This window comes from Terrabacter terrigena (assembly GCF_042676085.1).
Classification (GTDB): domain Bacteria; phylum Actinomycetota; class Actinomycetes; order Actinomycetales; family Dermatophilaceae; genus Terrabacter; species Terrabacter terrigena.
Genome location: NZ_JBHTKH010000007.1, coordinates 51,980 through 109,002 on the forward strand (window position 1 = coordinate 51,980; position 57,023 = coordinate 109,002).

The window sequence follows — 57,023 nt, forward strand, 5'->3', positions numbered from 1 at the left end:
GGCCGCCATCGGCCAGTACGACGTGCGCACGACGCCGCTGCAGATGGCGATGGTCGCCGCCGGCATCGCCAACGGCGGCCGCGTCATGACTCCGTACCTCATCGACTCGGTGCGCAGCGCCAACCTGGACATCATCGAGTCCACGCCCGACCCGGTCGAGCTGTCGCAGGCGGTGTCGGAGCAGACCGCTTCCACGCTGACGAAGATGATGGTCTCCGTCGTGCAGAACGGCAGCGGCGCCCGAGCCAAGATCGACGGCGTCGAGGTGGCCGGCAAGACCGGCACAGCCCAGCACGACCTCGGCAAGCCCCCGCACGCCTGGTTCATCTCCTTCGCCCCGGCCACCGACCCGAAGATCGCGGTCGCGGTCGTCGTCGAGGACGGCGGCGTCAAGGGCAGCGAGGTCGGCGGCGGCCGTGTCGCCGCGCCGATCGCCCGCGACGTCATGGAGGCGGTGCTGAACCGATGACCGACCGACCCGACCAGCGCGAGCAGCCCCCTGCCGGCGCCCGACGAGCGGACCACGATGACCCAGCACCCGGCCGAGCACACGAACGAGCACACGAACGAGCAGAGGCGAACGACGTGACCACCGCAGCCCGCGTCCTCGGGGGACGCTACGAGGTCGGCGAGCTCATCGGACGAGGCGGCATGGCCGACGTGCACCTCGGCCACGACACGCGGCTCGGCCGCCAGGTCGCCATCAAGATGCTGCGCTCGGACCTCGCGCGCGACGCCAACTTCCTCATGCGCTTCCGCCGCGAGGCGCAGTCCGCCGCGGGCCTGAACCACCCGGCGATCGTGGCGATCTTCGACTCCGGCGAGGACGAGGGGCTGGCCGACGCACCCAACGGCGCGCGTACGACCATCCCGTACATCGTCATGGAGTACGTCGACGGGCAGACGCTGCGCCAGAAGCTCACCGACCACCAACAGCTCGACCCGGCCGAGGCCATCCGCGTCACCGAGGGCATCCTCGACGCGCTGGCGTACAGCCACCGGATGGGCATCGTCCACCGTGACATCAAGCCCGCCAACGTCATGATCACGAGCGGTGGCCACGTCAAGGTCATGGACTTCGGCATCGCCCGCGCCATCGCCGACACCGCCGCCACGATGACACAGACCCAGTCGGTCGTCGGCACGGCGCAGTACCTCTCGCCGGAGCAGGCGCAGGGGCAGACCGTCGACGAGCGCTCCGACCTCTACTCCACCGGCTGCCTCCTGTTCGAGCTGCTCGCCGGACGGCCGCCGTTCGTCGGCGACTCGCCCGTCGCGATCGCCTACCAGCACGTCGGTGAGCTGCCGCAGCCGCCGAGCGTGTGGAACGACGCCGTCGGCGGTGACCTCGACGCCGTCACCCTGCACGCCCTCGCCAAGGACCGCGAGGCCCGCTACCAGGACGCCACCGAGTTCCGCGACGACCTCGAGAACGTCCGCCTCGGCCGGCAGATCAGCGTCGCGGCCCTCGGCACCGCGGCCGCCGTGGGCGCCGCCGCCACCCAGACCCTGCCGCAGGCGTATGCCGCCCCGGGGGCCCCGACCGCGGTGCAGCCCACCGTCGGCGCGCGCGGCGACCGCTACTCGAACACCGCGGGCCTGCCGGCGGTCGGCCACGACGAGGGGGAGGACGCCGCGCGCAAGGGTGGCCGGGGCAAGGCCGCGTTCATCACGCTGCTCGTCATCGCCCTGCTGGCCCTCGTCGGTTGGGGTGCCGTCACGTGGTTCGGCAACCAGGCGCCGGCGACCGTGCCCACGGTCGCGGTGCCCACGCTCGAGGGCATGAAGGAGGACGTCGCCGCCCGCACCCTCGCGACCAACAACCTGCGTGGCCAGAAGTCCACCGCGGCGAGCACCAGCGTGCCCGAGGGCGAGGTCGTCAGCCAGGACCCCAGCGCCGGCACCCGGGTGCAGACGCAGACGACGGTCAAGTACGTCGTCTCCTCGGGTCCCGACACCCTCACCGTCCCCGACGTGACCGGCTTCGACAAGGACGAGGCCCGGGCCGCGCTCGAGAAGGCGGGCTTCGCGGTCGCAGGCTTCACCCAGGAGAACACCCCCGACCAGGACAAGAACAAGGTCACCAAGACCGAGCCGGCCGCCCGGGCCGTCGTCGCCAAGGACACCAAGATCCGCATCTTCTACGCGACCGGCAACGTCAAGGTGCCCGACGACCTCGTCGGCAAGGACTGGGCCCTCGCCGCGGTCGCGCTCCAGAACGCCGGCCTCGACCCACGCAAGGAGTCGGTCGACTCCGACAAGAACCCCGACGAGGTGCTGTCGGTCGACAAGGCGGGTGACGTCGTCAAGCGCGGCACGACCATCGTCGTCAAGGTCGCGAAGACGCCGACCTCGACGGCGACGGTGACCGTGACGCCGACTCCGCCGCCCACCACGACGAAGCCGCCGACGACGCCACCGCCGACCACGCTGACCCTGCCCTGACCGGTCGGGTCCCGGCCCACCACGACCGACCGCGCCGTGGCGCAGCTGCCTGCCGGCCGCGCCGGAGACCGTCGGCGCGTCAGACGGCGGCGCTGACGAGCGGGCTGAGCCCGGCCGACCGCGCGACCGCCCCGGCGTCGCCGCACATCGCGAGGAAGTTGGCGAGCATCCGGTGCCCGCCCTCGGTGAGCACGCTCTCGGGATGGAACTGCACGCCGTGCAGCGGTAGGTCGCGGTGGCGTACGGCCATGACGAGGCCCGAGTCGGTGTGCCCGGTGGAGACGAGCTCGGCGGGCAGCGTCGACGGGTCGATCGTCAGCGAGTGGTAGCGCGTGGCCGTGAAGGGGCTCGGCAGACCCTCGAGCACACCGGTGCCGTCGTGGTGCACGAGCGAGGTCTTGCCGTGGAGCAGCTCGGGGGCGCGGCCGACGGTCGCACCGGCGACCACTCCGAGGGCCTGGTGGCCGAGGCAGACGCCGAACATGGGCTTCGCGATGCGCGCGCACTCGCGGATGACGTCCATCGACACGCCGGCACCCTCGGGCGTGCCCGGGCCGGGCGAGACGAGCACCCCGTCGTATGCCGCCGCCTCGCTCGCGTCGACGGCGTCGTTGCGCACGACCGTGCACTCGGCCCCGAGCTGCTCGAGGTAGCCGACGATCGTGTAGACGAAGCTGTCGTAGTTGTCGACGACGAGGATGCGGGCGGGGCTGGTCATGCGGGTGTCTCCCGGGGGATGGGTCAGCGGATCGGCGACGCGTACTGGAAGTCGACCGAGCCCGAGTATGCCGGGAACTCGATCGAGCTGTGCGTGTGGAGCCCGTAGCCGAGACCGACGGCGTCGACGTACTGTTTGTAGATGGTCACCGAGGGGTCGGCGTCGAGCCCCTGCTGCAGACGGTCGACGTCACCGATGGCGGTGATGCGGTAGGGCGGCGCGTAGACGCGGCCCTGCAGGATCAGCGTGTTGCCGACGCAGCGCACGGCGCTCGTGGAGATGACGCGCTGGTCCTGGATCATCATCGCCTCGGCGCCGGAGGACCACAGTGCGTTGACGACGGCCTGGACGTCCTGCTGGTGCACGACGATGTCGTCAGCGGTGAAGCCGTCGGGCAGGGAGTCTGCCGTGCGGTGGGCGTCGTCGAGGGTGACCTCGAGGCCCGGACCCTTGACCTTCGTGGTGGCCGCGGCGCCGGCCAGCTCGTCGGCGGCGCGGCCCAGGCTGGAGATGCGGTCGTCGGCGGGCGCGCTGGTCCTGGCCAGCGCGTTGACCTCGCGCTGCACGTCGTCGAGCAGGGCGGCCTTCTCCTGCACCCGGGCCGTGCCCTCCTTGATCAGCTGCGGCAGGTCGCGGTCGGCGCGCAGGTCGCGGCCCTGTGCCGCCTGGAAGCTCATCGCGAACATCAGGCCGGCACCCGCGGTGACGACCGGGACGAGCACGCCCCACGTGGGGCGACGGCGGGCCGCGGGGCCGGCGTTCGGCGCAGCCTCGTGAGGCACGGGTGCCTCGGGCGGCACGGCGTCGTTCATGTCCGGTCCTCGCTCGCGCGGACGGTCCGCGCCGCCACCATTGTGCCTCGTTCGTCGCGCCGACCGAGCCGAGGTTCCGTGCGCGAGGACGCCGAGCACGTCATTGGTTACCCTTGGCTCAACTCAGAGCAAGGAGAAGCGCAGTGCCCGAGTCCAAAGGCCGCGACCACAAGGCGACGGCATACGTCCCGGCCCGCACCAGCAAGGCCGCCGAGCCCAACCCCACCTGGTGGGCCCCCGTCTTCATCACGCTGCTCGTCCTCGGGCTGCTGTGGATCGTCGTGTACTACGTGTCCGAGTACAAGTTCCCGATCGGGTCCATCGGCGTGTGGAACCTCGGCGTCGGCTTCGTGCTGCTCATGGGCGGCTTCATCATGACGATGCGGTGGCGCTGACCGGCATCCACACCTGCCCACAGCCTGACCGACGCCGGCTGTCCACACCTGTGGACTACCGGCGTCGCTCTTTTTCCTCCACAGCTGTGGACGACCCCCGTGCACAACTGACGGCGCACAGGCCGCCGGTTGTCCACAGAGTTTTCCCCAGCTGGGGATGAATGACACGTGTGTAACTACATCCACAGGCTTTTCCACAGCCGGTGGACAACCTCCTGTGCGCAGGTGCGCGAAGCGCCCCCGGCGGGCGTGCCGAGGGCGCTGGGTGGATGACTGCGGGGCTCAGCCGGCCGTCAGTTCGCGGATGTCGACCGGGACCGTGAGGTACTTGGCGACGGCGAGACCGACGACGACGGCGAGGACTGCGAGCAGGGCGGCCCACACGAGGCGGCGCACCCCCTGCTTGCGGAAGGCCACGATCACCCCGGCGCAGGCGAGGCCGGTGACGAGTCCGCCGAGATGGGCCTGCCACGAGATGCCGGGGTAGAGGAAGCCGAAGGCCGCGTTGATCGCGATCGTCGCGTACATGGCCGTGGACGAGCGGCCGAGGTGGCGGTTCAGCACGAGAAGGGCGCCGAAGAGACCGAAGATCGCCCCGGACGCGCCGACGACGGCCCCGAACCAGGCGCCCCGGCCGCCTGCGGCGACGTCGGCCACGGTGGGCGAGCCGGCGAGGAGCGTGACGCCGACCTGGCCGCCGATCCCGCTGATGAGGTAGAGCGCCGCGAACCGGGCACGTCCGAGCATCGGCTCGAGGTACTGCCCCAGCGACCACAGCGCGAACATGTTGAGCAGGATGTGGAAGATCGTCTGGGGCGAGTGCAGGAACGCGGCGGTGACGAAGCGCCACGGCTCGCTCCACCCGAGGAAGGGTGCGAACGCGAAGTCCAGCGTGACGGACTGACTGGCGCGCTGCGCGAGGTAGACGACGGCGCAGATCGCGATGATGGAGTACGTGACGACGGGGGTGCCGTCGGTCGCCCGGCCCCCGAAGACGGTGCGCGCGCTGGGCGTGGACCGGGCGGCCTCGCGTACGCAGTCGACGCACTGGATGCCGACGGCGGCGGGCCGCTGGCACTCCGGACACGCGGGCCGTCCGCAGCGCTGGCAGCGGACGTAGGCCTCGCGGTCGGGGTGGCGCGGGCACACGGACGGACCGGCTGCCGGCTGGGGCACGCCGGGGCGCACCGTCGGCTGGCCGGCCGGGTCGGGCGGCCCGTACCGGCTGGGCTCGCCCGACGGCTGCGATGGCGGGACACCGCTCGGGTCGTCTGACAACTCGATCTCCCTGCCGGTCTCGTCCGTGGATGCCAGGTGTGGGCGCGTGTCAGTCGGTGATGGTCACCGAGTTGATGACGACGTCCTCGAGGGGCTTGTCGTTGGCACCCGTCGGGACGGTGCCGATCTTGTCGACGACATCGCGTGAGGACTGGTCGGCGACCTCACCGAAGATGGTGTGCTTGCCCTGGAGCCAGGTGGTCGGCGCCGTCGTGATGAAGAACTGGGAACCGTTGGTGCCCTTGCCCATCCGCTTGCCGGCGTTGGCCATGGCGAGGATGTAGGGCTTGGTGAAGTCCTTGTCGGGGCTGATCTCGTCGTCGAAGGTGAAGCCGGGACCGCCGAAGCCCTGACCGATCGGGCAGCCGCCCTGGATCATGAAGTTCGGGATGATGCGGTGGAAGATGAGACCGTCGTAGAACGGCGTCGGGTTGGTGCGACCCGCTTCGTCCTTGTACTCCTTCTCGCCCTTGGCGAGACCGACGAAGTTCTCCACCGTCTTCGGGGCCTGGTGCTCGAAGAGGTCGACGACGATGTCGCCGTGGTTCGTGTGCAGGGTTGCCTTCATGGGCCCAATCCTCGCACGACCGCGGCGTGTGCCGTTCGGGTGGCGCCCGCACGTCCGTGCGTTCGCGACGTCCACCCGTCACCACTCCGCGGGTATGCGACCGGTGCCTGTGGAACGTCGGGGGTGGACCCGCCGTTGGCCCAGGAGAAGGATCATCCTCACCCGAGGACGCGGAGGCGTCGCAGACCCGGACCGGCCTGCGAGGCTTACGCGACCAGACGAGCCGCCGGCCGGGCCGGCGCAGGACGGAGTGCCGATGTCGTTTCTGGACAAGATGAAGAAGAAGGCCGAGGAGCTCGACCTCGAGACCAAGGCCAGGCACCTGCAGGAGCAGGCGGCCGCAGCCGCGAGACAGGCGCGCGAGAAGGCCGGTGACTTCGCCGCCGAGAACCGCGAGAAGATCGACGGCTACGTCGAGACGGCTGCGGCCAAGATCGACGAGAAGACCGAGGGCAAGTACGCCGACAAGGTGGCCAAGGTCAAGGAGCAGGTCGGCCACGGGGTCGACAAGGTTGCCGAGGGGCACACGTCCGGGCCGACCACGGCCACCGGCGCCGCTGCGGCCGCCGGGGCGACCGACGTGACCGGCGGCGAGCCCTACCCGGTCGATCCCGAGTCTCCGACGTCGAGCCGCGCCACCCTCGACGACAGCGGGTTCGGCGCCGCCGCGGGCGACGTGCCCGCGCCGACCCGCGAGTCGCTGGAGGACACGACGCTCGAGGACACCGTGCTCGGCCTGGACCACCCGCCGACCGTCCCCGGCCACCAGGGGCACGACCCCCTCCAGGGTCACGACGCGCCCGGCCCGGAGCAGGCGACGCCGACCACCGAGGGCCGGCACGGCCAGCCGCCGCACGACCCGTCGAGCTGAGCGAAGAGCCCGCGTGCGCAGCGACACGGCATACGCGGGAAGGGCGACGCCGGCTGCACCCCCGCCTGCGCCCACCCGCGGGCGGCGCTGCCCCCGTGCGGCGCGTCGCCGAACTTGGCAGGATGGGTAAGGACGAGTGGACCTAGGAGGACGAATGTTCCGAACCAAGCAGTCCCGCACGGAGGCTGCCGTCGACCACGCGCGCGCCGCGGCAGCCGATCTCGGCTCGGCGGCCGGCGACCGCCTCGACGCGCTGAGGCACTCTGCCGCCGGCTCGGCGAGCGAGGCTTCCGCAGCAGCGAGGGAAGCCGCCTGGGAGCGGGCCCACGCGGCTCGTGAGGCTGCAGCACCCGTGCTCCACGACGCGGCCGAGGCGGCGCGAGAGCGCTTCGCGGCCGCCAGGGAGGCCGCCTCACCGGCCCTGCACGACGCGGCCGACACGGCGCGCGAGCGCTTCCAGGACGCCGCGGCCACCGCTCGCGACGTCGCCGGCGAGGCGTTCCACGACGCCGCCGACCGCGCCAAGCCCCGCGTGGAGGCCGCCCAGTCGACGCTCGTCGACACGGTGCTGCCCAAGGTGGGCGCCGCGATCGCCACCGCTGCCGCTGCCCTCGCCGCCGGCGCCGAGCAGGCCCGGGAGGCGGCCCAGCCGCACCTCGAGCAGGCCGCCGCCCAGGCCCGGGAGTCCGCAGCCGTCGGTGGGCACCGCGCCCACGACGCCTACGCCGTGCTCAAGGGCGACGCCGTTGCGAAGAAGCGCAGCGGCAAGGGCAAGTGGCTCATCGCTATCGGTCTCACGGCCGCCGCGGTCGCCGCCGTCGCGGCCTTCCGCAAGCAGCAGCAGGCGGATGACCCGTGGGCGACGCCGCTCGACTCCCGCACGGCGGGCACGGCCGGCACCTCCGAGGCGGCCACCTTCAAGGACAAGGCCGCCGAGCAGGTGAGCCACGCCAAGGAGGCTGTCGCCGACGCCGCGACCAAGGCCAAGGAGAAGAGCTCAGAGCTCGCCGATGCCGCCAAGGACAAGGCCGGCGACCTCGCGGCCAAGGGCCAGGCGGCCATCGCCGACGCCAAGGACCGTTCGGGTGAGTCCGCCGACGCCGGCTCGCCGGGCCAGGTCACGGCGGTCGACCCGGCGCCCGACTCCGACGCGATCACGTCGGACGCGGTCGAGGGCGGCACGATCAACGGCGCGTCGACCACGACCTCCTCGCGCGGGTCGGCCCGCACACGCGCGCAGCGGGGTGACGACGCCGGCAGCTGAGCCCAGCCGCACGGAGCGACACAAAGAGAAGGACCCGGGTGCCAGAGGCATCCGGGTCCTTCTCTGCTTGAGCTGGCTCGCACCGACAGGGGGACAGCGCGAGCCAGCACATGCAGAAGGGCTGGGCGCGGTTCGTGCGGGCCCAACCCTTCGCTACTGACGAGTGTAAACGGAACATGGCCAGTTGCGAAAGAGCCTCGATGAAGTTTGCATCAGATCGAGCGGGTCAGTCTCGTCCTTCCGAGCACCACGCCCCCGGTGGGCCGGGTCCGGAGGGGCCCCTCGATGGTGCTGAATCGAGCATGGCACTCCGGGAAAAGATCCGCCATAGGTAGCTGCCGTGGATTCCCTGTGCGCCCTCGGCGTCGGTCCTCACCGCGCTCCGGGTCCTGATTCTGACCTGGTCCGGGCCATCGTGGCTCGACGGGCGAGGGCGCTCGGGGGCATCCTGTCGACATGGCCGACAGCGGGCAGCCGAGGAGCATGTCCGTCCCCCTGGCTGCCTTCGCTGCGGGCGCAGTGGTCGCGCTGCTCGTCGGGGTGTTCGGCAAGGTTCACGACCCGACGCTCGTCGGCACCACGACGTTGGGGTTCCGCACCGTCATCTCCATGAAGGTGGTGCTCTCGGTGGCGATCGCGGTCCTGGTGGTGCTCCAGCTGCTGGGTGCCCTCTGGATGTACGGCAGGTTCAGCAGGCCCGCACCGGGTTGGGTCGGCCCCGCGCACCGCATCTCCGGGGCGGTGGCGCTGGTGCTCACCGTCGTCGTGGCCTACCACTGCGTCTGGGCGCTGGGACTCGAGTCGGGCACCTTCTCCGACGGCAGACCCGTGCCCGCGCGCACGGTGGTGCACGGTGTCCTCGGCTGCGCCGTCGTGGGGGCGGTGGTGGTCAAGCTCGTGGCCGTCCGGTCGAGACGGGCAGCGGGCTGGTTCCTGCCCGTGGCGGGCGGGTTGCTCTTCGCGCTGCTCGTGCTCGCCGTGCTCACGTCGGCGGTCTGGTACGTCGCCGCCCGCTGACCCGGCTGATCGTCGACCTGGCGGAAACGCTCATGGTGGGTCTGGTCCTGCGACCGGGCCGGGGCGCGCCCCGGAAGGCTCTGGGGCATCTCGTCGATCCGTCGACCGGAAACCCACGAAGGGGTACACCACGCCTTTCCCGACGCGTTCCACACGACCGCCACGGGTCGTGACGGTTCGCGCCCCTTCGCGTACCTGCCGGATCTGCCGGGATCTGCCCAGGTCTGGAGGACTCGGACCTCACGAGGGCAGCTCGTCGAGGCGCTCGTACGCGTGGAGGGCGTTGTCGCGCGCCACCATCCGCAGCACCCTCCGGGCGTCGGCGAGCGCCCACTCGTCGGCGTCGACGAAACCACCGAGCACCCGCGCCATGGCGTTGCGCCAGAGCCGCGCCCCGAGGAAGTGCAGGTCGGAGGGTCCGCACGCGTCCGAGCTGTAGAGGACCTTGTGGAGGGGGGCGAGCTCGAGGCTGCGAGCCACGAGCTCGGTGGACCGGGCGCCGAGGTGGTTCACGGCGAGGCCGACGTCGAGGAAGACGTTGCCGAAGCCCTGGGCGAGGTAGCCGGCCTGCCGCTCGAAGGGGTAGCAGTGCAGCAGGAGCACCGGGACCCGGGCGACCCCCGGCGCCCGGAGCAGGTCGAGGAGCAGCATCGGGTCGCAGCGGTGCAGGTCGAGGTCACGGTCGCCGAGCCCGACGTGCAGCTGGATCGCCAGGCCGAGGTCGGCCGCCTCGTGGATGCCGAAGGCGATGAGCCTCGGGTCGACCAGCCGAGGGCTGTCCGTGTGCTCGCTCTCGACGAACCAGCGCTCGGAGCGCCGCTCGACCTCAAGGTCGTCCGGTCTGCCGAGGTCGACGTCGAAGCCGGCGCGGTAGGCGAGGACGGACTTCGCGGCGACGGCGGACAGCGAACGGCGCTCGAGCAGCTCACGGAACGCGTCGGCATACGTGCTCGGGGTCGCGCCCTCGGCGACGACCTGCTCGGCGAGTGTCTCGAGGCGCACGACCTCCGCGGCGTTACCCCCGCTGGTGACGGCCATCGTGTGCGGGTCAGTGAGGTCCGCCGTGCGGAAGCCGGTGTCGACGAGCCAGTGGCTGACGTTCGCGGCCGTGAGGAAACGTCGGTTGACCTCGTCCTCGCCGAGTGCGGCGCGGGCGGTCCAGTAGTCGTCGGGATCCGCGTGGCGTTCGAGCCCGAGCACGGGGGCGCACCACGCGCGGATCGCGAAGCCGAGCTGGCTGTCGAACGGGTTCACCTGCGGCGGAGCAGGATCCGTGTCCACCTCGTTGAGGGCGCGGCCGTATGCCGACCGGCTGGGTCCGGTGCGAAGGGCTCCGTGCACGTGGTGGTCGACGAGCGCGGCCGAGTCCGCCTCGTCGAGGAGGTCGGCCGCCGCGCCCGCCCAACCGTCGGACATCAGATCGTCCAGGCCAGGCGGAGCCGGTCCGCGAGCTCCGTGGGGTCGAGGCCGCCGAAGACCTCGCCCTCGTGGCGACGCACGGCGACGAGCGCGGCCGCGGCCTGTTCGCCCAGGACGGTCTCGGCGACCGACCCCGTGAAGGCGTCGAGGATCCGGTCGTGGTCGGTGAGGACGAGGCGGAGACCCGCGGCGGCACGGTCGTCTGCCGTGAGGCCACCGGTGTCGCGCGTGGTCTCTGGCGGCAGGGGGAGCTCGCGCTCGATGCCGTCGAGGGCGAGGCCGAGGATGACGGCGGTGGCGAGATACGGGTTGGCGGAGGGGTCGACGACCTTGACCTCGACGTTCGCGCCGTGCGGGTTCGCGGGGCCCGGCGCCAGGTAGCGCAGGGCGGCTTCGCGGTTCTCGGTGCCCCAGCAGAGCGTCGCGCCGGACCACAGGCCCGGTGCGAGGCGCAGGCCCGAGAGCACCGAGCCGGTGAGCACCGCCTGAGCGCCGGTGAGCCCGTCGAGGATGCCCGCGACCGCCTGCGCGCCGCGGTCGGTCATCGCGGCCTGCGCGGACGGGTCGAAGAGGTTGGCGCCGTCGGCCCACAAGGAGAGGTGCTGGTGGGCGCCGTTGCCGACGGCGCCGGCGAAGGGGACGGGCGAGAAGGAGGCGGACAGCCCGTGGGAGCGTGTGACGATGCCGATGACGGTCTTGAGCAGGATGACGGAGTCGGCCGCCTCGACCGGTGTTTGCGGCGCGAGGGAGAGCTCGAGCTGGTGGGCGCCGTACTCCGCGTGGACCTGCTCGATCCCGAGACCGGCCGCGGCTGCCGCGTCGAGGATGTCGCCGACGAGGGGCGAGCGGTCGACGAGGGCCGAGAGGCCGTACGGCGTCCAGGCGCCGGGTGCGAGCGCAGATCCGTCCGGTGCGACGAGGACGAGCTCGAGCTCGTGGCCGACACGGGGCTCGAGCCCGGCCTCGGCCAGGCGGTCGACCGTTCTCGCGAGGATTCCGCGGGGCTCAGCGGGGTCGGACTCACCGGCCTGGGTGACGGCATGCGTCGGCCCGGCGGCCAGCCCACCAGGCAGCACGCGTACGGCCTCGGGGACGAGCCGAAGACGCAGGTCGCCGACCGCGTCGTAGAACGGAGTGAGCTGGATCGAGGCGTCCAGGGAGTAGCCGTTGTAGACCGGTGACATGCCCGCGCCTGTCGTCACGAAGTCGGCGGTGCGCGCGACGGGCATCGCCTTGGCGTGTACGAGGTTGCTGGCATTGGTCGCCCAGCCCGCGACGATGCGCACGCCCTGCCGGATGAGCGCCGCGGTGAGGTCGGTCAGGTCGCTCTCGCTCATGAGGCGAGTGTGCTCCGGCGCCTGGGCGAGTGGGGGCCATCTCGACCGATCAGGACCCTGCCCATGACCCTGCACATGACCCTGCACCCGATGTGGTGAACACCGCACCACCGGCAAGACCATCCGCACACCCAGTCCCCGGGGCATGCAAGAAGCCCTCTCCCGTAAGGGGAAAGGGCTTCTCGTCTGTGGAGCCAAGGGGACTCGAACCCCTAACCCCCTGCTTGCAAAGCAGGTGCGCTACCAATTGCGCCATGGCCCCTGGATGGGGAGGAGGTCAGCTCGCGGTGTTGGCCTGGCCGTTCGCCGAGGGCGAGGCGGGAGCCGGGACGACCGGTGCCTGCACGTCGTCGGTGGCCTGCGTCCACAGGTCCTGCTCGGCCTGCTGCTGCTTGGCCTTCTTGCGCAGGAGCACGAGGCCGGCGACCGCGCCACCGATGAGGGCGAGACGCTTGAGCATTCGAGATCCTCTCCGAAGTGGCGGTGATGGTGGGCCTAGGAGGACTTGAACCTCCGACCTCTTCCTTATCAGGGAAGCGCTCTAACCGTCTGAGCTATAGGCCCATCGTCACCTTCGCGCGACCGATCCGACCCCGTCAGAGATGATGACCGGACGCGAGGGGAAACGTTACCCGATGCCCCCGCGAACCTACAAAACGGTCGCGACCCGAGGGCGCAGAGGTGACGTCAGTCGTCGGTCAGGGTGAGCTGCACGCCGCCGACGAGGGCCGAGCAGATGTTGTAGAGGAAGCCCATGACGGTCGCGATCGCGGTCATCAGGATGACGTCGATGACGCCGATGACGATCGAGAGCGACACCACCCGACCGAAGCCGACGTAGTCCTTGATCGAGAACGGGTCGGACGTCGTCGTCTGCAGCGACTGGAGCACGCCCTCGATGTCGGAGAAGACGTTCATCGTCGAGAGGATCATCCACAGCACGGCCGTGAGGATGACGCCGGCGATGCCGAGCGCCACCGAGAGCAGGAAGCTCATCTTCATGACCGACCAGGGGTCGACCCGGGCGACGGCGAGGCGCACGCGGCGGGGGCCCTTGTGCTTGCGGGGCGCCGTGCCGGCACCTGCGGGACGGCCGGACGCGGCGCCCACCTTCTGGGTGGGGGCCGTACGCGTGGTCACGGCTCCGCGCGAGAGCGACGTCGTCGAGTCGTTGCCGGACGCACCCGAGGTGTTGCCGGACGAGCTCGACGAGCCGGAACCCGAGGAGTACGAGGCGCCGCCAGAACCGTAGTAGCCGTTACTCGAGCTGCTGCCCGAGTTGCCGGAACCACTGCCAGGACCCGTGCTCGCACTGTCCGAGCCGCTGTCCGAGGTGGCACCCCTGCTGCTGCCGGAGCCCCGCGACGAGCCGGCACCGAAGCCGGCCTTGCCGAACGACCCCTCAGAGCTGGTCGTGCTCATGCGTCACCTCCGTTGTCGTCCTCGGACGAACCGCCCTCGTCAGTCGAGGTCTCGTCCGACGGTACGCCATCATCGACGGGAACCGTAGCGGGCGCTCCCGTGCCGGACGGCTGGTCGACGGGCTCGCCGGCCTCGATCTCCTCGACCGCGGTGGCCGACTCTGCGTTGCGGGCCACGGCCACGATCGAGTCGCCCTTGTCGGGCGTCGCGAACTTCACGCCCTGGGACGAGCGGCCGGTGTGGCGCACCTCGTCGACGCGCGACCGGACGATCTTGCCCTTCTCCATGACCACCATGACCTCGTCGGTCTCGACGACGGTGAGGGCTCCGACGAGGTCGCCGCCCTTCTCCGACAGCTTGGCCACCTTGATGCCGAGGCCGCCGCGCCCCTGGAGGCGGTACTCCGAGACCGGGGTGCGCTTCGCGAGGCCGTTCTCGAAGACGACGAAGACGTCGGGGCTCTCGCCCTCCTCGACGACGGACATCGCGAGCAGGTCGTCACCGTCGCGGAACTTCATGCCCGTGACGCCGGAGGTCGACCGGCCCATGGGGCGCAGCGCCTCGTCGGTGGCGGTGAAGCGCACCGACTGGCCCTTGCGCGAGACGAGCAGCAGGTCGTCGCGGTTGGACGCCAGCCCGGCGCCGACGAGCTCGTCGCCCTCGCGCAGGTTCACGGCGATCAGGCCGCCGGACCTGTTGGAGTCGTAGTCGGCGAGACGGGTCTTCTTGACGAGACCGCGCCGGGTGGCGAGCACGAGGTAGTCGCCGGCGTGGTAGTCCCTGATCGCGAGCACCTGGGCGATCTGCTCGCCGGGCTGGAACGCGAGCAGGTTGGCCACGTGCTGGCCCTTGCTGTCGCGCGAGCCCTCGGGCAGCTCGTAGGCCTTGGCCCGGTAGACGCGGCCGAGGTTGGTGAAGAAGAGCAGCCAGTGGTGGGTCGTCGTCGTGAAGAAGTGCTCGACGACGTCCTCGCCGCGCAGCGTCGCGCCGCGCACACCCTTGCCGCCGCGCTTCTGCGAGCGGTACTGGTCGACGCGGGTGCGCTTCGCGTAGCCGCCACGGGTGATCGTGACGACGACGTCCTCCTCGGGGATGAGGTCCTCCATCGACATGTCGCCGTCGAAGGGGATGATCTCGGTGCGCCGGTCGTCGCCGTACTTGTCGACGATGGCCTGCAGCTCCTCCGAGACGATCTCGCGCTGGCGCTCGGGCGAGGCGAGGATCGCGGTGTACTCGTCGATGAGCGCCTGGAGCGCGTCGTGGTCCTGCTGCAGCTTCTCGCGCTCGAGGGCGGCGAGGCGGCGCAGCTGCATGTTGAGGATCGCGTTGGCCTGCGTCTCGTCGATCGCGAGCAGCTCGATGAGGCCCTCGCGGGCGATCTCGACGGTGCGCGACCCGCGGATGAGCGCGATGACCTCGTCGAGCATGTCGAGCGCCTTGAGCAGGCCACGCAGGATGTGGATCTCCTGCTCCGCCTTGTTGAGGCGGAAGCGGGTGCGCCGGACGATGACCTCGATCTGGTGGTCCACCCAGTGCCGGATGAAGCCGTCGAGGGGCAGGGTGCGGGGCACGTCGTCGACGAGCGCGAGCATGTTCGCGCCGAACGTCGTCTGCAGCTGCGTGTGCTTGTAGAGGTTGTTGAGCACGACCTTGGCGACGGCGTCGCGCTTGAGCACGATGACGATGCGCAGGCCGGTGCGGCCCGACGTCTCGTCACGGATGTCGGAGATGCCGGCGATCTTGCCGTCCTTGACGAGGTCGGCGATCTTCAGCGCGAGCATGTCCGGGTTGACCTGGTAGGGCAGCTCGGTGACGACGAGGCACTGGCGGTTCTGGATCTCCTCGACGTTGACGACCGCCCGCATGATGATCGACCCGCGGCCGGTGCGGTAGGCGTCCTCGATGCCGCGGTGACCCATGATGAGCGAGCCGGTCGGGAAGTCGGGTCCCTTGATGATCCCGAGCAGCGCCTCGAGCAGCTCCTCGCGGCCGATCTCCGGGTGCTCGAGGTAGTACTGCGCGCCTGCTGCAACCTCGCGCAGGTTGTGCGACGGGATCTGCGTCGCCATGCCGACGGCGATGCCGGCGGATCCGTTGACGAGCAGGTTGGGGAAGCGGCTGGGCAGCACCGCCGGCTGCATCGTCTTGCCGTCGTAGTTCGGCACGAAGTCGACGGTGTCCTGGTCGATGTCCCGCACCATCTCCATGGCGATCGGGGCCATCCGGCACTCGGTGTACCGCGGGGCGGCTGCGCCGTCGTTGCCGCGCGAGCCGAAGTTGCCCTGGCCCTGAACGAGCGGGTAGCGCAGCGACCAGTCCTGCACGAGGCGCACGAGGGCGTCGTAGATCGCCGAGTCGCCGTGCGGGTGGTAGTGACCCATGACGTCGCCGACGACGCGGGCGCACTTGTTGAAGCCGCGGTCGGGGCGGTAGCCGCCGTCGTACATCGCGTAGACGATGCGGCGATGCACGGGCTTGAGGCCGTCGCGGACGTCGGGCAGCGCACGCGAGACGATGACCGACATCGCGTACTCGATGTAGCTGCGCTGCATCTCGGTGTTGAGGTCGATCGGCTCGACCCGGTCGTGCTCGCCCGGCTCACGCGCGATGACGGCGCGTGCGTCGACGTTCTCCTCGGCAGGCTCGTTGACGTCGTCCCCGTTGGTGGGAGGCAGGTCGTCGCTCACGTCAGATCCCTTTGTCTCTCAGTCAGATTCGTGCAGTTGAGGGCGTATGCCGTGTGGTGACGTTTCACGTGGAACGTGCCGGACGGCATACGCGGGCAGTCGGATGGCTGTCGGATGTCGTCAGATGTCGAGGAACTTCACGTCGTGCGCGTTCTTCTGGATGAACGTGCGGCGGGACTCGACGTCCTCACCCATGAGCACGGCGAAGACCTCGTCGGCCTTCGCGGCGTCGTCGAGAGTGACCTGGAGCAGCGTGCGCGTGGACTGGTCCATCGTCGTCTCGCCGAGCTCCTGGTAGTTCATCTCGCCGAGGCCCTTGTAGCGCTGGATCGGGTTGTCCTTCGGCAGGCGCCAGCCGTTGCCCTCGCCGATCTGGCGCAGGCCGTCGCGCTCCTTGTCGGAGTAGGCGAACTGGTGGTCGGCATTGCTCCACCGCAGGCGGAAGAGCGGCGGCTGGGCGAGGTAGACGTAACCGGCCTCGATGAGCGGGCGCATGAAGCGGAAGAGCAGTGTCAGCAGCAGGGTGCGGATGTGCATGCCGTCGACGTCGGCGTCGGCCATCAGCACGATCTTGTGGTAGCGCGCCCGCTGGATGTCGAAGTCCTCGCCGATGCCCGTGCCGAACGCCGAGATGAGCGCCTGGACCTCGTTGTTGGCGAGGATCTTGTCGATGCGCGCCTTCTCGACGTTGAGGATCTTGCCGCGGATCGGCAGGATCGCCTGGGTGTGCGGGTTGCGGGCCTGCGTGGCCGAGCCGCCCGCGCTGTCGCCCTCGACGATGAAGACCTCGGAGATGCTGGGGTCCTTGCTCTGGCAGTCCTTGAGCTTGCCCGGCAGGCCGCCCGACTCGAGCAGGCCCTTGCGGCGGGTGGCCTCGCGAGCCTTGCGGGCCGCCATGCGCGCGGCCGCGGCCTGGACCGACTTGCGGACGATGTCCTTGCCCTCGTTGGGGTGGGCCTCGAGCCAGTGGCCGAACTCGTCGGTCATGGCGCGCTGGACGAAGCCCTTGACCTCGGAGTTGCCGAGCTTGGTCTTGGTCTGGCCCTCGAACTGCGGCTCGCCGAGCTTGACCGAGATGACGGCGGTGAGGCCCTCGCGGACGTCGTCGCCGGTGAGGTTCTCGTCCTTGTCCTTGAGGAGGTTCTGCTTGCGGGCGAACTCGTTGACGAGCTTGGTCAGCGCCGCGCGGAAGCCCTCCTCGTGGGTGCCGCCCTCGTGGGTGTTGATGTTGTTGGCGTAGGTGTGCACCGACTCGGAGTAGGCGGTGGTCCACTGCATCGCGAGCTCGAGCGAGAGCATGCGGTCGCCGTCCTCGACCTCGAGCGAGATGACGTCGGGGTGCACGGGCTCGCTGCGCTTGCTGCTGTTGATGTGGTTGACGTAGTCGACCAGGCCGCCGTCGTAGCGGTAGGTGACCTTCTTCGCCTTGACCTTCTTGGACTCGCCGTCGGTCGGCGCGTGGCCGTTGTCGCCGGACTCCTCGACCTCCGTGACCTCGTTGTCGACGCCGTCGAGGTCGACGACGTCGTCGTCGACCTGCTCGATGCGCTCGTCGACGAGGGTGATCGTCAGGCCCTTGTTGAGGAACGCCGTCTGCTGGAACCGCGCGCGCAGCGTCTCGAAGTCGTAGTCGACGGACTCGAAGATGTCGGGGTTGGCCCAGAACGTGATCGTCGTGCCGGTCTCGTCGGTGGCCTCCTCCGGGCGCAGCGGCCCGTCGGGCACACCCATGGAGAAGCTCATCCGGTGCACGTGGCCCTTCTGGCGCACCGCGGCCTTGAGCGTCGTCGAGAGGGCGTTGACGACCGAGGAGCCGACGCCGTGCAGCCCACCGGACACCTTGTAGCCGCCGCCACCGAACTTGCCGCCGGCGTGCAGCTGCGTGAGCACGAGCTCGACGGCGCTGATCTTCTCCACCGGGTGGATGTCGGTGGGGATGCCGCGACCGTTGTCCTTGACGCGGACGCCGCCGTCGGCCAGGAGCGTCACGTCGATGTGCGTCGCGTAGCCGGCGAGCGCCTCGTCGACGGAGTTGTCGACGATCTCGTAGACGAGGTGGTGCAGGCCGCGCGGACCCGTGGAGCCGATGTACATGCCGGGACGCTTGCGCACGGCCTCGAGGCCCTCGAGGACGGTGATCGCGCTCGCGTCGTAGTCGACGCCGTTGGGGCGGACGTCCGCGGGTGCCGCAGGGGGTGCCGCAGGGGGTGCCGCAGGAGATGCAGGGGCCGGGGCCGAGCCGTTCGTCGAGTCGGGGGCCGAGCCGGTGGGGCTCGGGGTGGTGCTCGGGGTGGCGCTGGTGGTGGTCGGCTCGTCGGCGTCGGACACGTCTCTCCTCTGTGACCCTGTCTTGATGCGCATGCGGTCAGACCTCATGCGGGCGGCCCGACGTGACGTCGAGCCGCAACCTCATCATTCTAACGGTCCCGAGTCGTGAACCGTGCCCTCAGACGCGCGGAACGGCCATTTTCCGGCCCGATCACCCCGTCATCCGAGGGGGGACTCACGCCCCGGCCCCCCAGCGCGCCTGTGACGCCTTCTCACGAGCCGCAGGATTCACAGCCCCCACGCCGGGTCCTTCGGTCCATTGTCCCGCTCACGAGCGGCCGTTCAACCCGCTGTCCACAGGGTCGCGACCGGGTGTGCCGGGAGGCCGGGTCCCAGCGGAACCCGACCTCCCGGCATACGCCTTGGGTGGTGCGACACCCCTGTCGACGCCCTCTCGTCAGAGGATGCCGCGCGCCTGGAAGGCGGCGCGCACCGTGGCGGCGTCGGCCGCCCCGTAGAGCGCCGTCGCGGTGTCGACCGTCTTCTGCGCCGCGGCCGCCCACGTCGTCGTGGGGGAGTAGCCGAACTGCGCCTCGAGGATGATCCGGGTGGCCTTGTCGCGGCCGAGGTTCCGGTTCATGTCCCAGAGCGCGTGGCTCCAGATCTCGCCGTCGTCGTGCACCTCGCCGGTGCGGTTGGCGACGGTCTTGGCCGTGTCGAGGCGGCGGATGCAGTGCGGCGTGGTCGACGTGTAGCTCGTCGAGTCCCAGTCCATGACGCACGCCCACGGGGTCGTCGCGGTGTCGGCGGAGTTCGCCTGCGACATGGTGGCGGCCAGGTAGTCGCCGAAGCCCTCGCCGATCGCGCCGCCGTCGTTGCTCGCGCCGAAGCCGGGCACCTGGTCGTCCTGGACCGCGTGGCCGTACTCGTGCCAGACGACCTCCTGGTCCTCGCCGTCGTCGACGCCGCCCGTGCCGATCGTGATGGTGTCCTGGCTCGGGGTGTACCAGGAGTTGTCCTGGGTGGTCGCGTTGACGTTGAGGTCCTGGGCCTCGTTGTTGACGTTCGTGAAGCCGAGCGACTGGATGTAGGTCTGCAGGCGGTCGACGGCGTAGTAGCTGTTGACCTGCTCGAAGCGGTTGTCGCTGCGCGTGTAGAGGAACGCGTTCGTCGAGGAGAAGGCGGCCGGGTTCTTGCCCCTGGTGCTGTTGACGACCGTCGCATACGCGCCGCGCAGGTAGCCGGAGCCGTCGAGGTTCGCGAGCGTCACCGTCTTGTAGGCGGCGGCCGGCACGGCGGAGTCGGCGTTGGCGGAGTCCTTGAGGGACTCGTTCTGGAGGGCGACCACCGGGCTGGGGTCGAAGACCTTGCCCGAACCGGTCGCGAGCCGGCGCTCGTCGGTGACCTTGGCGATCTTGCCGCTGCGCGCGTCGACGAGGACCTGCTTGTCCTGGTCGGTCGTCACCTCGTAGGCGAGCGCCGCCGGGGCTCCGCCCACCCCCGGGACCACGACGAGGCGGGTTGAGCGGGCGTTGCCGTGGGCCCTGGCCGCCGAGGCCGCGCCGGCCCGGGCCAGGCCGGGCGTCACCGAGGCGAGGCCGGTCACCGACCTGCGGCCGTCGTCGACCGAGGAGGTCGCACCGGTGGAGTGCACGGCATAGAACCCACCGAGGACGGGCACGCCGCGGTAGGTCTGGGCGTACCAGGTGTGTGACCCGAGCAGGCTCTGGCGCACCTGGACGAGGGTGACGTCGGCGGGCACGGGGGTGCGGGCTGCGGGGGCGGCTGCAGGCAGGGGTGCCGCGACGGAGCCGGAACCAGCGGTGCAGAGCAGGGCGCCCGCCGCGGCGATGACCGCGGCCGAGGCGACGAGAGGTGAGCGACGCATGTCGACCTTTCAGGGAGGGAGCTCGCGGGGAACGAGCACGTGGTGGCGACGACACAGGCAACCACCGCCCGGCAGCCCCGACCGGCAAGGATTCGTAAAGACTTCGCCCGGTTTCGGCAAGCGGCTCAGTCGTCGGTCCCGTCAGTCGTCGGCGAGGGTGCGCTCGAAGAGGGAGTGGATCGCCTCCGGCAGGTGCGGCTCCTGGATCGTCACGTTGCACCCGGCCTCGTCGCAGACGACGGAGTAGATGTAGGCGTCGGGGTGGGTGCGCTCGGTCGAGGCCGCGATGCGCTGGAGCGTCGGCGCCGCCAGCAGGTGCTGCCAGTCCTTGGCGTCGCGCTCGGGGAGCTCGCCCAGCGCGACCTGCCGCTCACGCACCTGGCCGGCGAAGCCACCCGTGCGCCGCAGCAGCACCTGGGCGTCGGCGCTCGGGGCCTGGCCGTGGCCCTCGCCCGGCGAAGGCACGGGGGTCGAGCGGTCCGGACCGCCCGTCTCGCCGCCAGCGCCCGCAGGGCCTGCGTCGCCGGGCCCGCCTGCCGGGGCCAGCACGCCGACCTGCTCCCAGGCCGAGCGGACCGCGGCCTGCTCGGCCGAGCCGTCGCCGTGCGTCGACCCGGCGGCGGTCACCGTGAGGCCGGCGAACGTGGCGAAGTCGCAGTCGGCCCTGATGCCGTCGCCCGACACGACGGCGTACCAGATGGAGCCCGCTGCCTCCCAGGCGTTGCCGCCGATCTCGAGCGCGGCCAGCACGAAGGCGCGGTTGGGGATGCCGGAGTTGATGTGCACGCCCCCGTTGTCGTCGTCGGTGTCGACGAAGTCGTCCATGTGGGCCGGCTGCGGGTCCTTGCCGAGGCGGGGGTCGTCGTAGGCGGTGCCCGGGTTGCGCATGTCGCGCAGCGCCCGGCCCTTGACCGACGGGTTGAGCAGGTCGGCGCCGACGAGCCAGTCGGCCTGCTCGGCACTCTGGTCGAGCTGGTGCTGCTTGACGAGCACGCCGAAGACGTCGGAGATCGACTCGTTGAGCGCGCCCGACTGGCCCTGGTAGAGCAGCCCCGCCGTGTGCTCGGTCACGCCGTGGGCCAGCTCGTGCCCGATGACGTCGACGCTCCTGGTGAACCGCTCGAAGATGACGCCGTCACCGTCGCCGAACACCATCTGCGTGCCGTCCCAGAAGGCGTTGTCGTAGTTGCGGCCGTAGTGGACGGTCGCGAGCAGCGGCATGCCCTTGCCGTCGAGCGAGTCGCGTGAGTACGCCGCGGACCACAGCTGCCAGGTGGCGCCGAGTCCGTCGTAGGCCTCGTTGACCGCCTCGTCGTCGGAGGCGGGCTCGCCCTCGGCGCGCATCTTCGTGCCGGGGGTGGTCTGCGTGCCCTTGGCGTCGGAGATCGTGCGGTGCGGCCCGGTGCCGTGGGTGCCGTCGGCGTCCTCTCGCCGGGGGGCGCGCCGTCCGGTGGGGCGCGCCGTCGGGGTGCGGCGGGTGGAGCGCAGGTGCTCGTCGTGCTGCAGCGCCTCGCGGGCGTGCTTGGCCACGGCGGGCTCGTCGCTCGCCGCCAGCGCCTCGAGGATGTAGGGCGGGACGATCGTGCACTGCGGCATCTGGGTCATGACGACAGTCTGCGTCGGATCACCGACAGCCGCCCTTCGGCACGCATGGAGGTGCGTGCAGGGTCACCGCGCGGGGTGGGGAGTCAGCCGTAGGTGTCGCGCGGGCCCCGGGAGTCGGGCGACCGGCGGGCGCCTCGACTCCACGACGGCGCGCTCGGTCCGACGACCCTGAGCTCGCTGACGGCACCCGCCCCGATCTCCTCGTCGATGCGCGCGAGCAGGGACGACGCGAGCAGCCGCATCTGCGTGGCCCAGGCGGTCGAGTCGGCCTGCACCGTGAGAACGCCGTCGACGAAGGTCTGCGGTGTGACGTGGCCGGCGATGTCGGGTCCGACGATCTCGGGCCAGCGGCCCATGACCGAGCCGACCGCGACGTCGACCTTCCAGCCGCGGTCGAGCAGGAGCCGGTCGAGCTGGTCGCCGAGCAGCGACGGGTCGCGCCCGTCGCGCGAGGAGCCGGAGAGCACCGGTGCGTGGCCGATGGGGCGGCGGCGCTTGCGGGGCTTCATGCCCGGACGCAGCCCCTTGTCGGCGGCGGCCGCACGGGCCCGGGCGAGGGCGGATGCGGCCGCGTCGGCGATACGCGTCTCCTCGTCGCTCGGCGGCGGCACCTCCCCGGGTGCTGGGTTCTCGTCGCCGGCGGGGGTGGGGCGCGTCTCGTCCTCAGGCATCGTCGCCCGCTTCGACGGTCTCGGGGGCGTCTTCGACGGCCTCGGGGGCGTCGGCCTCGCCGAGCGGGCCCACCTGACCGAGCACGACGGCGTACGTGGTGCCGCTCTCGCGCAGGACGTCGGGCACGTCGGCGCCCACGGCCGCGGTGATGAGCACCTGCTCGCAGTCGGCGACCAGCCCGGCCAGTCGCTCGCGCCGGCCGGAGTCGAGCTCGGCGAACACGTCGTCGAGCACGAGCACGGGGTCGTCGCCGAGGTCGCGCCGAAGCAGCCGGTATGCCGCCAGCTTGAGCCCCAGGGCGAAGCTCCACGACTCGCCGTGGCTGGCATAGCCCTTGGCCGGCAGCTCACCCAGCGACAGCACGAGGTCGTCGCGGTGCGGGCCCACGAGGGTGATGCCGCGCTCGATCTCGTTGGGCCGCACCTGCTCCAGGGTGTCGAGCATGCCGGCGCGCAGCTCGTCGACCTCGGGCACCTCGCCCTCGGCGAGTCGCTTCGCGAGGTCCTCGTGCAACGAGCTGCGGTAGGTCGCCCTCGCGTTGGAGGCGGCGGCGCTGACGGCGTCGTAGCACTCGGACAGGTCGGGCACGAGGTCGCGCAGCAGGCGCAGCCGGGCGTAGAGGAGCTGCGAGCCGACCGTCGACAGGTGGTCGTTCCAGACGACGAGCGTGTGCAGCGCGGACTCGCCGGCCTCCTCGAGCGGCGGGTCGCCGGCCCGCGGCTGGCGCCGGGCGCCCTTGCGCAGCACCGGGGCCGCCGACTTCAGCAGGGCGTTGCGCTGCTTGAGGATCTTGTCGTAGTCGGAGCGCACGCCCGACCAGCGCGGCTGGCGCTGGACGAGCAGCTCGTCGAGGAAGCGGCGCCGCTCAGACGGGTCGCCCTTGACGAGGGCGAGGTCCTCGGGCGCGAAGAGCACCGTTCGCACCGTCCCGAGCACGTCGCGCGGCCGTGGGACGGGAGAGCGCCCGAGGCGGGCCCGGTTGGCTCGGCCCGGCGTGATCTCGAGCTCGACCATCGTCTCGCGCTCGTCGCGCACGATCGCGCCGCGCACGATCGCCCGGGCTGCGCCGAAGCGCACGAGGGGCTGGTCGGTTGCGACGCGGTGCGACCCCAGCGTGGCCAGGTAGCCGACCGCCTCGACGAGGTTGGTCTTGCCCTGCCCGTTGAGGCCGACGAGCGTGGTGACCCCCGGTGTCAGTGCGAGCTCGGCACTCGGGTAGCTGCGGAAGTCCTTGAGCGTCAGGTGGCGGACGTGCACGTCAGGTCGGCTGGTTCTCGAAGGTGGCGGGCCCGGGCGCCCTGCCGCGCAGGGCTCCCGGCCGCGCCACGGACGTCAGGAGGTGGAGCCGGTGCCCGAGGAGGGGCCGGCGTTCGCGGCATCGTGGCCTGCCGAGCCGGCCTGCTCGGGGGCCGGCGCCGGGTGGGTCGACCCCTCGTCGCCGGTCTTGCGGCGCAGCTCCTCGCCCTCGGCGATGGTCATGACCTGGTGCCCACCGAACTGGCCGCGCAGGGCGGCGACGGCCTGCATCGTCGGCGAGCTCTGCTGGCGCGAGGCGAACCGGGCGAACAGCGAGGCCGAGATGACCGGCATCGGGACGCCGAGCGCGATGGCCTCCTCGACGGTCCAGCGGCCCTCGCCGGAGTCGTTGGTGTAGTCGGACACGTCGTCGAGGTGGGGGTTCTCCTCGAGGGCCTTGACCATGAGGTCGAGCAGCCACGACCGCACGACGGTGCCGCGGCTCCACGCCTTGAAGGCTCCGGGGACGTCCTTGACGATGTCCTTCTTCTCGAGCAGCTCGTAGCCCTCGGCGTATGCCGCCATGAGGCCGTACTCGATGCCGTTGTGGACCATCTTCGTGTAGTGGCCGGCGCCGACCTCGCCCGCGTGGACGAAGCCTTCCTCGCGGGGTCCCTCGGGGCGGAGCGAGTCGAAGATGGGCATCGCCTTCTCGACCCACTCGGCGTCGCCGCCGCACATGAGGCCGTAGCCGTTGTCGAGGCCCCAGATGCCGCCGCTCACGCCGCAGTCGACGTAGCCGACCTGCTTCTCGCTGAGCAGCTTCGCGTTCTCGAAGTCGTCGGTGAAGCGGGAGTTGCCGCCGTCGATGACGAGGTCACCGGGCTCGAGCAGGTCGCCGAGCTGGGCGACGGTCTGCCTCGTCGGGTCGCCGGCCGGGACCATGACCCAGACGACGCGGGGCGCCTCGAGGGCCTGGACCAGCTCGGGGAGCGAGGCGACGTCGCGGACGTCGGGGTTGAAGTCGAAACCGACGACCTCGTGCCCGGCGCGACGCAACCGCTCGCGCATGTTGCCGCCCATCTTGCCGAGACCGATGAGACCGAGCTGCATGGCGCGAGCCTTTCTGACGTGAGGACGGGGGTCGATCGGGTGGCGCGGTTCGAGGCTACGCCCTGCTGCCCTGCCGGCGGCAGGGCGTCCGTGCGGTCGGGCGCGCGGATGGTCCCGCGGGCGCCGCCACACGCGTACGCCAGGGACTGCATGGCCGAGGGCGGCTCAGCTCGCGAAGCGCACCGGCATGAGCACGTAGCGGTAGCTGCTGTCGGGCTCGGAGTCGGCCTCGGCCTGCCCGGTCAGCACGGCGGGGCGGCTGGGCTGGGTGAAGCTGAGCCTGCTCCAGGCCGTGCCGACGGCGTGGAGCCCGTCGAGCAGGAACTGGGGGTTGAAGGCGATCTGGATCTCGGGACCGTTGAGGGTCGCCTCGACGGCCTCGGAGGCCTGGGCGTCGTCGCCGGTGCCGGCCTCGATGGCGACCTGGCCGTCGGTGAACTTCAGCAGCACCGGGGTGTTGCGCTCGGCGACGAGGGCCACGCGCTTGACGGCCTCCTCGAGGGCGGCGGTCTCGATGACGGCCTCGGTGTCGACGGACGTCGGGAAGATCGAGGTGACCTTGGGGTACTCGCCGTCGAGCAGTCGGGTGGTCGCCCGGCGCTGGCCGGCCTCGAAGCCGATGAGGCCGTCGCCGCCCTGACCGAGCGCGAGCTCGACCGAGCCCGAGGCGCCGAGGGCGCGGGCGGTGTCGGAGAGCTGGCGAGCCGGGATGAGGGCGACGTGGTTGGCGTCGGTCGCGGTCGGGCTCCAGGTCAGCTCGCGCATGGCGAGGCGATAGCGGTCGGTGGCCAGCAGGGTGACCTTGTCGCCGTCGATCTCCATGCGAACGCCGGTGAGGATCGGCAGCGTGTCGCCCTTGTCGGCGGCCACGGAGACCTGGGCGACGGCCTGGGTGAAGACGTCGCCGGCGATGGTTCCGCTCGCCTCGGGGGCTGCCGGGAGGGTCGGGTAGTCGGCGACGGGCATCTCGCGCAGGGCGAAGCGGGAGGAGCCGCAGGCGACGTTCACCTTGGTGCCGTCGGTGCTGACATCGATCGGCTTGTTGGGCAGGTTGCGCGAGATGTCGGCGAGCAGGCGCCCGAGCACGAGCACCTGGCCGGCCTCGGCGACGTCGGCCGGCACGGTGATGCGCGCGGACACCTCGTAGTCGAACGCCGACAGCGTGAGGGTGCCGTCCTCGTTCGCGTCGACGAGCACGCCTGCGAGCACGGGGACCGGCGGGCGGGCCGGCAGGCCACGCGCAACCCAGGTCACGGCCTCGGCCAGGACGTCTCGCTCAACCCGAAACTTCACGGTGCACTCACTTCGACGGGGAAGGTCATTGGGGCTCAGACACTAGTGCCTGCCGGTGACTGACACCACAGACACTCCCGTGATGACCAGACAGGTCGAAATCACACGTTTGCCGGGGTCGCCGCGAGCGTTCGGCCCGACCCTCGTTGTCGGGGCTCATCTCCTCGACTTGGGTCTCGTCATAGTCATAGGTGCTGTGGATGCTGTGGACAACCCGAGTTCGGGCAGGTCAGGCCGCGGACGGGGCTGTGCACGACGTGTGTGCCGCGAACAGTCGCGTCACGCGCCTGCTGTGGACGCGGATCCGCGCTGCACAGCGTCCCCACAGCCCGCGGCGACCTTGTCCGCAGGCGGCCGCTGTTCGTCCACACGTTTCCACAGGACGGTGTGGAGGAGCGTTCGTCTTTTGTCCGATTTGCTGGCATTGGTGACTAGTCAGCTGTGCGTGGAGGAGGGCTCCGCTTCCACAGAGTTTTCCACAAGCGGTGGACAACCCTTGGCTGATGCCACTGCGCGCGTCTGGTCCCCGGGGGTCACGGGAAGGTCACGCTGTGCACACAGCTGTGGACAAGGGTGTGGACAGATGTGGACGTCATGGGCCCGAGGGGCGTGCACGGCCGGCGAGCGATGCCGCGGACTAGTCCGCGGGGGTGGCGGTGACCACGAGGCGGGGTGATGCGGAGAGCAGCGTCTCGAAGAGCGCGGGAGGGTCCGGCAGTGGGCCGAGCTGCGAGAAGACCTCGCTCGTGACGGCCCCGCGGAGCAGCGTCCACGCCGCGATTCCCTGCGCGAGCATGGCCGGGTCGATGCCGGTGTCGTCGAACATGGGGTCCTCGAGGAGCGGCCCGAGGGCGGTCGTCGCGTCGGGCGGGGTGACGCCGAGGGCGTCGGCGCCCGGGACGCGCCCCGCTCGTCGCGCGTCCTCGAGCAGGGTGACGAGCAGGGCCATGACGGCGGTGCCCGGCTCGGTCGTCCGCTCGGCCGGCGCCTGGTAGTCCGGCACCGGTGACCCGTAGATGAGCGCGAAGTCGTGCGGATGCTCCAGGGCCCACCCGCGCAGCGCCCGGCGGAGAGCGTTCCATCGACCGACGAGGTCGGCGGGGTCGACCGCGTCGTGCGCGGTTCGCACCGTGTCGGCAAGTGAGAGATAGGGTCGACGATCAGCCGGGTCGGCAGCTCGTCGCGGCTCTCCACGTAGCGGTAGATGCCTGAAGACACCATGCCGAGGTCGCGGGCGACGGCCCTGAGGCTGAGGCCGGCCGCGCCGGACGTGGCCAGGTGATCGCGCGCGACGCGGAGGATGTCGGCCTCGACCGTCCTGCGGTTGCGGGCGCGCTTGCCGAGCGTCGCGGGGGTCCCAGTCGCGTCCATGACAGGGGCCACACCGTGACCCTCGCCTCGCGCTCGGGCCGGGTGCCGGAGCGGCCCTGGGAGGCCACCGACCCGGGCGCCGTCGAGGTCGTCGCTGCCGACGCCGCCGACGCGGCTCGTCTCACTGCCCTCGCCACGGGCGCCGCCAGCATCGTCAACGCGGTCAACCCGCCCCGCTACCTGACGTGGGACACCGACTGGCCCCCCGTCGCCGCCGCCACCCTGGCCGCGGCCGAGGCCTCCGGTGCCGGCCTCGTCATCATCGGCAACCTCTACGGCTACGGCCGCGTCGCGGCGCCGATGAGGGAGGGCGACCCGATGCGCCCTGCGGGGCACAAGGGCGCCCTGCGTGCGGACATGTGGACCGAGGCGCTGGCCCGCCACGACGCGGGACGTCTCCGAGCCACCGAGCTGCGCTCCAGCGACTACTTCGGCCCGGGCACCACGCCGCGCACCAGCTACCTGTGCGACGTCGTCCTCGACGCGCTGCTCGCTGGCCGCCCACCGTTCGTGCCGATCGGTCGGGCCGAGCCCCGCACTCGTGGACCTACGTCCCCGACGTGGGCGCCCTCGCTGCCCGCGTCGCGACGAGCGACGACGCGTAGGGGCCGGCGTGGCACGTGCCGACCTCGGCTCCGCGCACCTTCGACGAGGCAGCGCGCGACATCGCCCGGATCGCCGGCGTGAAGCCCAGGAAGGTACGCGTGCTGCCCGCCCGCTCGGCACCGCGGCCGGGCTCGTCGTCCCCTTCATGCGCGAGGTCCGCGAGACGCGCCACCAGTTCGAGCGGCCCTTCGTGCTCGACAGCACGCTCACCCAGCGCACGTTCGGGCTCGCCCCCACGCCGTGGGACGACGCGCTCGCGGCCACCATCACCGCCCGGCGGGGCTGACGGCATACGCCATCGGGGCCGACAGGCCCCCGCGTCAGTGGGACTGCTGGCGGATGCGGTTGGTCAGCTCGGTGACCTGGTTGTAGATCGCGCGGCGCTCACCCATGAGCTCACGGATCTTGCGGTCGGCGTGCATCACCGTCGTGTGGTCGCGGCCGCCGAAGTGCTGGCCGATCTTCGGCAGGCTGAGGTCGGTCATCTCGCGGCAGAGGTACATCGCGATCTGGCGGGCCGTGACGAGCTGGCGCGAGCGGCTCGAACCGCAGAGGTCCTCGATGGTGACGGCGTAGTAGGCGGCCGTCACCGCCATGATCGTCGCCGCGGTCACCTGGTTGGGCGTCTCGTTGGGAAGCACGTCCTTGAGCACGATCTCGGCGAGCGGCAGGTCGACGGGCTGGCGGTTGAGGTTGCTGAACGCCGTGACGCGGATGAGGGCGCCCTCGAGCTCGCGGATGTTGGTGCTGAAGTTCGTCGCGATGTACTCGAGGACGTCGTCGGGCACCGACATGCGGTCCTGGATCGCCTTCTTGCGCAGGATCGCGATGCGGGTCTCGAGGTCGGGCGGCTGCACGTCGGTCAGCAGGCCCGACTCGAACCGGGTGCGCATGCGGTCCTCGAAGCCGGACAGCTCGCGCGGGGGCAGGTCGGAGGTGATGACGATCTGCTTGTTCGCGTTGTGCAGCGTGTTGAAGGTGTGGAAGAACTCCTCCTGCGTCTGCAGCTTGCCCTGGAGGAACTGGATGTCGTCGATGAGCAGCACGTCGACGCTGCGGTAGCGACTCTGGAACGCACTCGCCTTGTCGTCGCGGATGCTGTTGATGAAGTCGTTGGTGAACTCCTCGGAGTTCACGTAGCGCACCCGCACGTTCGGGAACATGGTGCGCGCGTAGTGGCCGATCGCGTGGAGCAGGTGCGTCTTGCCCAGACCCGACTCGCCGTAGACGAAGAGCGGGTTGTACGCCTTGGCCGGCGCCTCGGCGACCGCGACCGCCGCCGCGTGGGCGAAGCGGTTGCTCGCGCCGATGACGAAGGTGTCGAAGGTGTACTTCGGGTTGAGCCGGGTGTCGCCGGGCGAGCTCGGCTCCGGACGCTGCTGCAGCCGGAGGGGTCCGCTCTCGCCGCCGCTCAGCGGGTCGGGGCCGAGCTCCATCTGCGTCTGCACGTCGGGGTATGCCGGCCGGCCGGGCTCGTCGAGGTCGGCGCCGTTGAGCGCCGGTGCACTCTCGGCGAGGTCACGAAGCGGGTTGTTCGCGTGGTGCGCCGGGCTCTGTCCCGGAGCGCGTAGGCCGCTGGCCCCGTTCGCCCCGCCCGCCGGGGGGCCGTTGTGGTGCCCGATGGAGTCGGGGCCGGCCGAGCGGCGCGGGCCGTCGTGCACCTGCCCGGTCGGCTCGTCGTTGATCATGCCGAGGTCGGTCTCGAGGCTCTCGTCGACGGAGACGGCGAGAGCGACCGGGTGCCCGAGCTGGTCACCCAGGGCGGTGTGGATCTGTTCGCGGACGCGCTGCTCGAGGAAGTCCTTGGTGAAGGTGTTGGGAGCACGCACGAGCGCGGTCTGGTCGAGCACGCCGACGAGACGGCACAGCCGGACGAACGCGCGCTCCTGGTTCGACAGCCCGGAGTCGAGTGTGCCGAGCGTCTGCTGCCAGATCTGCGCGTAGTCGACGCCTGTCTCGGCCACCAATCCCACCTGCCCCTGAAGTCAATTCCGTTGCACTTGTTTCGATCCCGGCGCTGAGCGCACTCGAGCGAGGTCGAGCGGGAGCTCGACCATGCCGGGTCGGACGACTGGGACGCGCCCGTGCCTCGGTGAACGATGCCCTGTTGTCCACACGTTTGTCCACAGCCTGTGCATGGGTCGGGTGAGGATCGTGAAGTCGAAAACCTACCCCGCCGGGGCCGTCGTGACAATCGCGCCGAGCCGAGAACTTCTGCGGCCGCGGCGTGTCGCCTTGCAATCGCGGGCGCACGTTCCAAGATCGTCTGTTCTGGTCCGTCCGGCCCGGGCCTCCGCACCGGTTTGACCCTTCTTCCGGCGCTCCCGTATCGTTGACCGAGCGTGTCTGCGACCTCTTTCGCATGCCCATGGCCCCGAGCCCCGGTTCTGCCGGGTCCGGTCCTCCCTGGGCTTGCCGATTGCGGTCGCATCGGCCACCGCCAGCCCCACCCCGGGAGCCTCCTGCCGCAGCTGCGTCGGGCGTGCACCCGCAACCTACGGAGAACCTCGTGAGCAAGCGCACCTTCCAGCCGAACAACCGTCGCCGCGCCAAGACGCACGGCTTCCGCCTTCGCATGCGCACGCGCGCCGGCCGCGCCATTCTCGCTGCACGCCGCCGCAAGGGCCGCGCCGAGCTCTCTGCCTGAGTCGCCGGAGGCCGCGGCGTGCTGCCGGCACGTCACCGACTGCGTGAGCGGGCGGACTTCACCACGGCAGTGCGCGGGCCTGGCGCCAGCAGAGCAGGCGGGCGACTGATCGTCGTGCATGCCAACCGGACCGATGCGCGTGCGGAACTTCCGCCGCGCGTCGGTTTTGTTGTGTCCAAGGCCGTCGGCAACGCCGTGGTGCGCAACCGCACCAAGCGCCGACTCCGCGCCAGCGTCGCGTCCCGGTTGGACGGCATACCTGCCGGGTATGACCTCGTCGTGCGCGCCAACCCGGCAGCGGCGCAGGCCAGCTGGGCAGAGCTCGACACCGCCTTCGGCCGCCAGCTCGAGAAGGTCTGCCGCCCATGAGCGCCACGGTAAACCGCGTGCTCGCGGCCCCGTTCGTGCTCGCCGTCCGGCTCTACCAGCGCCTCATCTCCCCGATGCGGCCGCCCACCTGCCGCTTCTACCCCAGCTGCTCGCAGTACGCCGTTACGGCACTCACGCGGTTCGGGCCCGTGCGCGGCGGCTGGCTCGCCGCCCGGCGCATCGGCCGCTGCCACCCGTGGAACCCGGGGGGTGTCGACCCCGTTCCGATGACATGGGCCGAGCGCAACGACTGGGACCCCGCCGACTTCCGGCCCTCCGGTGAACACCACCCGGCCGGTCACCCGATGACAGAGGAAAGACGTTGATCGAGTTCTTCAACACCCTGCTCTATCCGATCAAGCTCGGTGAAGCCTGGGTCATGTACGCCTGGCACTGGCTCTTCGACACCATCGGGCTGCCGACCGGCTGGGCGTGGGCGATGTCGATCGTCGGCCTCACCGTCGTCGTCCGGGTTCTGCTGATCCCGCTCTTCGTCAAGCAGATCCACTCCTCGCGCCGGATGCAGCTCATCCAGCCCGAGATGCAGAAGATCCAGAAGAAGTACAAGGGCAAGCGCGACCCCGAGAGCCAGAAGGCGCAGCAGGCCGAGATCATGGATCTCTACCGGCGCACGGGCACCAACCCGTTCAGCAGCTGCCTCCCGATCCTCATCCAGTCACCGTTCTTCTTCGCGCTCTTCCAGCTGCTCAACAACCTCAAGGCACAGGCCGAGGGCGTCCCAGGCCACGACGCCATCGGGCCGATCACCGGCGGGGTCGCCAGGGTCATCGAGAGCTCGACGATCTTCGGCGCGAAGCTCTCAGACGCCTTCTTCATGCAGGGCGCCACCTCACCGCTCAGCACCAAGATCCTCACAGCGATCCTCATCGTGCTCATGTCGGCGACGACGTTCACGACGCAGTACCAGCTGATGCGCAAGAACATGCCGGCGTCGGCCCTCGACAACCCGTTCGCCAAGCAGCAGAAGGTACTGCTCTACCTGATGCCGATCTTCTTCGCGATCTCCGGCGTCAACTTCCCGGTCGGTGTGCTGCTCTACTGGCTCACGACGAACCTGTGGACGATGGGCCAGCAGTTCTACGTCATCCGCAACATGCCCGCACCGGGATCCGAGGCCGAGGCCAACCGGCGCAAGCGCCTGGAGCGCAAGGGCAAGACCGTCGAGGAGCTCACGGTCCCCGGCCTCGACACCAGCGACGGCGTGCCCGACGATGCCCCCAAGGCCGGTCAGCGCCAGCAGCCCAAGAGCAAGAAGCGCGCCCGTACGCAGGCGCCCAAGAACCGTCGCTGAGGTTCGTCCACAATCTTGTCCACACTGCCTCTGGGCCTCTGAACTGCGGAAACGTGACTTTTCCACAGTTGCCCGGGGTGAACGAAGGAGTTATCCATGAGCGACACACAGGCTACCGAGGCCGACAACCAGACCGACCTTTCCACGGGAGACGAGCGCCCCGCCGTGGCCGACGCGACGGCCGCTGTCGAGCCGGTGGCAGCTGCCTCCCCCGAGGAGGGGAGCGACGCGCCGGACGTGGAGCCTGAGGCCGACACGGGCGACAAGGCTGACAAGGGCGACAAGAAGTCGCGGGTTCGCCAGCTCGAGCGTGAGGGTGAGGTCGCTGCCGACTTCCTCGAGACGCTGCTCGACATCGCCGACCTCGACGGCGACATCGACGTCGACGTCGACGGTGACCGCGCCGCCATCGCCATCGTCGACTCCGACGAGGGCCGGGTGCCCCGTCGCCTCGTCGGCGCCGACGGCAAGGTTCTCGAGGCGCTGCAGGAGCTGACCCGGCTCGCCGTGCAGGCCGAGACGGGTGAGCGCAGCCGCCTCATGCTCGACATCGCGGGCCACCGCGCGCAGCGTCGCTCGGCGCTCGTCGAGCTCGCGAAGGTGGCCATCGCCGAGGTCAAGGAGTCCGGCACGAAGCGTTCCCTGGAGCCGATGACGGCCTTCGAGCGCAAGGTCGTGCACGACGAGGTGGCCGCTGCCGGTCTCGTGTCCGAGTCCGAGGGTGTGGACCCGCACCGTCACATCGTCATCCTCCCCGCCTGAACCCGCCTGAACCCGCCTGAACCCGCCTGAACCCGCCTGAACCCGCCTGAACCGCCGCCTGCATACCGTCTCGTTTCACGTGAAACGTGGCTCGTGAGCGGCCGGCTGGACCAACTACGTGAGGAGTGGGAGCGAGTGAACCACGAAGCTCCCGAACCGATCGAGCGCGTCGAGCCCATGGAGCTGGGGGAGCCGGGCGCCCCGGCTGTGCCGGCTGTGGCCGCCCATGTCTTCGGCGAGCGGCTGGCGCTGGCGGAGCACTTCGTGGCGATCCTCGCCGACACCGGGATCAGTCACGGGCTGATCGGTCCTCGTGAGGCGCCGCGCCTGTGGGACCGGCACGTGCTCAACTGCGCCGTCGTGGAGGAGCTGATTCCCCGGACGGGGGACGTGCAGCGGGTGATCGACGTCGGCTCGGGCGCCGGGCTGCCCGGGCTCGCCCTGGCGATCGCCCGGCCCGACCTCGAGCTCCACCTCGTCGAACCGTTGGCCCGACGCACCGCTTGGCTCTCGGAGACGGTGCAGCAGCTGGAGCTCCCCAACGTGACCGTCCACACCGCGCGCGCCGAGGCCCTGTGGGACCGGCTCGCTGCGCCTTGGGTGACGGCGCGCGCCGTCTCGAAGATCGTCCAGCTCGCCGAGTGGACGTTGCCGCTCCTCACCGATGGCGGCAGCCTGTTGGCGCTCAAGGGCTCACGGGCCCAGTCCGAGCTCGACGAGAGCCGGGCGGCGCTGGTCCGCCTCGGTGTCGTGGAGAGTGAGGTGCAGCCTGTCGGCGGCGACCTGCTCGACGAGCCGACCCTGGTGCTGCGAGCCACCATCGGTGCGGCCGTCGACCGCCGACGCTTCGGTTCCAAGCAGCCGTCGAGTGCAGGCTCAGCACGTCGACGGGCAGATCGACCGCGCGGATCGCGACGCTCCGGCCCGGCGGCGAGCGGTCGTCGGCGCCATCAGCCATGATCGTGTCCAGACCATTCGAAGGTCGGCCCCAGCCGTGTGCACGGCGTGGTCGGCCCTCAAACCCGGAGGTGCGCTCCCTGTGACGATGTCGACCAACCTCGGCTGGCCGAGTGAACCCGACCCGGAGCCGGAGCACCGACGTCTGGGGTGGTTGGCTCGCATGCTCGGTGTTTCACGTGAAACGAACGGCCAAGCCATCGACCACCCTTCGACCGTCGACTCCGCCCCGGCCAGCACGACCGGTGTCATGGAGATGACTGAGTCCGTCCCTACGACAGAGCCGAGCCTCATCGTGGAGGACACCGTCGTTGCCGCGGGCCAACCCGCTGCTACAGGGTCAGACCTCGCTGACGGCCGCGTGACCCACCCATCGTCGGGCGACGACTCCGGAGACCGGGCCGGCGGGGCGTCCGACGGCGACCTGCCGGTCACGCTGCCGGACCTCCTACCTGGTGCGGACTCCACGACCGACTCGACGACCGATGCGAACGTCGAGCCTCCGGTCGACCCTGCGGCGGCCTCCGGTCGCGACCTCTCCGCCGAGCCCGAGACGACCGAGGTGCCGATCGTGCAGACGGACGCCGAGCCGACCGAGAGCTCCGTCGTGGCGGAGCCGACAGTGGCGGGGGAGGCGGAGTCGATGCCGGGACACGTGGCTCAGCCGCCTGTGGACAACGCGGTGGACGAAGCGGGCCCCATGGGCGTTTCTGAACGGGAATCCTCCTCATATGGGGCTGGGGACAACGTTGTGGACGAATCACTCGAAGCAGTACGCCAGCGGGTCGACCACGCAGACAGGGAGGCGCTCGCCGCGGCCCTGCCCACGCCGGGAACGGACACACCTCTCGCCCGCGAACTGGCCGAGAACGCCCGCCGCCGCATCCAGCTGACGGGGCGTCCCTTCCCGAAGCCGGCTTCGCCAAGGGTTCTGACGGTGGCGAACCAGAAAGGCGGTGTCGGCAAGACCACCACCACGGTGAACGTCGCGGCTGCGCTCGCGCAGGCCGGGCTCACCGTCCTCGTCATCGACCTCGATCCGCAGGGCAACGCGAGCACCGCCCTCGGCATCGACCACCACGCGGAGGTGCCGTCCATCTACGACGTCCTCGTGGACGGCTCGCCATTGCTCGACGTCGTGCAGCCCTGCTCCACCGTCGAGAACCTGCACTGCGCGCCCGCGACCATCGACCTGGCCGGCGCCGAGATCGAGCTCGTGTCGCTCGTCGCCCGCGAGTCCCGCCTCCAGAAGGCGATCGCGGCCGCGGCTGAGCAGGGTCACGAGTTCGACTACATCCTCATCGACTGCCCCCCGAGCCTCGGCCTGCTCACGGTCAACGCCATGGTTGCCGCGAGCGAGGTGTTCATCCCGATCCAGTGTGAGTACTACGCGCTCGAAGGCCTCTCCCAGCTGCTGAAGAACATCGACCTCGTCAAGCGCCACCTCAACCCGGCACTGCATGTCTCGACGATCCTGCTGACGATGTACGACGGTCGCACGCGTCTCTCGGCCCAGGTGGCCGACGAGGTGCGCGAACACTTTCCCGAGCAGGTGCTGCGGACGACGGTGCCGCGCTCGGTCCGTGTCTCCGAGGCGCCGAGCTTCGGCGAGACCGTGATGACCTACGACCCGGCGAGCAGTGGCGCTCTGGCATATCTCGAAGCCGCTGGCGAGCTCGCCGATCGAGGTGCAGCCGTCGACGTCTGAACCGCAACCGGATCTGGGTCATCCAGGTAACGGGACCGCCGCTGACGGCGGTCCCGTTTCACGTGAAACCGTGTGGGCCCGTGCGGCGGATTGTCGCGTTTCACGTGAAACGACTGTTATGCCGACTGCACGACCATCGACCGAGCCGCGTTTCACGTGAAATGTGACTGCCTACCCACCGTTCAGCGGGCCAAAACTCACGGTCGCTCGTGTTTCACGTGAAACGCATGCGCCAGCCGGTACCAACGGCACCGCCGCGACTCACGCCGCAGGTGCGCGGACCAGCATCCGGCAGCACCTAGACTGAGCGCCGGACGCGATGGGCGCGTCGGTGATGACAAGGGGTTGGCGAATGGCGGAGAAGCGTCGAGCACTGGGTCGAGGCCTCGGAGCCCTCATCCCGAGCGCGCCGAGTGGAGGCGCGGGTCGACCCGTCGACGTCTTCTTCACCGAGCAGAAGCAGCCGAGTCAGACCATCGACGCCCCGCCAGCAGAGCCGGCCACCGCAGACGCACCGTCCCAGGCCGAGCCCGCGGTGAACGCGACGCCGGCCGCGGCGCAGGCGAACGGCGCGCCCACGACGACCCCTCACGACGGGCAGGACGGTGCGCAGGCATCCGACGCGCCACGCGCTGCCGGCGAGGTGGCGACCGAAGATGCCACGAGCGGCCTGGCTGTCGTGCCCGGAGCCGAGTTCGCCGAGCTCGACATCGAGTCCATCCGACCGAACCCCAAGCAGCCCCGCACGGTCTTCGATGAGGACCACCTGGCCGAGCTCGTCCACTCGATCCGTGAGATTGGCGTGCTCCAGCCGGTCGTGGTGCGCCGCATCCCGGCGGACCAGCTGTCAGAGGCGGACGGCAAGACGTACGAGCTGATCATGGGTGAGCGGCGCTGGCGCGCCTCACAGGCGGCCGACCTCGGCGTGATCCCGGCGATCATCAAGGACACGAGCGACGACGACCTGCTGCGCGACGCACTCCTGGAGAACCTCCACCGCAGCCAGCTCAACCCGCTCGAGGAGGCCGCGGCCTACCAGCAGCTGCTCGACGACTTCGGCTGCTCGCACGAGGAGCTCGCGACCCGCATCAGCCGGTCGCGTCCGCAGATCTCGAACACGCTGCGCCTGCTCAAGCTGCCGCCCCTCGTCCAGCGCCGGGTCGCTGCAGGTGTGCTCAGTGCAGGTCACGCCCGCGCCCTGCTCGGCCTGGCCGACGGCGGCGCGATGGAGCGGATGGCGCAGCGCATCGTCGCTGAGGGTCTCTCGGTGCGCAACGTCGAGGAGCTGGTGGCCCTGGGGGAAGGCAACGACGCGCCCAAGCCGCGTCGGCCCCGTGCTGGCGGCCGCCACCCGCAGCTCGATGACTTCACCTCGAACCTCTCGGACCACCTCGAGACGCGGGTGGCCATCGCGCTGGGCCAGCGCAAGGGCAAGATCACCGTCGAGTTCGCCTCGATGGAGGACCTCCGACGCATCCTCGGCCTCATGGGGATGTCGCCCGACCGCGACTGACGCCACGGTCGGCGCGAGCGCGGGATCACGACCCGACCACCGAGACGGGGACCAGCACACCATGCCAGAGGGCCACACGATCCATGCGCTCGCCGACCGGCTCGAGCGTGCGTTCAAGGGGCATGCGCTCGAGGCGAGCAGCCCTCAGGGGCGCTTCGCGGCCGATGCCGAGCTCCTCGACGGCCAGGTGCTCGAACGTGCGCAGGCCTGGGGCAAGCACCTCTTCGTCGACGTGGGGGACCTGGCGTTGCACGTGCACCTCGGCCTGATCGGGCAGTTCCCGGTGCGGCCGTTGGGCGTCGACGGTCCGCCGTCGCCCGTGGGTGCAGTCCGGCTTCGTCTCGTCGGACCCCAGCACTGGGCAGACCTGCGCGGCCCCATGATCTGCACCCTCGTGGACCGTGCGCGCCGTCAGGAGATCGTGGCCACCCTGGGTCCTGACCCTCTCCGACGGCGAAGCGACCCCGGTGCCGGTTGGGAGCGTCTGCGCCGCAGCCGGCGCAGCATCGCCGAGCTGCTCATGGACCAGTCCGTGGTGGCGGGCGTCGGCAACGTCTACCGCTGCGAAGTGCTGCACCGTCTCGCCGTCGACCCTCTCACGCCGGGCAGAGACGTGTCGGAGCAGGTGTGGAACGAGATCTGGGACGACCTCGTGCTGCTGATGCCCCTGGGGCGCGTCTTCTCACAGATCATCACGATGCCCGACCAGGTCGCGGCAGCCCAGCGGGCCAGACGCTCTGGCCGATCGCGTGCCATCAGCCGGCAGCTCACGGGTGAGCGCCTCGGAGACACCTTCGAGAGGCGCTTCCTCGTCTACAAGCGCACTGGTGAGCCGTGCCCGCGGTGCCGAAACACCTTGCAGCAGAAGGAGATCGCGGGCAGGCGCCTCTACTGGTGCCCTGCCTGCCAGGTCCGTCACTGAGGCGGACCCAGGGCCTCGCCGAGGGCGTGCCCGTGCGTGATCCCGCCGTCATCGAGCCCTAGGCTGGTGGCATGGCCCTCACCGGTTCGCGGCCTGCGCCGACGCACGTCATCGCCCATCTCTCCGACCCCCACCTGATCGCGGGGGGTGGGCTGCTCGCCGGTCACATCGACACGGCGGGGCAGCTGCGCAAGGCCACGGCCCGGGTCGAGGCCTCGGGCGAGCGCATCGATGCCCTCGTCATCAGTGGCGACCTCGCCGACAGCGGCGACCCCGCTGCCTACGACCTGCTGCTCGAGATCGTGGGCCCCGTCGTCGATCGGCTGGGCGCCTCTCTCGTGGTCACGGGTGGCAACCACGACGAGCGACGACCGATGGCCCAGCGCCTCCACGGTCTCGACACCCACGAGCCACAGGACTGCGTCACCGTGGTCAACGGGTTGCGCATTATCGCCGTGGACTCGGCGGTGCCCGGCTACCACCACGGCGGCTTCTCGGACGCGCAGTACGCCTGGCTGGCCGACGAGCTCTCGCAACCCGCCGAGCACGGCACGCTGCTCGTCGTCCACCATGCGCCCATCACGTATCGCTCACCCGTCATGCAGCTGCTCGACTTCGACGACGTCGACCGCCTCCGCGAGGCGATCGAGCCCACCGACGTGCGAGCCGTGCTCAGCGGGCACCTGCACGTGACGAGCTTCGGCAACCTCGGTCGCGTTCCGGTCTTCGTGGCCGGAGGTGTGAGCTACGTCGACGACGTAGGTGCACCGCGAGAGCTCCTCATGGGTGTCGACGGGCCACAGTCGTGGAACCTCATCGAGGTGCACGCCGACCAGGTCGTGGGCACCGTCGTGCCCATCGAGCAGCACAAGACCTGGCCGGCCCTCTCGGAGGCAGTCATGGAGTTCATGGCGACGGTGCCCGAGGACGAGCAGCGCGAGGTCTTCTCGCGCAAGCGGACGTGACACCGTCCAGTAGTTCGAAAATCGAAGTGTAGATCAGGACGAGCCTCGTTCGACGCAACGGTGAGGACCCGACACGCGGGTCGCAGCAACCAAGGGAGACAGCCATGAGCCAGATCCAGAAAGCCACGTCGGCGGACGGCACCACCATCGCGTACGAGGCCTACGGTTCAGGACCCGTCGCGGTCGTCGTCGGGGGTGCGTTCTGCGACCGCGGCGCCTTCCGCGACGTCGCGCAGGCCCTGGGCGACCTCGGCTTCACGGGCGTCACCTATGACCGCCGCGGACGTGGGGACAGCGCAGACACCGAGCCCTATGCAGTGGCCCGTGAGGTCGACGACCTCACCGCCGTCATCAGCGCAGCCAGCGAAAGCCCTTCTGCCGCATACGCTTTCGGCGTCTCATCGGGTGGCGCACTGGTGATCGAGGCCGTGGCGGCCGGTGCGCCCATCATCAAGGCCTCGGCCCTCGAGGTGCCCTACCGGACCGCCGCCTGGCCGCCGCCGCCGGCCGACTACATCGAGACCCTCGACGCGTTCGAGGCCATGGGCGACCGAGCCGGAATCGTGCGCTACTTCAACAACGAGGTCGTCGGTATGCCCGCGGAGATGGTCGAGGGAATGGTGGGCACGCCGATGTGGGACGCGCTGCTCTCGATGGCCTACACGGTCAAGTACGACGGACTGTGCCTCGGGGGTGATGAGCAGGGCATCCCGGCCGAAACCTTTGCGCGCGTGACGGTTCCGTTCCTGTCGGTCTGCAGCAGCGGGACCCAGATGCCGCGGCTGCACGACGCGGCCGGTGTCGTGGCGAAGGCTCTGCCGAACGCCACCGCGGTCGAGCTGCCCGGCGAGTTCCACCAGGTGCCTGTCGGCGTGCTCGCTCCGGCGCTGGCGGACTTCTTCCGCTCCTGAAGCATCGGCGCCGATGGCGCGTCACTACGACGACCGGTGGGCTCCCTTGCCTGACAAGGGAACCCACCGGCATACGAGGGGATTGCCTCAGCCTGCGATGAGGGCCAGGGCTGGGTTGTGCTCAGGCGGCACGACCTCGCGGGGCGGGCCGGGGGGAGTGCCTCCTTCACCGAAGGGTGAGCCGCCGAGCGCCTGACGGCCGTGCGGGCTCGCCCAGTTCTCGAGCGAGGGCCCGAGCGGCACGATGCCGGTCGGGTTCACGTCCTTGTGCACGACGTAGTAGTGCCGCTTGATGTGTGCGAAGTCGATGGTGTCGCCGAATCCCGGTGTCTGGAAAAGGTCCCGGGCGTAGCCCCACAGCGCGGGCAGCTCGACCAGCTTGCTCCGGTTGCACTTGAAGTGCCCGTGGTAGACGGCGTCGAACCGCACCAGCGTGGTGAACAGCCGCACGTCGGCCTCGGTGACGTGGTCACCGACGAGGTAGCGCCGGGTCGAGAGCCGCTCCTCGAGGAGGTCGAGGTGCTCCCACAGCCGGCGGTAGGCCTTGTCGTACGCGTCCTGCGTGCCGGCGAAGCCGCACCGGTAGACGCCGTTGTTGACGAAGCGGTAGATCGGTTCGCTCACCGCCTCGATCTCGTCGGCGAGCTCGGCTGGGTAGAGGTCGGGCGCGCCGTCGCGGTGCAGGTCTCGCCACTGCGTCTCGAGGTCGACCGTGATCTGCTTGAAGTCGTTCGTCACGACAGCGCCGGTCGGGATGTCGACGATCGCGGGAACCGTTATGCCACGGGGGTATTCGGGATCCCGACGGAGGTAGGCGTCTTGGATGCGCGGGATGCGCAGGACCGGGTCCAGACCGCCCGGATCGAGGTCGAACGTCCAGCTGCGGCTGTCGTGCGTGGGCCCGCAGATCCCCATCGACAGGGCGTCCTCGAGGCCGAGCAGCCGTCGCACGATGATGGCCCGGTTGGCCCATGGGCAGGCCCGCGCCACGACGAGGCGGTAGCGGCCGGCCTCGACGGGGAAGCCATCCCGACCGTCGGCGGTGATGCGAGTGGTGATGTAGTTCGTGTCGCGCTTGAAGCTCTTCTCGACGTACGTCCCCGGCTCGCTCATGCGGCCAACCCTAGTTCGTGAACCCGCGCTCCCGACCAGGCGCACCGGTCGTGGCACGCCCGCGGACGACGAGCCCGCGGTGCTCGGCTGGCTCGCGGGAATGCGTTCGCCCCCAGGCTCGGCCGGCGGATACGAGCGCCTGGTGATGCCGACCGGCGACCGGCGGGCCAGAATGGGGGCATGCGGGAACTTCGGTGGCGCGATGCGTGACCTGCGGGCACTCACGCCCGACCTCGTCGGAGACCTCGTGGGGTCGTGCGCGCCGTGCACCTTCTGGCAGACCGTCCCCCGCAACGGCCACGGCGACGACCGTGCCCCTGAGGACGTGCTCGCCGACTGGGTGCGCGCCGTCACCAGTGAGTGGGGCCCGCCCGGGCGCGTGGCCTATGTGGACGGGCGGCCTGCCGGCTACGTCATGCTGGCGCCGGCCCGGCACGTGCCCCGTCTCGCGGCCTTCCCGACGTCACCGTCGAACCCGTCGACGCTGATGCTCCTCACCGCGGTCACCGCGCAGCCGTATGCCGGCCGGGGCCTTCGCAAGGTGCTCCTGCAGTCCGCCGCGAAGGACGCCCTCAAGCACCGGGTGCGCTCGCTCGAGGTCGTCGCCGCACGCCCGCTCGCGGTCTCGAAGCATCCCTGCGTGCTCGAGGCCGACCTGCTGGAGAAGGCCGGCTACCGCGTCGAGCGTGACCACCCGACCTACCCGCGGCTGAGGATGGACCTGCGGCGCGTGGTCACCCTGCGTGACGAGGCGGCTGCCGCGGTGGCGCGGGCCCTGTCAAGGGTGCCCGGCATGCGGCCCGTGCCGGAGACGCACCCGAACGGCTCGAGCCACGCCCACGTGACCGACCGCGCCTGACTCCGGACAGGCTCGGGGCCACGGTCGAAACGCCTCAGCGCCGCACGCACGACCGGTGCGGTGGTTCGTCGGGACGAATCACCGTCTCGACGGGTCAGCCCACCGTGCGGTCGCTGCTCACGCTCTCCACCTGCGCGGCACGCATGGCCTCGAGGTGGCGGCGCAGGTCGTCGAGACGCAGCACGCCGGTGCGGGCCGTGTCGGCCTCGCCGAGGTAGACGCGCTGGAGCGCGACGACGACGGCCTCGGCCACGTGGTCGAGGGTGTGCCCGTGCGACAGGGCCTCGGCGTCGCCGGCGTGGCTGAGGTAGCCGAGGTCGAGGCGCACGGCGGGCATGCGGGTGCGACGCAGGAGCGGCCACGTGCGCGCGTGCGAGCGGCAGTCGGTCAGACCGGTGCGCGCCACCACCTCGCGCAGCAGCAGGTCGGCGAAGCTCTCGCCGATGACGGACCAGTCGCTGTGCTTCGCGTTGTCGGGGTGGCCGTAGAAGTAGGTCGCGACCCCGTGCGCCGAGCCGGACTCGGAGTGGTCGGTGTGCAGCGACAGCACGAGGTCGGCGTCGCACGAGTTCGCGAACGCCGCGCGCTCCTCGTCGCTGCCACCCTCGGTGGCCTCGGTGCGGGTGAACACGACGCTGACGCCGTGTGCCGAGAGCCGACCTTCGATGCGTCGGGCCAGGTCGAGGGCGAGCCGCGCCTCGACGAGCCCGTTGCGGCCCTCGGCGCCGCCGTCGCTGCCGCCGTGGCCGGCGTCCAGCACGATCGTGCGCCCGCTCAGGCTGTAGCCGCTGCGACGCAGGTGCTCGCGCTCGCGCAGCGCGTTGGCGGAGCCCCCGCTGACGGAGCGGCGCAGACCGGCGAAGGCGCGCATCGTCTCGGGTCCGGCGGTGCCGTCCGGCGTGAGGCCGACGGCGGCCTGGAAGGCGCGCAGCGCGGCGTCGGTGGCGGGGCCGTGCAGCCCGTCGACCTTGCCCGGGGTGAAGCCCAGCTCGGCGAGACGCCCCTGCAGGGCCACGACGTCGTCGCCCTCGACGAAGTGCTCCGGCACGTAGCGGAGCACCCGGTCGCCGAGTGCCCAGCGTGCGCCGTCGAGCACGGCATACGTCGAGCGTCCGACGATGCCGTCGACGATCAGGCCGCGGCGCTGCTGGAAGGACTTGACCGCCTGCTCGACCCGCTCGTCGAAGACGGGATGGCCGTCGGTGTCGGTGGTGCCGACGCCCCCGGGGAGGTCACCGGAGAGGACGAGCCGCTCGCAGACGGCCGCCACTGCGGGCCCGGCGTCGCCGCGCCGGAGCACGACGGTCTGGGGAGGGGTCATCTCGGCTCCTTCAGGGAGGACTCCCGGTGCGGTGCGGGTGGCTGTGCGTGACCGGGAGAAGACGGGCGCCGTCAGCAGCGTAGTACGCGAAAGGGGTGGCACCGTGACGGTTGGCCACCCCTTCGTCGTCGCCGGTCAGGCGATGAACTCCTCGAGCTCGCGCAGCAGCTTCGGCTTCGGGTGCGCGCCGACGATCGTCTTGACGACCTCGCCCTTGACGTAGACGTTGAGCGTCGGGATCGAGACGACGCCGTAGCGGGCGGCGGTGTCGACGTTGGCGTCGGTGTCGAGCTTGACGACCTCGATCTTGTCGCCGTACTGCTCGTTGATCTCCTCGAGGATCGGGGCGACCTTGCGGCACGGGCCGCACCACGTCGCCCAGAAGTCGACGAGCACGGGCTTCTCGCTCATGAGGACGTCGTCGGCGAAGGTGGCGTCGGTCGTGTTCTTCAGTGCCATGGAGATTCCTTCTCTGGTTGGCGCGGGGGCGGGGGTGCAGGTGTTCGTGCTGGACGTGCGGATGCGGCAGGTGGGGCTGGTTCGAGGTTAGGCGTCGGCGCCGACGGTGGCGCGCGGGTCGGGGATCGCACCGGAGTCGGTCTCGTCGATCGCTGCGGCCTCGGCGGCGGCCTCGGCCGGCGAGGCGGTGTCCTCGAGGGCGGCGAGGTAGTGCTCGGCGTCGAGGGCGGCCGCGCAGCCGGAGCCGGCGGCGGTGATGGCCTGGCGGTAGGTGTGGTCGACCAGGTCACCCGAGGCGAACACGCCGGGCAGGTTGGTGCGGGTGGAGCGGCCCTGGACGAGCACGTAGCCGGCGTCGTCGGTCTCGACGACGCCCTTGACGAGCTCGTTGCGGGGGTCGTGTCCGATGGCCACGAACAGGCCCGTGATCGCGAGCTCGCGCGTCTGGCCGGTGACGGTGTCGCGCAGCGTGACGCCGCTCAGCTTGCCCTCGCCGTGGATCTCGGCGACCTCGCAGTTCCAGGCGAAGCGGATCTTGTCGTTGGCGAACGCGCGGTCGGCCATGATCTTGCTGGCGCGCAGCTCGTCGCGGCGGTGGATGATCGTCACCGTGCGGGCGAACTTCGTCAGGAAGGTCGCCTCCTCGATGGCCGAGTCGCCGCCGCCGACCACGGCGATGTCCTGGTCGCGGAAGAAGAAGCCGTCACAGGTGGCACACCACGAGAGGCCGTGGCCCGACAGCTCCTTCTCGCGGGGCAGGCCGAGCTCGCGGTAGGCCGATCCCATCGAGAGGATGACGGCCTTGGCGCGGTGCACGTTGCCCTCGCCGTCGGTGACCGTCTTCACGTCGCCCGTCAGGTCGACGGCCGTGACGTCGTCGGTCACGAGCTCGGCGCCGAAGCGCTCGGCCTGGGCGCGCATGTTGTCCATGAGGTCCGGGCCCATGATGCCGTCCGGGAAGCCCGGGAAGTTCTCGACATCGGTCGTGTTCATCAGCGCGCCACCAGCGGTCACGGCGCCCTCGAAGACGAGGGGTGCGAGGTTCGCGCGCGCGGCGTAGACCGCGGCGGTGTAGCCCGCCGGGCCGGAGCCGATGATGATGACGTTGCGGACGTCGGACATGTGGGGTGCTCCTCGTAAAGCTCTCGTGTCGTGCGGCCCTGGAACCGCTCGTGCCGCTCGTGCGACCCGCCGGCGTGGGTGCCCGTCGCTGCCGGGCGCGGTGCCGGCAGGGCGGAGGTCGGGCCCGCATAGGCCTCAACCGATCCTAGGCGTTCGTTGTTCCCTCGCCCGTCGGCACACGGACCCGTGTCCACCGGGCCCGGACGGACGGGGTGGGAGCCCGCCGGTGGGGCTCACGGGACCGGTGTGGCGCCCTTCAGGACGCCGGGGGTGCCGGTGCTGCAGCTGCGCTCGACGGCCCACGCGGTGCTGGCGCCGCCGCGCGTGACCACCACGACGACCGCAGGCCGCCCGTCGTAGGTCGCCAGGTCGGCCGACACGGCCTCGGGGCTGGGGGTGGAGGCGTCGAGCGCGCCGATGGCCTCCAGACAGGCCTCCAGGCCGATCGCGGTGCCGATCGGGCCGATGGAGGGGGACTCGGCTGCCAGGTCTCGCAGGGGCTGGTCCGGGTGGTCGAGCAGCGCGCGCGCCTTCGCGGCGAGGCTGACGCTGTCGTATGCCGTGGTGCTGAGCTGGATGTGCAGGCCGCCGTTGGTCGAGCCGCCGGAGGCCGGGGCCTGGCTCGTCGAGCTCCGCGTGTCGCCGACGATGGCTGCGCCGTTGGGTCGCTTGGTCACGTGCAGGGCCGAGGCCCCCACTGCCACGACGGCAGCGGCGGCGGCCACTGCGGCCGCGAGGTAGATCGGCTTCGGGCGACCGGCGCGCGGCGTCAGCGGCACGACGTTCCCCTCGCCGGCGGCCACGTCGGGGTTGCCCGCGTCTGCGCGACCCGAGGCGTCGAGGAGCGGGCCGGGGTCGACGCGCAGCCGGGCGACGTCCGCCAAGGCCGCCGAGATGCGAGCCTCGACGTCGTCGGGCATGGGTCCGGGGTCGGGTGCTGCGGCGAGCAGGGCGGTCACCCGCGCCTCGACGGTCGGGTCGAGCCGGGGCTCCGTGCCACCGTCGATGTGGTCGATGTGGTCGATGTCGTCGTGGTCGGAAAGGTGTGCGGACTCGTCCACGGAGGGTCCTTCGGGCAGTGCGTGCGGGGGTCGTGCCGGCACGCGCAGGTATGCCGCGCGCCGAGGCTTCGACGGTCCCTGTACCCATCGAGGTTCCACCGGATTCAACCACCTCTTCCGGAGTCGTCGTGGGGTGGGCGGTGGCGGCGCGCACCGGCCGTGCGGCCGTGCGTCAGTCGTGCTCGGCCGGGCGCTGACCCGGCGTGAGCCCCAGGTGCTGCGCCAGCGCGGCCCGGCCACGGGCGCACCTCGACTTGATGGTGCCCTCGGCGACGCCGAGGATGACGGCGGCCTCGGCGACGGGCACGGCATGCATGTCGACGAGCACGAGCGCGGCGCGCTGACCCTCGGGGAGTTTCGCGAGGGCCTCCTGGATGTCGAGGCGCACCTCGGTGGAGGCGTAGTGGTCGTGCCGGTCGGCGAGGTCGTACTCGGGCAGCTCGGTTGTCGGCTTGCGGCGGCGGAGCCGGTCGAGACAGGCGTTGACGACGATGCGGTGCAGCCAGGTGGTGACGGCGGCCTCGCCACGGAACGACTCGGCACGGCGGAAGGCGGCGATGAAGCCGTCCTGGACGCAGTCGGCGGCGAGCTCGGGGTCACGCACCGTTCGGAGCGCCACCGCCCACATGCGGTCCTTGTGCCGTCGGAAGAGCTCGGCGAAGGCGTGGTCATCACCGGCGACGTGCAGCGCGAGCAGCTCCCGGTCGCTCAGCTCGGCGATCGGGGCGGCAACCCCCGGGGTCATCGGTCAGCGCACCGTCACTTCGTTGATCTGCGCGCGGTAGCGGCGGTCGGTCTCGGCCGGCCCGGCCTTGGTGACGAGGACGACGAGCTTGCTCGCGGGACTGAGCTGGCCACCAGCCTTGATCGTGACCGTGCCGTTCGCGCCCGTGGCGGAGCCGACCTCCTGGGCGCCCTCGAGCGACCGCGTGGAGTCGGAGTTCGTGGCGTACACGGTGACGTCCTGCTCGGCGCCGAGGACGAGGTCGACCTCCTTGACGACCGTGGGCCCGCTGAGGTCGAGGAGCACGCCGACGCCGTCCTTGTCACCGTTGTAGGTGGGCGTGCCGTACCAGCGCGAGCGCCAGCCGTCACCGGGGTTGCCGTCGAAGACGCGCTTGACGTTCTGGTCGGCCTCGTTGCCGTCCTGGGGGTCGAAGCCGCTGCCGCCGATGATCGACACCGGCCCGGCGGCCGGGGGCGCGGTGGTCGTGGCCGCCGGCGGCTTGGTGGTGGTCGGCTTCGGCGCCTGTGTGGCACTGGGCGGACGTGTGCGGGTCACCGTGACGGCGCCGACGGGACCGTCGTGCTGGCCGATCTTCGCGACGTTCTCGATGCCGATGACGAGGGCGACGAGCACGAGCACGCCGACGATCGCCAGGGCGATGCGCGACTGGGCACCGCTGGGCGACTCGGGCACGTCGTGGCCGAAGACCGGCAGCGGGGGCTCGAGACGGGCGGTCGGCGCCTCGTCGAGGGCGTCGTCGAGACCGATCTCCTCGCCGTCGAAGTCGTCGTGCGCCGAGCGACGCTCGGCAGCGCGTGCTGCGGCCTTGTCGGCGGCGGCACGGGCGAAGGAGCCGACGCGGTCGCCGATGACGCTGGCGACGCCGGCCGCCGCAGCACCGGCAGCAGCTGCCCCGGCCGCGATGCCGTGTGAGCCGCGCCCGGCCTCGTCGTCGTCCGGCCGGTCGGAAGTCTCGAGGGATCCGCCGCCCATGTCGGAGAGGCTGTCGAAGAAGAACGTGTCGGTCTGGGCGGCGTCGCCTGACGGGGAGGCGCCCGCCACCCCGGCGCCGGCCGAGGCACCGGCTCCGGCACCGACCGCCGCGGCGCCGGCACCGACGGCAGGCAGCACCCGGGTGGGCTCGAGCTCCTCGCGGCTGCGGAGCCTGATGCCGGTGGCGCCGTCGGACGTCGCCTGCTCGGCGGCCCAGGGAGCGATCTGGAGGGCGAGGTCGCCGGGCGACACGGGCCCGCGGCGTCCGCTCGCGAGCGTCATGCGGCAGATGAGGTCGAGGTCGTTGGGCACCCCGACGGCGATCTCCGACGGTGCGGCGACCCCGCCGACGATGGTGGGGGCGGACTCGAGCCCGACCGAGCCCCCCGCGGGGATCAGCCCGTCGTCGACGGACACCATCGGCCAGCGACCGGTCAGGCCGGCATACGCGATCTTGACGAGGCCCACGGCGTCGGCGCGCGAGGCACGCTCGTCGGAGAGGAGGTCGGTGTCGGTGAGCGCGGCCTCGGTGGCGAGCCCGCGCACCTTGACGGCGCCGTCGGGCATGCGCAGCAGCGAGCTCGGCGTCAGCGCCAGGTGGTGCAGCCCGCGGTGCCCGGCCTTCTCGAGCGCGGTGGCCGCCTCACCGGTGAGGCGGCGCACCTCGTCGGCGGAGAGGCCACCGCTCTGGAGCAGGTGCGACAGCGGGGTGGCGCCGGTCAGTGGCTCCTCGACGATGAACCCGACCCCGCGGTCGGTGCCGACGTCGAGGACGCGCACGAGGCGGGGGTCCTCGATGCCCGCAGCGCGCCGGGCGGCGTCGAGCGCGGGCGCGGCGACGGAGGAGGCGGCCGGGAAGCAGACGAGCACGACCTCGCGCTCGAGGGTGTGGTCGTTGGCGCGCCAGCGCTCGTGGTGGGTGCCCTCGGAGGTGCGCAGCGTCACCGCGTAGCGACCGCCGAGGACGGATCCGGGTCCGACTCCCTGCACGTGCGTCACCCTCCCTCGTCCGGTCGTGCGTGGATGCGTTGGCTCGGGCCCCATCCTAGGCCGAGTCAGTGCCGATCCCGGTCGTCCGCATCGCCGAGGGCCTGGTGTGCCGCGGTGACGGCCTCGATGTCGGCGATCTCGTCGACGCGCGACGTGCCCTTGAACACGGCGCGCAGGACGCCGGCGAGCAGCACCAGCCCGACGAGGATGCCGCCGACCCAGTAGATGGTGCCGTCGAGCGGGTTGGCGGACACCGGGATCGTCGCGGGGGAGCCGATCATCGTCCCGTCGGCGGTGGTCAGGAAGGCGCGGATCTGGGCGCGACCGGCGGCGACGGCGGCCACGTCGACGGGCACGTTGGTGCGCGACTCGGGCCCGATCGAGATCGGGTCGGGCTGCTCGACGACGCGGATGCGCGGGTTGTCGGGCACGAGGCGAAGGCGGATGCCCTCCACGGTGTAGTCGAGGCCGTTCTCCAGGGTGATGCGCAGGGTGCCGTTCTCGGCGAGCAGGTTGATCGTGGTGGTGCGGGGAACGACCCGGATCGCGCTCGTGGCTGCGCGGACGTCGGCCGCCACGGAGTTCGCGAGGGTGCCCCACGAACCCGGCCGGTCGCGCCAGCGGGCGCTCGCGAGCTCGTCGAGGACCTCACGGTAGGTGCGCTGGAACTGCTCACCGTCGCGCAGCACCGACGACACGCTGAGCAGCGTGTCGCGCTGGTCGGCCATCTGGGCGAGACGTCCGGCGCTCAGCACCGGACGGGCGGCGGCCGAGGCGACGGCGGTCGTCGGCCGGGTCTGGACCTCGGCCCTGTCACTGCCGCTGTCGGTGAGCAGCGACGCGGCGTCGACCCTCTCGAGCCAGGGGGCGCTCGCCGTCGCGGCGAGGAACGACGCGAGGGCCGGCCCGTCGGGGTCGTAGGAGCGCGGTGCTGCGACGAGCACCGAGCGCGACGTGCCGGCCCGCTCGCCCAGCAGCACGAGGGACTCGGCGAGGAAGCGCTGCGTCGCGAGGACAGGGCTCGGGTCGGTGCGCTTGGGCAGCAGGGCCGACAGACGCGGGTCGTACGCGAGCAGCCGGGTGCCGCCGGTCGCCACCCGACGGGCGCTGGGGGTGTAGGGCGCCGCCTTCGTCACCGCGGCGGAGCTGACGACGATGCCGGCGGCCTTCTTGACCGGGGTGGTCGACAGCAGGGTGCGCACGCCCTGCTCGCGGCCGGCCGGGAGGAGCCCGTCGACGGGCCAGACGACGTCGGAGCGCACCGGCTGGTCGAGGCGCTGGGCCAGGCCGGCAGCGCGGGTGACGAGGTCGCGCACCAGCGCGTTGGCGGGGGCCGTGCCGACGGTGGCCGCGATGTCGGCGTCGGCGTACGGGAGGGCCCAGACGCTGCGACCGCGCAGCTGCGTGCCCAGCGCATCACCGAGCCGCCCGATCGCCTGCGCCGTCGGTGACTGGGCGGACTGGGTGGGCTGGTCGGACGGGGTGTCCGTCGTGCCCGTCGGCGCCGGGGTGCCGGACGCGGCTCCGGGCGTGGTGCCGCCCGTCGTGCTGCCCGTCGTGCCCGGCGTCGGCGTACCCGTCGACCCCGGGTTTCCGGTCGGGGCGCCGCCGGCTGTGCCCGTCGGGGTGCCCGTCGACGTGCCCGTCGGGGTGCCGGTCGGCGTGGGGCCGGCGCCCTGGCCACCGGCCGCGGCGGTCCCGAGCACCGCCGGGTCGACGGCGAGGGTGACCGGTGTGCCGCGGGTGCCCGCGAGGATCCGCTCGACCCGGGAGTCGGCGCCGATGGCGCGCTGCCAGGCGCTCTCTCGCGCGGTGTCGTCGCGGGAGAACAGCTCGACGTCCGGGTCGAGGGTCACGGGCAGCACGGTGGCCACCTTGAGCGGGACGTACTCCTTGCGCCCGCTCCAGGCCACGAACGTCCGCGTCGTGCCCGTGGGCTGGCTCGCCCCCTGCTGCATGACCTCGACCGAGATCGGCACCGCCGCGAACGCGTCGTCGGCGCGCAGCTGGCGCCACGGGATGGTTGCGGTGAAGGTGCGGGTCTGGCCGGCGGCGACGCTGGGGAGGTCGGTGGTGACGACGGTCGGCCCGGACGTGGGGGTGCGGCCCGACGCCCAGTCGTCGAGCGCCGCGCGCTGCTTGACGGCGACGTCGCCGCGCACGACCTGCACCTTCGGCCCCGTCAGGGGGCCGGTGAGCGGCGCGGTGACCGAGCCCGTGACCGTGACGTCGGTGCCGGGGCCGACCACGGAGGGCGTCATCGAGTCGAGCACGACGAGTGCGACGTCGCGTGCCGGTGTCACGGCAGGTGGGCGCGCCGTCGCGGTGGAGGTGGACGCGGCGGCGGCAGTCGAGGGAGACGACTCCCACGGGCGGGTCGTCCCGGCGGCGCTCGCGACCACCGCGCCCGACGTGATCGTCACGGTCGCCAGGACGGTCGCCGTGGCAGCCAGTCGGCGAGCGAGGCGGGTCCCGCGGCGGCCGCTCGATCCCGGACGCCGCGACCCTGGATGGGTCACGCCGTCCCCGCCAGCCGGTTCCACGCCGCCTGCGCGATGCGGCGCTCGTTGGGGAAGGTCAGCCTGCGGTGCACCTCGTCGAGCCGCATCCACGCGACGTCGATGGCCTCGTGGTCGGGGTCGTTCTCGATGGAGAGCTCACCGCCGGTCGCCTCGAGGAGGTAGTGGTGCACGAACTTGTGGACCCGCTTGTTGGACGTGGCGAACCAGTAGTCGATCGTGCCGAGCTCGACGAGGACCCGCCCGACGATGCCGGTCTCCTCGGCGACCTCGCGCGCGGCGGTCTCGACGAGGGTCTCGCCGGGCTCGACGTGGCCCTTGGGCAGGCACCACTCGATGCGCCCGGCCCGGTTGCGGCGGGCGATGATGGCGATGAGCGCGAGCCCCTCACGCACGTCGACGACGATGCCTCCGGCAGATCGTTCCTCGACGGCGGGCAGACGCCTCCCCGGCACGGGGGCGGGGACGGGCTGCGCGCTCACATCGCCACCATAACGGGCCGCGGGCGAACCGCCCTGCCGTCGGGACCGGCCGCGCCACCTGCCTCTCGAGCGTCCCGGGACGAGCCGGGCGCGAGCCGTCGGCTCGGGCTCCTCGCCGCGGCTCACTAGGCTGTGGCGCGTGCCAGAACGACCCGACACGACCGTCCCCGGCGGCGCCCAGCAGGCCGACGCCGGCCTCCCGCTGCTGCGGGCCGCCGTCGCCCGCCTCGCCCCCGTGCTGCCGATGCTCGGCGAGCTCGGCGAGCGGTTCGCGGCGGCCGGCCACGAGCTGGCCCTCGTCGGCGGACCCGTCCGCGACGCGTTCCTCGGCCGCGTCTCGCCCGACCTCGACCTGACCACCGACGCCCGACCCGACGAGGTCCTCGCCGTCGTCGTCGGCTGGGCCGACGCGCACTGGGACATCGGTCGCGAGTTCGGCACCGTCGGGCTGCGCAAGGGCGCCCACGTCATCGAGATCACGACCTACCGGGCCGACACGTACGACCGCACCTCGCGCAAGCCCGAGGTGATGTTCGGCGACAGCCTCGAGGGCGACCTCGTGCGCCGCGACTTCACCGTCAACGCGATGGCGATCCGCCTGCCGAGCCTCGAGTTCGTCGACGTCCACGGGGGTCTCTCCGACCTCGTCACCCGGCGTCTCATGACCCCGGCCGCGCCGGAGGAGTCGTTCGCCGACGACCCGCTGCGGATGATGCGGGCGGCCCGCTTCGCCTCGCAGCTCGGCTTCGACGTGGCCCCGGAGGTGCGCGCGGCGATGGTCGAGCGGGCCGGCACCCTGTCGATCATCTCGGCCGAGCGCGTACGCGACGAGTTCACCAAGCTGCTGCTCTCGCCCACGCCACGGCTGGGACTCACGCTCCTCGTCGACACCGGCCTCGCCGACGTGTTCCTGCCCGAGCTGCCCGCGCTGCGCCTCGAGCTCGACGAGCACCACCGCCACAAGGACGTCTACGAGCACTCCCTCATCGTGCTCGAGCAGGCGATCGACCTCGAGGGTCCCGCTGGCGGCCCGGCCGAGTCCGTGCCCGGCCCCGACCTCGTGCTGCGCCTCGCCGCGCTGCTCCACGACATCGGCAAGCCGGCCACGAGGCGGTTCGAGGACGGCGGCGGTGTCTCCTTCCACCACCACGAGCTCGTCGGCGCGAAGCTCACGAGCAAGCGGATGAAGGCGATGCGCTTCGACAAGGACACCACCAAGCAGGTCGCCCGCCTCGTCGAGCTCCACCTGCGCTTCCACGGCTACGGCGAAGGCCAGTGGACCGACTCCGCGGTGCGCCGCTACGTCACCGACGCCGGTCCGCTGCTGACGCGCCTGCACCGCCTCACCCGCTCCGACTGCACGACCCGCAACGTGCGCAAGGCGCAGCGGCTGTCGCGCGCGTACGACGACCTCGAGGCCCGCATCGACCGCCTGGCCGCCGAGGAGGAGCTCGCCGCGGTGCGTCCCGAGCTGAACGGCAACGAGATCGCGGAGGCCCTGGGCATCCGGCCCGGCCCGGTGCTCGGCCAGGCCTACGACTACCTGCTCTCGGTGCGCCTCGACGACGGCCCCATCGGCAAGGACGCGGCCCGCGAGAAGCTGCTCGCCTGGTGGGCCGCCCGCGAGCCGTCCGCCTGAGCCGAGCTCGAGCAAGGGCGGCGAGCAGGTGTGTTCGGCAGGGCGGCATACGGCCGGGGAGTGCTCCCCATCGCGTCACCGACGACACGTCCGTAGGCTCGGACACCGTCGTTCCCGGCCACCGGCCCGCGAGGGCGCCCGGCCGACCTGACACCGCACGCGGTGAATGATTGACTGACCGCGCCGTCCCCGACGCCTGCGGGAACGACCGAAAGGAACGAGCCATGAGCACCCTCGCCTACCCGAGCGCCGACTTCCCGGGCCAGCCGTCGGTGGCCCTCGAGGTTCCCGAGGGTTGGGAGCCGGTGCACGCACCCGGCACGACCATGGCCGCCCGCCTGCCACGCGAGGGCGCGTTCGCGCCGAACGTCGTCGTCAACATCGAGCCCTGCGGGCCCGCCTTCCAGGTCGAGGACTCCCTCGACCAGCTCCGCGCCATGGCCACCTCGCGGGGTGGGGCCGTGTCCGAGCCGTATGCCGCCGAGCTGGGTGACGCCCAGTTCGTCGGTTGCGACGCCACCTGGCCCGACCCCGACGTCGAGACCGTGCTGCAGGCCAACCTCTTCCACGTGGCCGCCGCGGGCTCGGGCCCGTCCGCCCACCTCGTCCAGCTGACCGGGGCGGTCGGGGGTGCGGGCGCCGAGGCCGACTACGAGCTCATCCGCCGGGTCCTGACCAGCGTGCGGGTCACGCCCTGGGGCGCGACGGGCGACCGCTCATGACGTCGACCCTGCCCGCCATCACGGTCGGCGTCGCCACCGACGTCGGGCGCGTGCGCCGGCACAACGAGGACTCCGCACGCACGAAGGGCACCGTCTACGTCGTCGCCGACGGCATGGGTGGGCACGCGGCCGGCGAGGTGGCCAGCCGCATCGCGGCCGAGTCGGTCGTCGAGCTCGCCGACCGCCCGGTGGTGCACGTGCGCGACGTCGTCGAGCAGGTCGGAGAGGCCAACCGCCGCATCCTCGGCTCTGCCGCGCGCCACCCGGAGCAGACCGGCATGGGCACGACCGTCGCGGGCCTCGCCCTCGTCTCGGTCGGCGGTTCGCGGCACTGGGCCGTCTTCAACATCGGTGACTCCCGCGTCTACCGCTGCCTCGACGGCGAGCTGTCGCAGGTCACCGTCGACCACTCCGAGGTGTGGGAGCTCGTCGAGCGCGGCCTGATCACGCCCGAGCAGGCGCAGCGCCACCCGGCCCGCAACGTCGTCACGCGCTCGCTCGGCCGCGACCCGATGGGGGTCGTCGACACCTGGGTGTTCCCGCCCTACCCCGGCGAGGTCTTCGTCATCTGCTCGGACGGGCTTTCCAACGAGCTCACGCGGGAGCAGATGCAGGACGTGCTGGCCGAGCACCACGACGCCGAGGAGGCCGCCGCCGAGCTCGTACGCCGGGCGGTCGAGGCGGGTGGGCACGACAACGTCACTGCTATCGTCGTCGCGGTGCAGGGGCAGGACGCCGACTCCGACGTCGACGAGGACACCACCCCGCGCGAGAACGTGCACGGCTCATCAGGGGAGAGCAGGTCGTAGACGTGAGTGGCCCGTCGGTTGTCGTTGAACGGGCCCCCGACGGGTGGACGCACATCGGGGGCCCCGGTATGCACCTGCTCATCGGGCTCGACGAGGACGACGAGCGCACGCTCGCTGCGAGCGACGCCGCCGACGGCGGAGACCTCGACGACGTCGTCGAGGTGCTCACGTCCGGTGGCATGCGCAAGGCGCACCACTTCGTCGGTGTGCACTGGCTGCCCCGCACGCGCATCGTCGCGTTCGGCCCCGTCTCGGCGCTCGTGACGCTCGCCGACGGCAGCGAGCACGAGGTGCGCGCCCCCAGCGCGAGGGTGTGGACCGACCTCGAGCTGCCCGAGCACCCCGAGCGGGTCGTGCTGCGGGTGCTCGACGAGTCCGAGCGCTCGCTGCCCGTTCCTCCCCAGCACCTCGTCTCGGGAGTCCCGGTGGGTCCTGCCGAGGGCGGACACGTGTCAGAAGATGCACCGGCCGTCGCGAGCGAGCCCACGCCAGAGGCGGTTTCGACGACCGCGGCCTCGCCCGAGGTGGCGCGGGAACCCGTGCCACCGACACCCGTCGCACCCGAGGGGCCCGAGGCCCCCGTGGACGCTCCGCCTGCGACGGACGCACCGACGGCGACGGCAGGTCCGGCACCCGCTCCGGCACCCGCGATCCCGACCTTCGGCGCTTCGTCGACCACGGAAGGCGCTGACGCAGCGTCCGGTTCGGGATCCTCCTCCTGGGCCCGCAGCTGGGCGCGTCGTGACGAGACGTCGGCGCCGACAGCGGCGCCTCCTCCCGCGACGACCGAATCACCTTCCGCGACAGCCGAGCCCGTCCTGCCGTCGTGGGGCTCCGTGGCACCGGCCGTGCCAGTGCGCGCCGCCGCACCCGCGCCCTCGACGCCCGAGCCCCCCGTGCGGGCAGCACCGCCCGAGGTGCCGGTCGTGAGCGACCTGCCGCTGTCGCCCCCGCGCGACGTCGACTCGACCTGGGCCGCGCGTCCCGTGCCGGAAGCCGACCCGTCGGCGAACCAGGCGTCGCCCGGGCCTCGAGTCACACCGGCTCCGGCCGCGCGGCCTGCTCCGGCGACCTCCGCCGGGTCGGCCGCGGGCGCCCAGGGCGTGAGCGGTGGTGAGGCTGCCGACGAGGTTGCAGCGCCGAGCTACGACTACCTCTTCGGACACACGACCGCGGCGGACGAGCACCGCAAGGTCCTCGCCCAGCTGACGCAGCCCGCCGACGACGACGGCGCCCACGACGACGACGAGGTGCTCTCGGTCCCGGCCGTCGCCGACACCTCGGACGCCGCGGTCACGAACGCCGCGCCGGCGCCCGAGGTGCCCGAGCAGCCCCTCCCGTCGGCACCCGAGGTCGCCGATGGCGGCCTCATCTCGTCGGTGCCGTGGGCCACCCGGTCGCCGGCGCCGGCGACCGAGCCCGAGGTGCCGACGTTCTCCGGCAGGCACACGCCGCCGACCGCCCCGAGCCTGCTGCCGCCTCTCAACACGCCACCCCCCGGTGCACGCGCCCCACAGGCCACACCGCTGATCTCGACCGGGCCCCCGCCCGCCGTGCGCCACGACCAGGCGAGCCGGCCCGAGGCGAGCCAGCCCGACCACTGGGCTGCTCCGCACGCGACGCCCGTGCTGCGCACCCCGCCGACCGTGCCGATCGCGACGACACCGCCGTCCCAGCCGTCGCAGCCGTCCCAGCCGTCGACGCCGCCGCCCGGTCCCTCGAGCCCGGTCCCCGGTCCGGCTGCAGCCGAGCCGTCCTTCGACGTCCCCCTCGCAGCCAGCCCGTTCACGAGCGCAAACCCTTACCCCGCAACGGTGCCCGCGCCCGTCGGCGCCTCGTCGCACGCGACGGTGGAC

Annotated in this window: 51 protein-coding genes and 2 tRNA genes (2 of these 53 running past the window's edge); 24 read left to right on the forward strand and 29 right to left on the reverse strand. The window is 71.5% G+C overall.

What is annotated here, in order from left to right; all coding sequences use genetic code 11:
* Both ACFQ2V_RS12150 and pknB read left to right on the forward strand, forming a co-directional pair.
* A protein-coding gene (locus tag ACFQ2V_RS12150; protein ID WP_386052960.1) for a peptidoglycan D,D-transpeptidase FtsI family protein crosses the window boundary here: on the forward strand, positions 1–469 show its end. 992 nt of this gene lie to the left of the window's left edge; 469 of the gene's 1,461 nt are visible here — the last part of the coding sequence; the start codon falls outside the window, past its left edge; the stop codon is at positions 467–469.
* Between the two features lie 116 nt (positions 470–585).
* The gene (gene pknB / locus ACFQ2V_RS12155) at positions 586–2,445 is read left to right on the forward strand and encodes a Stk1 family PASTA domain-containing Ser/Thr kinase (protein WP_386052961.1); all 1,860 of its coding nucleotides are present in this window, start codon (positions 586–588) and stop codon (positions 2,443–2,445) included.
* 79 nt (positions 2,446–2,524) lie between these two features.
* Here the strand turns inward: pknB and ACFQ2V_RS12160 are convergent, their stop codons facing one another.
* Positions 2,525–3,163 carry an aminodeoxychorismate/anthranilate synthase component II gene (locus tag ACFQ2V_RS12160; RefSeq protein ID WP_386052962.1) on the reverse strand — a complete coding sequence of 213 codons (639 nt, stop codon included), beginning with the start codon at positions 3,161–3,163 and terminating at the stop codon, positions 2,525–2,527.
* A gap of 23 nt (positions 3,164–3,186) precedes the next feature.
* On the reverse strand, positions 3,187–3,975 hold the full coding sequence (locus ACFQ2V_RS12165; RefSeq protein ID WP_386052963.1) for a DUF881 domain-containing protein: 789 nt from the start codon (positions 3,973–3,975) through the stop codon (positions 3,187–3,189).
* A gap of 143 nt (positions 3,976–4,118) precedes the next feature.
* Between ACFQ2V_RS12165 and ACFQ2V_RS12170 the strand changes: the two genes are divergently transcribed.
* Positions 4,119–4,370: a cell division protein CrgA gene (locus ACFQ2V_RS12170; RefSeq protein ID WP_386052964.1), complete on the forward strand. Its 252-nt coding sequence runs from the start codon at positions 4,119–4,121 to the stop codon at positions 4,368–4,370.
* 282 nt (positions 4,371–4,652) lie between these two features.
* Here ACFQ2V_RS12170 and ACFQ2V_RS12175 read toward each other — a convergent pair whose 3' ends face one another.
* Positions 4,653–5,558, reverse strand: coding sequence for a rhomboid family intramembrane serine protease (locus ACFQ2V_RS12175; RefSeq protein ID WP_386053163.1), 906 nt, complete (start codon positions 5,556–5,558; stop codon positions 4,653–4,655).
* 139 nt (positions 5,559–5,697) lie between these two features.
* Positions 5,698–6,216 carry a peptidylprolyl isomerase gene (locus ACFQ2V_RS12180; protein ID WP_386052965.1) on the reverse strand — a complete coding sequence of 173 codons (519 nt, stop codon included), beginning with the start codon at positions 6,214–6,216 and terminating at the stop codon, positions 5,698–5,700.
* A 256-nt stretch (positions 6,217–6,472) separates the two neighbouring features.
* Here ACFQ2V_RS12180 and ACFQ2V_RS12185 point away from each other — a divergent pair, with 256 nt between their 5' ends.
* The 3 genes from ACFQ2V_RS12185 to ACFQ2V_RS12195 all read left to right on the forward strand — a co-directional run bounded on the left by ACFQ2V_RS12185 (position 6,473) and on the right by ACFQ2V_RS12195 (position 9,368).
* Entirely contained in the window at positions 6,473–7,087 is a 615-nt protein-coding gene (locus tag ACFQ2V_RS12185; RefSeq protein ID WP_386052966.1) for an antitoxin, read from the forward strand.
* A gap of 154 nt (positions 7,088–7,241) precedes the next feature.
* Positions 7,242–8,351 carry a hypothetical protein gene (locus ACFQ2V_RS12190; RefSeq protein WP_386052967.1) on the forward strand — a complete coding sequence of 370 codons (1,110 nt, stop codon included), beginning with the start codon at positions 7,242–7,244 and terminating at the stop codon, positions 8,349–8,351.
* A 456-nt stretch (positions 8,352–8,807) separates the two neighbouring features.
* Positions 8,808–9,368 (forward strand): DUF6529 family protein, encoded by a 561-nt coding sequence (locus ACFQ2V_RS12195; RefSeq protein ID WP_386052968.1) that lies wholly within the window; start codon positions 8,808–8,810, stop codon positions 9,366–9,368.
* Positions 9,369–9,608: 240 nt separating this feature from the next.
* Here the strand turns inward: ACFQ2V_RS12195 and ACFQ2V_RS12200 are convergent, their stop codons facing one another.
* The 15 genes from ACFQ2V_RS12200 to ACFQ2V_RS12270 form a co-directional block, all read right to left on the reverse strand.
* Entirely contained in the window at positions 9,609–10,784 is a 1,176-nt protein-coding gene (locus ACFQ2V_RS12200; RefSeq protein WP_386052969.1) for an amidohydrolase family protein, read from the reverse strand.
* Positions 10,784–12,124, reverse strand: a complete 1,341-nt coding sequence (locus ACFQ2V_RS12205) for a glutamine synthetase (RefSeq protein ID WP_386052970.1) — start codon at positions 12,122–12,124, stop codon at positions 10,784–10,786. The genes ACFQ2V_RS12200 and ACFQ2V_RS12205 overlap by 1 nt, the downstream gene beginning before the upstream one ends.
* Before the next feature lie 189 nt (positions 12,125–12,313).
* A tRNA-Ala gene (locus ACFQ2V_RS12210) sits at positions 12,314–12,386 on the reverse strand.
* Between the two features lie 15 nt (positions 12,387–12,401).
* Entirely contained in the window at positions 12,402–12,584 is a 183-nt protein-coding gene (locus tag ACFQ2V_RS12215) for a DLW-39 family protein (RefSeq protein WP_386052971.1), read from the reverse strand.
* A gap of 27 nt (positions 12,585–12,611) precedes the next feature.
* Positions 12,612–12,688, reverse strand: a tRNA-Ile gene (locus ACFQ2V_RS12220).
* A gap of 123 nt (positions 12,689–12,811) precedes the next feature.
* Entirely contained in the window at positions 12,812–13,546 is a 735-nt protein-coding gene (locus ACFQ2V_RS12225; RefSeq protein ID WP_386052972.1) for a DUF3566 domain-containing protein, read from the reverse strand.
* Entirely contained in the window at positions 13,543–16,233 is a 2,691-nt protein-coding gene (gyrA, locus tag ACFQ2V_RS12230) for a DNA gyrase subunit A (protein ID WP_386052973.1), read from the reverse strand. The genes ACFQ2V_RS12225 and gyrA overlap by 4 nt, the downstream gene beginning before the upstream one ends.
* Positions 16,234–16,353: 120 nt before the next feature.
* On the reverse strand, positions 16,354–18,561 hold the full coding sequence (gene gyrB, locus ACFQ2V_RS12235; RefSeq protein ID WP_386052974.1) for a DNA topoisomerase (ATP-hydrolyzing) subunit B: 2,208 nt from the start codon (positions 18,559–18,561) through the stop codon (positions 16,354–16,356).
* Positions 18,562–18,958: 397 nt separating this feature from the next.
* Positions 18,959–20,389 carry a M36 family metallopeptidase gene (locus ACFQ2V_RS12240; protein ID WP_386052975.1) on the reverse strand — a complete coding sequence of 477 codons (1,431 nt, stop codon included), beginning with the start codon at positions 20,387–20,389 and terminating at the stop codon, positions 18,959–18,961.
* Between the two features lie 141 nt (positions 20,390–20,530).
* Positions 20,531–21,994 carry a protealysin inhibitor emfourin gene (locus ACFQ2V_RS12245; RefSeq protein ID WP_386052976.1) on the reverse strand — a complete coding sequence of 488 codons (1,464 nt, stop codon included), beginning with the start codon at positions 21,992–21,994 and terminating at the stop codon, positions 20,531–20,533.
* Positions 21,995–22,077: 83 nt separating this feature from the next.
* The gene (locus ACFQ2V_RS12250) at positions 22,078–22,665 is read right to left on the reverse strand and encodes a DUF721 domain-containing protein (protein WP_386052977.1); all 588 of its coding nucleotides are present in this window, start codon (positions 22,663–22,665) and stop codon (positions 22,078–22,080) included.
* Positions 22,658–23,923, reverse strand: coding sequence for a DNA replication/repair protein RecF (gene recF, locus ACFQ2V_RS12255; protein ID WP_386052978.1), 1,266 nt, complete (start codon positions 23,921–23,923; stop codon positions 22,658–22,660). The genes ACFQ2V_RS12250 and recF overlap by 8 nt, the downstream gene beginning before the upstream one ends.
* Positions 23,924–23,998: 75 nt before the next feature.
* Complete coding sequence (gene gnd / locus ACFQ2V_RS12260; RefSeq protein WP_386052979.1) at positions 23,999–25,015, reverse strand: phosphogluconate dehydrogenase (NAD(+)-dependent, decarboxylating); 1,017 nt, start codon at positions 25,013–25,015, stop codon at positions 23,999–24,001.
* A gap of 165 nt (positions 25,016–25,180) precedes the next feature.
* Positions 25,181–26,308, reverse strand: a complete 1,128-nt coding sequence (gene dnaN / locus ACFQ2V_RS12265; protein WP_386052980.1) for a DNA polymerase III subunit beta — start codon at positions 26,306–26,308, stop codon at positions 25,181–25,183.
* Between the two features lie 637 nt (positions 26,309–26,945).
* Positions 26,946–27,437, reverse strand: a complete 492-nt coding sequence (locus ACFQ2V_RS12270; RefSeq protein WP_386052981.1) for a TetR-like C-terminal domain-containing protein — start codon at positions 27,435–27,437, stop codon at positions 26,946–26,948.
* Between the two features lie 257 nt (positions 27,438–27,694).
* Between ACFQ2V_RS12270 and ACFQ2V_RS12275 the strand changes: the two genes are divergently transcribed.
* A complete protein-coding gene (locus ACFQ2V_RS12275; protein ID WP_386052982.1) occupies positions 27,695–28,366 on the forward strand; it encodes a hypothetical protein in 672 nt (223 codons plus the stop codon).
* A gap of 64 nt (positions 28,367–28,430) precedes the next feature.
* Positions 28,431–28,571 (forward strand): hypothetical protein, encoded by a 141-nt coding sequence (locus ACFQ2V_RS12280; protein WP_386052983.1) that lies wholly within the window; start codon positions 28,431–28,433, stop codon positions 28,569–28,571.
* A gap of 34 nt (positions 28,572–28,605) precedes the next feature.
* On the opposite strand, the gene dnaA is transcribed toward ACFQ2V_RS12280, so the two are convergent.
* On the reverse strand, positions 28,606–30,249 hold the full coding sequence (dnaA, locus tag ACFQ2V_RS12285; protein WP_386052984.1) for a chromosomal replication initiator protein DnaA: 1,644 nt from the start codon (positions 30,247–30,249) through the stop codon (positions 28,606–28,608).
* 545 nt (positions 30,250–30,794) lie between these two features.
* On the opposite strand from dnaA, the gene rpmH reads away from it, so the two are divergent.
* From rpmH to ACFQ2V_RS12340, 11 genes are all read left to right on the forward strand, one after another.
* Positions 30,795–30,932 (forward strand): 50S ribosomal protein L34, encoded by a 138-nt coding sequence (rpmH, locus tag ACFQ2V_RS12290; RefSeq protein WP_010849920.1) that lies wholly within the window; start codon positions 30,795–30,797, stop codon positions 30,930–30,932.
* Between the two features lie 69 nt (positions 30,933–31,001).
* Positions 31,002–31,301, forward strand: coding sequence for a ribonuclease P protein component (rnpA, locus tag ACFQ2V_RS12295; protein WP_386053165.1), 300 nt, complete (start codon positions 31,002–31,004; stop codon positions 31,299–31,301).
* Positions 31,298–31,627 (forward strand): membrane protein insertion efficiency factor YidD, encoded by a 330-nt coding sequence (yidD, locus tag ACFQ2V_RS12300; protein WP_386052985.1) that lies wholly within the window; start codon positions 31,298–31,300, stop codon positions 31,625–31,627. The genes rnpA and yidD overlap by 4 nt, the downstream gene beginning before the upstream one ends.
* Entirely contained in the window at positions 31,624–32,613 is a 990-nt protein-coding gene (yidC, locus tag ACFQ2V_RS12305) for a membrane protein insertase YidC (RefSeq protein WP_386052986.1), read from the forward strand. The genes yidD and yidC overlap by 4 nt, the downstream gene beginning before the upstream one ends.
* Positions 32,614–32,709: 96 nt before the next feature.
* On the forward strand, positions 32,710–33,375 hold the full coding sequence (locus ACFQ2V_RS12310) for a Jag family protein (RefSeq protein ID WP_386052987.1): 666 nt from the start codon (positions 32,710–32,712) through the stop codon (positions 33,373–33,375).
* A gap of 135 nt (positions 33,376–33,510) precedes the next feature.
* The gene (gene rsmG, locus ACFQ2V_RS12315; RefSeq protein WP_386052988.1) at positions 33,511–34,335 is read left to right on the forward strand and encodes a 16S rRNA (guanine(527)-N(7))-methyltransferase RsmG; all 825 of its coding nucleotides are present in this window, start codon (positions 33,511–33,513) and stop codon (positions 34,333–34,335) included.
* Between the two features lie 934 nt (positions 34,336–35,269).
* Positions 35,270–36,040: a ParA family protein gene (locus ACFQ2V_RS12320; protein WP_386052989.1), complete on the forward strand. Its 771-nt coding sequence runs from the start codon at positions 35,270–35,272 to the stop codon at positions 36,038–36,040.
* A 352-nt stretch (positions 36,041–36,392) separates the two neighbouring features.
* The gene (locus tag ACFQ2V_RS12325) at positions 36,393–37,553 is read left to right on the forward strand and encodes a ParB/RepB/Spo0J family partition protein (protein ID WP_386052990.1); all 1,161 of its coding nucleotides are present in this window, start codon (positions 36,393–36,395) and stop codon (positions 37,551–37,553) included.
* A 61-nt stretch (positions 37,554–37,614) separates the two neighbouring features.
* The gene (locus tag ACFQ2V_RS12330; RefSeq protein ID WP_386052991.1) at positions 37,615–38,475 is read left to right on the forward strand and encodes an Fpg/Nei family DNA glycosylase; all 861 of its coding nucleotides are present in this window, start codon (positions 37,615–37,617) and stop codon (positions 38,473–38,475) included.
* Between the two features lie 71 nt (positions 38,476–38,546).
* Complete coding sequence (locus ACFQ2V_RS12335; protein ID WP_386052992.1) at positions 38,547–39,440, forward strand: metallophosphoesterase family protein; 894 nt, start codon at positions 38,547–38,549, stop codon at positions 39,438–39,440.
* A gap of 104 nt (positions 39,441–39,544) precedes the next feature.
* Positions 39,545–40,351: an alpha/beta fold hydrolase gene (locus ACFQ2V_RS12340; RefSeq protein WP_386052993.1), complete on the forward strand. Its 807-nt coding sequence runs from the start codon at positions 39,545–39,547 to the stop codon at positions 40,349–40,351.
* An 87-nt stretch (positions 40,352–40,438) separates the two neighbouring features.
* Here the strand turns inward: ACFQ2V_RS12340 and ACFQ2V_RS12345 are convergent, their stop codons facing one another.
* Positions 40,439–41,464 (reverse strand): glutathione S-transferase family protein, encoded by a 1,026-nt coding sequence (locus tag ACFQ2V_RS12345; protein ID WP_386052994.1) that lies wholly within the window; start codon positions 41,462–41,464, stop codon positions 40,439–40,441.
* 202 nt (positions 41,465–41,666) lie between these two features.
* Between ACFQ2V_RS12345 and ACFQ2V_RS12350 the strand changes: the two genes are divergently transcribed.
* The gene (locus ACFQ2V_RS12350) at positions 41,667–42,323 is read left to right on the forward strand and encodes a GNAT family N-acetyltransferase (RefSeq protein ID WP_386052995.1); all 657 of its coding nucleotides are present in this window, start codon (positions 41,667–41,669) and stop codon (positions 42,321–42,323) included.
* A gap of 94 nt (positions 42,324–42,417) precedes the next feature.
* Here ACFQ2V_RS12350 and ACFQ2V_RS12355 read toward each other — a convergent pair whose 3' ends face one another.
* From ACFQ2V_RS12355 to ACFQ2V_RS12390, 8 genes are all read right to left on the reverse strand, one after another.
* Entirely contained in the window at positions 42,418–43,644 is a 1,227-nt protein-coding gene (locus ACFQ2V_RS12355) for an N-acetylmuramoyl-L-alanine amidase (RefSeq protein ID WP_386052996.1), read from the reverse strand.
* A 135-nt stretch (positions 43,645–43,779) separates the two neighbouring features.
* On the reverse strand, positions 43,780–44,103 hold the full coding sequence (gene trxA / locus ACFQ2V_RS12360) for a thioredoxin (RefSeq protein WP_223128242.1): 324 nt from the start codon (positions 44,101–44,103) through the stop codon (positions 43,780–43,782).
* An 87-nt stretch (positions 44,104–44,190) separates the two neighbouring features.
* Complete coding sequence (gene trxB, locus ACFQ2V_RS12365) at positions 44,191–45,225, reverse strand: thioredoxin-disulfide reductase (protein WP_386052997.1); 1,035 nt, start codon at positions 45,223–45,225, stop codon at positions 44,191–44,193.
* Between the two features lie 233 nt (positions 45,226–45,458).
* The gene (locus ACFQ2V_RS12370) at positions 45,459–46,286 is read right to left on the reverse strand and encodes a hypothetical protein (protein WP_386052998.1); all 828 of its coding nucleotides are present in this window, start codon (positions 46,284–46,286) and stop codon (positions 45,459–45,461) included.
* 172 nt (positions 46,287–46,458) lie between these two features.
* Entirely contained in the window at positions 46,459–47,031 is a 573-nt protein-coding gene (sigM, locus tag ACFQ2V_RS12375) for an RNA polymerase sigma factor SigM (RefSeq protein WP_386052999.1), read from the reverse strand.
* 3 nt (positions 47,032–47,034) lie between these two features.
* On the reverse strand, positions 47,035–49,005 hold the full coding sequence (locus ACFQ2V_RS12380) for a protein kinase family protein (protein WP_386053000.1): 1,971 nt from the start codon (positions 49,003–49,005) through the stop codon (positions 47,035–47,037).
* Between the two features lie 56 nt (positions 49,006–49,061).
* Complete coding sequence (locus tag ACFQ2V_RS12385) at positions 49,062–51,419, reverse strand: DUF6049 family protein (RefSeq protein ID WP_386053001.1); 2,358 nt, start codon at positions 51,417–51,419, stop codon at positions 49,062–49,064.
* 92 nt (positions 51,420–51,511) lie between these two features.
* Entirely contained in the window at positions 51,512–51,997 is a 486-nt protein-coding gene (locus ACFQ2V_RS12390) for an NUDIX hydrolase (protein WP_386053002.1), read from the reverse strand.
* Between the two features lie 139 nt (positions 51,998–52,136).
* Between ACFQ2V_RS12390 and ACFQ2V_RS12395 the strand changes: the two genes are divergently transcribed.
* From ACFQ2V_RS12395 to ACFQ2V_RS12410, 4 genes are all read left to right on the forward strand, one after another.
* Positions 52,137–53,636, forward strand: coding sequence for a CCA tRNA nucleotidyltransferase (locus ACFQ2V_RS12395; protein ID WP_386053003.1), 1,500 nt, complete (start codon positions 52,137–52,139; stop codon positions 53,634–53,636).
* Positions 53,637–53,860: 224 nt separating this feature from the next.
* Positions 53,861–54,358: a hypothetical protein gene (locus ACFQ2V_RS12400; protein WP_386053004.1), complete on the forward strand. Its 498-nt coding sequence runs from the start codon at positions 53,861–53,863 to the stop codon at positions 54,356–54,358.
* Positions 54,355–55,167 (forward strand): PP2C family protein-serine/threonine phosphatase, encoded by an 813-nt coding sequence (locus tag ACFQ2V_RS12405; RefSeq protein ID WP_386053005.1) that lies wholly within the window; start codon positions 54,355–54,357, stop codon positions 55,165–55,167. Before ACFQ2V_RS12400 ends, ACFQ2V_RS12405 begins: the two co-directional genes overlap by 4 nt.
* Before the next feature lie 68 nt (positions 55,168–55,235).
* Positions 55,236–57,023 carry the 5' portion of an FHA domain-containing protein gene (locus ACFQ2V_RS12410; protein ID WP_386053006.1) on the forward strand. It continues 564 nt past the right edge of the window, so 1,788 of the gene's 2,352 nt are visible here — the first part of the coding sequence; it begins with the start codon at positions 55,236–55,238; its stop codon lies beyond the right edge, outside the window.

What these genes read in the sequence shown, in the direction of transcription:
- ACFQ2V_RS12325 (WP_386052990.1), top strand. Translation starts at nt 36,393, where the DNA reads ATGGCGGAGAAGCGTCGAGCACTGGGTCGAGGCCTCGGAGCCCTCATC.
- trxB (WP_386052997.1), bottom strand. Translation starts at nt 45,225, where the DNA reads ATGTCCGACGTCCGCAACGTCATCATCATCGGCTCCGGCCCGGCGGGC.
- ACFQ2V_RS12350 (WP_386052995.1), top strand. Translation starts at nt 41,667, where the DNA reads ATGCGTGACCTGCGGGCACTCACGCCCGACCTCGTCGGAGACCTCGTG.
- ACFQ2V_RS12195 (WP_386052968.1), top strand. Translation starts at nt 8,808, where the DNA reads ATGGCCGACAGCGGGCAGCCGAGGAGCATGTCCGTCCCCCTGGCTGCC.
- yidD (WP_386052985.1), top strand. Translation starts at nt 31,298, where the DNA reads ATGAGCGCCACGGTAAACCGCGTGCTCGCGGCCCCGTTCGTGCTCGCC.
- ACFQ2V_RS12160 (WP_386052962.1), bottom strand. Translation starts at nt 3,163, where the DNA reads ATGACCAGCCCCGCCCGCATCCTCGTCGTCGACAACTACGACAGCTTC.
- ACFQ2V_RS12240 (WP_386052975.1), bottom strand. Translation starts at nt 20,389, where the DNA reads ATGCGTCGCTCACCTCTCGTCGCCTCGGCCGCGGTCATCGCCGCGGCG.
- gnd (WP_386052979.1), bottom strand. Translation starts at nt 25,015, where the DNA reads ATGCAGCTCGGTCTCATCGGTCTCGGCAAGATGGGCGGCAACATGCGC.
- ACFQ2V_RS12330 (WP_386052991.1), top strand. Translation starts at nt 37,615, where the DNA reads ATGCCAGAGGGCCACACGATCCATGCGCTCGCCGACCGGCTCGAGCGT.
- ACFQ2V_RS12340 (WP_386052993.1), top strand. Translation starts at nt 39,545, where the DNA reads ATGAGCCAGATCCAGAAAGCCACGTCGGCGGACGGCACCACCATCGCG.
- ACFQ2V_RS12280 (WP_386052983.1), top strand. Translation starts at nt 28,431, where the DNA reads ATGCGCGAGGTCCGCGAGACGCGCCACCAGTTCGAGCGGCCCTTCGTG.
- ACFQ2V_RS12245 (WP_386052976.1), bottom strand. Translation starts at nt 21,994, where the DNA reads ATGACCCAGATGCCGCAGTGCACGATCGTCCCGCCCTACATCCTCGAG.
- ACFQ2V_RS12345 (WP_386052994.1), bottom strand. Translation starts at nt 41,464, where the DNA reads ATGAGCGAGCCGGGGACGTACGTCGAGAAGAGCTTCAAGCGCGACACG.
- ACFQ2V_RS12405 (WP_386053005.1), top strand. Translation starts at nt 54,355, where the DNA reads ATGACGTCGACCCTGCCCGCCATCACGGTCGGCGTCGCCACCGACGTC.
- ACFQ2V_RS12310 (WP_386052987.1), top strand. Translation starts at nt 32,710, where the DNA reads ATGAGCGACACACAGGCTACCGAGGCCGACAACCAGACCGACCTTTCC.
- ACFQ2V_RS12200 (WP_386052969.1), bottom strand. Translation starts at nt 10,784, where the DNA reads ATGTCCGACGGTTGGGCGGGCGCGGCGGCCGACCTCCTCGACGAGGCG.
- ACFQ2V_RS12355 (WP_386052996.1), bottom strand. Translation starts at nt 43,644, where the DNA reads ATGACCCCTCCCCAGACCGTCGTGCTCCGGCGCGGCGACGCCGGGCCC.
- ACFQ2V_RS12205 (WP_386052970.1), bottom strand. Translation starts at nt 12,124, where the DNA reads ATGAGCGAGAGCGACCTGACCGACCTCACCGCGGCGCTCATCCGGCAG.
- ACFQ2V_RS12185 (WP_386052966.1), top strand. Translation starts at nt 6,473, where the DNA reads ATGTCGTTTCTGGACAAGATGAAGAAGAAGGCCGAGGAGCTCGACCTC.
- ACFQ2V_RS12190 (WP_386052967.1), top strand. Translation starts at nt 7,242, where the DNA reads ATGTTCCGAACCAAGCAGTCCCGCACGGAGGCTGCCGTCGACCACGCG.
- ACFQ2V_RS12400 (WP_386053004.1), top strand. Translation starts at nt 53,861, where the DNA reads ATGAGCACCCTCGCCTACCCGAGCGCCGACTTCCCGGGCCAGCCGTCG.
- ACFQ2V_RS12250 (WP_386052977.1), bottom strand. Translation starts at nt 22,665, where the DNA reads ATGCCTGAGGACGAGACGCGCCCCACCCCCGCCGGCGACGAGAACCCA.
- sigM (WP_386052999.1), bottom strand. Translation starts at nt 47,031, where the DNA reads ATGACCCCGGGGGTTGCCGCCCCGATCGCCGAGCTGAGCGACCGGGAG.
- trxA (WP_223128242.1), bottom strand. Translation starts at nt 44,103, where the DNA reads ATGGCACTGAAGAACACGACCGACGCCACCTTCGCCGACGACGTCCTC.
- ACFQ2V_RS12225 (WP_386052972.1), bottom strand. Translation starts at nt 13,546, where the DNA reads ATGAGCACGACCAGCTCTGAGGGGTCGTTCGGCAAGGCCGGCTTCGGT.
- ACFQ2V_RS12180 (WP_386052965.1), bottom strand. Translation starts at nt 6,216, where the DNA reads ATGAAGGCAACCCTGCACACGAACCACGGCGACATCGTCGTCGACCTC.
- ACFQ2V_RS12335 (WP_386052992.1), top strand. Translation starts at nt 38,547, where the DNA reads ATGGCCCTCACCGGTTCGCGGCCTGCGCCGACGCACGTCATCGCCCAT.
- ACFQ2V_RS12165 (WP_386052963.1), bottom strand. Translation starts at nt 3,975, where the DNA reads ATGAACGACGCCGTGCCGCCCGAGGCACCCGTGCCTCACGAGGCTGCG.
- ACFQ2V_RS12215 (WP_386052971.1), bottom strand. Translation starts at nt 12,584, where the DNA reads ATGCTCAAGCGTCTCGCCCTCATCGGTGGCGCGGTCGCCGGCCTCGTG.